The organism is Microbacterium sp. STRO-2N, from assembly GCF_057747775.1.
Genome location: NZ_CM173223.1, coordinates 345,074 through 401,510 on the forward strand (window position 1 = coordinate 345,074; position 56,437 = coordinate 401,510).

A 56,437-nucleotide genomic window follows, 5' to 3' on the forward strand; every position below is an offset into this window, starting at 1 on the left:
CGGGCGTTGCGCGATTAATGCTTGACACCATCGAAGTCCTTCCCTAGCATCAACCAGCATTCAGTAATCTACGTTTACTGAATCGGGGTTGTCCCGCTCTCGGGTCGCCCCAGCAATCACCGGAGGGACACCATGGCGAGCAGTGGCGCAGTAGGCATCGGCGTAATCGGCGCGGGGATGATCAGCGATCAATACCTGTCCTTCCTCTCGAGATGCGCGGACGTGCGTCTTGTCGCCATCGGGGACGTCGACGCCGGTCGTGCCGCCACCCAGGGAGATCAATACGGGATCCCGGTGTCTGGCATGCCACAGCTCGTCCTGGACAACGATCAGGTCGAAATCGTGCTTAACCTTACAATCCCGGAAGCGCACGTTGAGGTCTCCACGAACGCTCTGCAGGCGGGAAAGCACGTGTGGAGCGAGAAGCCCATCGGGATCGACCGGGCCTCCTCCAAGAAGTTGGTGGACCTCGCCAACGAGAAGTCGCTTCTGCTCGGAGTCGCCCCGGACACGGTTCTCGGACCGACGTGGCAGACCGCAAAAAGAGCGATCCAGGACGGCGTGATCGGAACGCCTCTCACAGCGGTCACCGCCTTCCAGGGACCCGGTCCCGAGGTTTTCCACCCCAATCCGGGCTTCCTGTATGCCCGCGGGGCCGGTCCGCTGTTCGATATCGGACCGTACTACCTGACTGCGCTCGTTCAGCTCCTCGGTCCCATCACTGAAGTGCTGGCCGCCGGGCACCGCAGTCAGGATCACCGCCAGGTACTCGTCGGGCCCAATGCGGGGGAGGCGTTCCCGGTGGACGTTCTCACCCACATCGCTGTGGTGAGCAACTTCGCCGGCGGCCAAACGGCGTCGTCGTTGATGAGTGCCGACATTCCGCGTCACAAGCACGGAGTGTTCGAAGTGCACGGCACTGAGGGAACCCTCGTTCTCGGCAACCCCAACTACCACGGAGAGATTCCGATCCTCCGTTACGGCAAGGGCGCCGAAGTCGAAGGGATCGAACTCATCCAGCACCCCACGACCATCCCCGAAGTCGGACCGCTGACAACGAGGGGGGTAGGCGCGCTCACCATGGCTCGCACTGTCCGCAGTGGCGGAGCCCTGCACGTCGCGACTGGTGAGCTCGGCTACCACGTACTGGACGTCATGGTGAGCATCGAGGAATCAGTCGCCAGTCGAGGGTACGTGCCTGTCGAGAGCACGCTCGATCCGATTCCCGCCCTGCCAGCTGACTTCGACCCGTTCGCGGCGACCATCGCTCCGTGACGGCTGGACGCTCACGGCGCGGCTGAAACCCACTCCAGTGTCACCGGTCAGCGCCGTTGATGTCCGGGCCGCATCAGAAATCAAACACCAGAGGAGAAACCATGCCCACCCAGATCTTTGCCACGTACCGCCTTCACGACGGAGTCGATCCCGCCGCATTCATCAAGTGGTCCCGCGAGGTCGACCAGCCGGCGTGTCGGCAAGCGCCCGCTATTCACTCCTTCAAGGTCTACTTCGTCCCTGGAGACAGCGTCGACATCAAGGGTCGCGCGGTCGGCGGTCGCACGTTCAACGTCGTCGAGGACATTGTCGCCGAGAGCTGGGAGGCGTTGCAGGAGACGTTCGCCTCGGACGACTGGAAAGAGATCGGGGCAGCGTGGGCCACATTCGCCGATGAGGGCTCACTGCAGTTCCATCTCACCGAAGTGATCTAGCTGGACGCTGGCCCGGGCCGCTGCCGATCCGGGCCAGGGCTCCGCGCACACGTCACAGCAGATGTACCCGGGCAATCCCGCGGCCGTGCCGTTGCCCACCCCGACAGCCGTCGGGAACACCCGAACGGTCCCTCGCACGGCGAGGTCCGCAAAAGTACAAGGAAGTACAGCCATGAAGAAGTCCCGTGCACTGAGTGTCCTCGCTGGAGGACTCGCCCTCGCCCTTGTCGTCGCGGGTTGCAGCAGTGGAGGTTCGCCCGAGGGTGAGCCCGCCGGTGGTGGGGGCGACGAGACCTACGTCGTCGGTATCAGCAATACCCTCGCCAGCAGCCTGTGGCGGGAGCAGATGATCTGCTCGATCAAGGCGGAGGCTCTTGCCAGCGGCAAGGTCTCCGAGGTCATCACTGTCAGCAAGGATGGTGGCCCCACCGAGCAGATCCAGGACCTGCAGAACCTCATCTCCCAGGGCGTCGACATCCTCGTCGTCAACCCGTCCGACCCCGAGAAGCTCAACTCCATCATCGCCGAGGCGAGCGCGCAGGGGATCACGGTCGTTGCGGTCGACTCGGCCGTCACTGCCCCGGAAGCACACGTCATCACGAACGACCAGGTCGCGTGGGGAGAGCTGGAGATGCGCAAGCTCGCCGAGATGATCGGCGGTGAGGGCGATGTCCTCTACATGCGTGGCATTCAGGGTGTCCAGGCCGACATCGACCGTGACACCGGTGTGAAGGCGGCGCTGGAGGACTACCCGGGCATCACGCTCAAGGAAGTGTGGACCGGTTGGGACTACACCAAGGCAGGCGAGATCGCCGTACAGGAGTTCAGCGCGAAGCAGTACGACGCGGTGTGGACTTCGGGGCCGGACTATCCCGTCGTGAACGGCATCCTCACCGCCGGGCGTGACCTCGTGCCCCTCGGCGGCCAGGGATCGAACGAGTTCATCAAGCAGCTCACCGATGGGGCCGAGGGCGTCCTGGTGACGAACCCGCCCGCCATCGGAGGCGCCGGTCTCAATGTCGCACTGCGCGTCATCGGAGGCGAAGAGGTCGAGCGCGACACCATCATCGACCCGGAGGTCTTCACGTCCGCGGATAACGCTGACGAGCTGGCAAAGATGTACCTCCCGGACGAGGCTCCGAACTTCATCACCACGCTGTCGGTGCCGGGGCTGACCACCTACACGGACGAGCAGGTATTGGCGTGCAAGGGTCCCGGTGAGTGATACGCCTCACCGCCTGAAATAGATCGCAGTGAGGGCGGTCGCGTGCAAAACGCGACCGCCTTCACTGCGTCTTGCCCGCGCTCACAGAAACGGACGGCAGCGGACGCGGTCACGGACTCGGCCGGCCACCTGGCACCCGTCCCACCGTCGCTTGCCGCGCTACGTGCCGTCGCTCCCTGCCGGGCGGCTACCGATTCGAATAGGTGGCGTCAGGCCCGATGGGTAGGTCAGCTCCGTGTCAGCGCCACCAGTTCTGTTCTCGAGGCCGCGCCCGACTTCTGCAGGAGGTTGGACACGTGGAACTTCACCGTGTTCTCGCTGACTCCGAGCGTCTGTGCGATCTCGCGATTGCGGCGCCCTGCGATCACCAACCGCAGCACGTCTCGCTCACGTGGGCTGGCGTCCAACGCGCTGGAGAGCGCGTCTGAGTCAGCGGGCGGGTCCAGGGGCAAGCAGATCTCGATCTCTGAGCCCCATCCCGGTGTCGAGGCAACGGCAAGGCGGCCCGCGATAGCGGCGACCTGCTCCGCCACCGGGCGAAGTGCATCGTCATGAACCGACAGATCGCCGCGTCCGTCGTCGCGGATCGCGATCAACAGGTGGAGTCCGTCACAATCCCACTGAATCCGTACTCGGGTCGTCTCGCCCCGGTCGACGATGGCCAGCACTGCTGTCCGCACGATAGCTCGAGCGGCGTGCGCAATTTCACCCGGAAGCGCCCGCCCGTTCGCTGGTGGCTCCACGAACTGTACATTCAGCTCGCTGTATCGCACGAGTGGCCGCAGATCGCCCTGCAGCCGCTCGAACGCGCCGACCACGGGCTCAAGCGCAGTGCTCTGCTCGTCGCTCTGCTCGCGGAGTCCGACTAGTGCCCCGGCAGCGACGTCGACTGCCATGGTGCGTGCTGCGCGGTCGTCAAGACGCGGTGATCGCAACGTCGCTAGGAGCGTTTCGAGCGTCAGAGCGTGACGGTCTCGCTGCTCGGCGAGAGCGCGGGCTCGGTCTGCGGTCGCGCGACGGGAGGCCACGGCAGGGGAGCTAGTGGCGGACGTCACCCACCCATCCTAACCCGGCCCCTCCTTTCGAGTAGTTGAGACCGTTCTCGAGAGGGATGGGCTAGCGACTTGGTGTGCGGAACCCTGGTGGGATGGCCTCCTCGAATGTGACCGTTTCGTCTGCCGCAGCGATCTCGCTTGTGGCTAACGAGGTGCTGCGAGCGTCTGAACGCGCAGCTGTCGCAAGTTCAGAACAGCTTGACGCCCTCGGTGACCTTCTTCTCGCCGCCAATCGTGTGTTCGTCGGCGCCGCGGGGCGCTCGGGAATCGCGCTTCGGATGACCGCGATGCGCCTCATGCACCTCGGACTCAACGTCCACTTCGTGGGTGATGTCACGACGCCGGCCATCGGTCCTGGTGACGTGCTACTCACCGCAAGCGGGTCGGGAACCACGGGGACGGTCGTGCGCACCGCGCAACTCGCGGTCAGCGCGGGTGCACAGGTCGGTGCCATCACCGCGGCCGCCGCTTCACCGTTGGCGCAGGTGTCCCAGGTCGTCGTCGTCGTTCCGGCCGCCCAAAAACTGGACCGCACCGCCGCGGCGTCAGACCAGTACGCGGGAACCCTCTTCGAACAGGTTGTCGTTCTGATCGGCGACGGCCTGTTCCATGCGCTCTGGCAACGCCAGGGCTCAAGCGCCGACGACCTTTGGCCGCGGCACTCGAACCTCGAGTAGCTCCACCCCGAGCAGCTCGACCCCTGATCGCCGGCAGGCGACCGAACCCATCATCAACCCGGAGTACCCATGAAACTGCAGTTTGCCATCGACACCCTGACCACCGAGAAGGCTCTCGAACTCGCCGCAGCGGCAGCCGCGCACGTCGACATCCTCGAGCTCGGCACCCCGCTGATCAAGAGTGAAGGACTCGCTGCGATCACCGCTCTGAAGTCCGCCCATCCCGACAAGGTGATCTTCGCGGACCTCAAGACGATGGATGCCGGCGAGCTCGAAGCGGACATCGCGTTCGGGGCAGGCGCTGACCTCGTCACCGTGCTCGGCGCGGCAGATGACAGCACCATCGCCGGTGCGGTCAAGGCGGCACAGAAGTACGGCAAAGGGGTGGTCGTTGACCTCATCGGGGTGGCGGACAAAGCTGCTCGCGCGAAGGAGGTCGTCGCACTCGGTGCGCAGTTCGTCGAGGTCCACGCCGGTCTTGATGAGCAGGCTCAGGATGGCTACTCCCTCGATACGCTGCTGCGTGCTGGCGAGGCCTCGGGTGTGCCGTTCTCCATCGCGGGTGGCGTGAATGCCTCGACGATCGGCTCCGTCCGCGACTCCGGCGCCCAGATCGCTGTGGTCGGAGGCGCCCTCTACGGCGCACCCGACGTGACCGCCGCTGCCGCGGAGCTGCGTGCGGCCATCAGCTAACGACAACCCGTGACTCTCGAGTCGTGGCCTGGGGTTCCAAGGAACTCCCCGGCCACGACTGTGCCCGCACTCACCGCCGGGAGGCAGCAGCGCCGACACTCGCTTGTTGGTAAGTGTCCGCCACACGCGATCCGTCGGGGCATGTCCACGGCCGCGACACCGGCAACCGAATCGGGGGGGGGGGGGGGGGGGGATCCCACTAACGGCGCCTCAATGACTTTGTGCACTGAATCATTACCGCGGAATGGGCCCCCTCATCGCTCAGGGGCGGCCGTCGTAGTCGTTCCTGGCGGCGACGATGTCGCTCACGTGTTCCGTGGCCAGACCTCCAAGGCACTCAACGGGTTCGCGAAGCGACTGGCCGGTAGGGGCAGTTCGTAGTCCACGCGAGTCGGGATTCGGGCGGTGATCGTCCGCGTCGCCAGTCCGTCCCGCTCGAGCCCGCGCAGCGTCTGCGTCAGCATCTCTGCGAGATGCCGTCTACTCGCGCTCGCAACTCGCTGTACCGGAGTGGCCCTTCACTGAGCGAGCCGACTACGAGAACCGTCCAGCGATCTCCGATCCCGTCAAGCGCCCGTCGTGTGTGGAGTCTTCTGACACACACTCCCTGCCCCCGCCGCGCAGTGGGGAGGATGGTTGTTCCGGGTGTGAGGCCCCGCGCCGGAGCTCTTCGGCCTCCCGATCAAGTATGGGATGACCAGCGTCAAAGAGAGCGGGCGGCGTTCCGCATAGAACGCCGCCCGCATTTGACACGGAGCCCAGCACGCTCCGGTCGCCCGGGTCAGAAGCCGGACAGAGTGCGCACAGGTTTCCGGAAACCGCGCGTCACGACCGCGAGGACGATCACGCCAAGTACGAACCACCCAGTCCCGATGACCTTCGCTGTCGCATCGAGTGAGATCCAGAGAGCGAAGTTCACCGCCACACCCAGTACCGGCAGCACCCCGTAGCGGAGGATTGCCTTCGTGCCACGCTCCCGCTCCCGGAAGAGGAACTGAACGAACACGCACACGTTCACTGACATGAATGCGATCAGAGCGCCGAAGTTGACAATCGAGGCGACCGAGTTGAGGTCACCGAACAGCGCAAGCACCCCAATGGCGCCGATCACGCAGATGGACACGACGGGAGTCCTAAAGCGCGGGCTCACTCGGCCCAGAACCGACGGGAGCACGCGGTCGCGCCCCATAGAGAACAGGATTCGTGCTCCAGCGGAGAGCCCGGCAAGCGCGGAGGCGACAGCGCCGACGATGAAGATCACAGTGAAGATCACGTTCATCGCGGGGCCTGCGATCCTCAGGACCAGTTCCGTCGACGCCACGTCGGGGTTATTCATTTCGAGCCACGCGTTGGGCCACGCTAGCTGCATCAGGTAGGACATGAGCACGAAGACGGTGCCGGATATGCCGCACGTCCAAAGCACTGCGCGTCCGATCTGCCTCTTGGGGTCGCGCGTCTCCTCAGCGAAGGTGGTGATTCCGTCGAACCCGAGGAACATCAGGCAGAGGATGGATGTCGCAGCGAGAAGTCCGGGGATGCCAGCGTCGGGGTTGTTCAACGCGTCGAGGGTGAACAGTCCGGACAGATCGAACACCGCTGCGGGGCCGCCCGCCGAGACAATCGAAGTCACGAGGTAGCCAGCGAAGACAAGTAGGAACAGCACTCCGACGCCCGTCGCGACCATGCTGACCTTGGCGGACTCGCTTACTCCCTTGATCGCAAGGCCCACGATGACCACGAGCGAAATCATGCTCCATCCCCAGTCCGACACGATGGGCACCGACTGGTGCATGTAGAGCCCGATGAGGACGAACCCCAGCAGCGGCAGAACCAGGTAGTCGAGGAGCACCATCCACCCGATGATGAACGCGGGGGCAGGATGGATCACCTTGGAGACGTAGGTGTAGACCGAACCTGCGCCGACGAACTTTCGCGAGAGCGCGGCGTAGCTTAGAGCGGTCAGTGTCATCGCGAGGGTGGCGATGAGGAAGGCGAGCGCCATCATGCCCTGTGTCATCTGCGTCGCGAGACCGTAGAAGATGAAGACGCCGATCAGGTTGACGTAGGCCAGCCCGAATGCGATGAGTTGCGGCGTGCTGAGGATGCGGCGTAGGTGCGGCTGTGGTGCGGCCGGATCCGAGGTGCGACGCTCGCGACGAGCGTCAGCCACGGCGGCTTTGGGTTCGGGTAGGGCGTTGGACATGGTGCGCTTCCTTGCGTTTTGTCGAGTATGCGCCGTTACGGCTGTGAGGGAATGCTCGCGTGGGTGGCGACGTCGTGGAGGGCGGCGGTGTAGGCGTTGTTGAACCAGGTGAGGTCTTCGGGTGAGAAGGTGAGGGGCGGTCGGATTTTGAGGACCTGGCCGGCGGGGCCGACGGCGGAGATGAGGACGCCGTGGTCTTTCATGGCATCGACGAGGCGTTGGGTGGTGGCCCCGTCGGGTGTGCGGGTGGTGCGGTCGGTGACGATCTCCACGCCCAGGAACAGGCCGGTGCCGCGGACGTCGCCGATGAATTCGTAGTCGCGGGAGAGGTTGTTGATCGAGTTCTGCAGTGCTTGGCCCATGACGTCGGCGTTGCGCATGAGTCCGTTCTCGACTTCGTCGAGGACGACGGCGGCTGCGGCGATGGTGGCCGGGTTTCCGCCGAAGGTGTTGAAGTAGCGGTGGTCGGCGGCGTAGGCGTCGCTGAGCTCGCTGCTCATGCCCAGGCACCCGACCGGCAGTCCACCGGCCATCGGCTTCCCGCAGACGAGGAAGTCGACGTCGTGGGTGTGTCGCAGCACTCCCCACATCGCTGTCCCGGAGCGGCCCATGCCGGGCTGGACCTCATCGGCAAGGACGAGGCCGCCGGCTTCGCGGACAGCAGCGAATGCCTCGTTGAGCATCCCGGGGGTGCCGGGGTAGATGCCGTCGCTGGACATGATGGTGTCCAGCACCAGCAATGAGACCCCGTGGCCGTGACGGTTCAGGTCATGGATGGCGCGGCGGACGGACTCGGCGAAGATCGTGCCGGCGTTGTCGCCGTCGCGGTAGGTATCGGGCGCGTCCACGGTGCGCACGTGAGGCCCAATCGGCATCGCACCACCGTTCTCCGGGGTGATCTGCGAGGTCAGGCCCGTCACACCGTGGTACGCGTTCGTGGTGACGATGATGCCGTCGTTGCCGGTGCGCCACCGCGCGATCTGGATGGCCAGGTCATTGGCCTCGGACCCGGAGTTGGTGAACACCACCCGGTCCATCCCGACAGGGAAGGTGGCCGTGAGCCGCTCGGCGTACTCGACAATCCCGTCCTGCAGGTACCGGGTGTGGGTGTTCATCACCAGCAGCTGACGATGCACCGCTTCCGCAATAGCCGGGTTGGAGTGACCGGTGGCCTGCACATTGTTATACGCATCCAGGTACTCCCGGCCCGCGCTGTCGAACACCCGAGTGCCCGAAGCTCGCGTCATATGAAACGGCGCCGTATAGAACAACGGGTAGATATCCCCCAGCACCGCCCGCCGCCGGTCGAGCAAAGCTGCATCATCCGCAGACAGACCATCAGTCTGACCAGGAGTGAACCCGTTGATCATGGGCATAGCTGAAATCCGATCCAATACACGAACAAAGACACATCAACCCACCAACAACGCCGCCGCAGCCGCGTCTACGTGCGAGATGTGATTGATTCGATCATCATACGTGAACGGTTCAAACATGCAATAGATAAATCTGGCATCGTCGCGACGGGGTCAGAACCCGCGCTGGGCGTACGCGAGAGTCCGCCGGGGCAGCAGAACGTCCTCGTCGCGAGATGGGTCAGCACACTCCGCCCGCGACGACGGGAGTGCTGCGAGCGGGCTGCTGGCCGGACTAGTCGGCGTCAGTCCTCGGGCGAGTCCGGAACCGTCTCAACCCGGAGCCCGCTGCTTGCCAGAGTGCGCAATGCCTCGGCAGGGGAGTGGTCACTGGTGATGAGCACGTCGCCCGGGCGTGAGGTTGCGATAGGAGCAAATGACCGGGTGCCGATATGGCGAGGTTCAGCCAGGATCAGCGCCGCGTCTGACGATTCGTACATCGCCCTCTTGATTGCCGCGTACTCCGGTTTCAGGTCGGTGAGTAGGAGCGAGTCGGCGTCCACGCCCGCAGCCGTCAGGACGCAGAGATCCCACCGGTGCCGCGAGAAGAACGCCTCGGTTTCGCTGCCGTAGATATTGAAGTCGCCGGGACCGACGAAACCACCGGGGATCATGACGCGAAAGTGCGGGTCCGCTCCCAGGATGCGCGCTGACTCGAGACTGCTGGGCGCGATCACCAGGCTGAGCGGATGCTGGCGCAGTTCCTGGGCGAGCGCAAGGATGCGGGTTCCGAAGTCGAGTGCGACATTCATTCCCGGTCGAATGTGCTGCATCGCTTTGGCAGCCATAGCCGCCTTCAGTTCACTGTTGCTGCGGAGACGTTCAGCCAGCGGCGGTTCGAAGCTGCGACTGGTGGGGGCGATGGCCCCGCCATGTACACGGATGGCGGTGCCTTCAGCCTCCAACGCGATGATGTCGCGTCGGAGGGTCAGGGATGTCACTCCCAGACGCTCGCTTGCCTCTGCGGTGTTCACGCGGCCGCGTTCGCGCAGCTCCGCCCGCAACAGGTCGAGCCGCTCAGTCTGCGTCGCCAAGCGCGAGCCCCCGTTCAGTCTCCACCGTGCTCGAGATTATGTCGCCGTCTGCGCACTAACCGGCGGTCCAACAACGTCAAAACCCTACCGCGCAAGGGGCGCCGGTCCTGAATCGGCACGGCGCCCCCTGCTGGCAGGTCGGATTTACGCCTTGTTGAGGGCCGATTCCGGCGCCCAGGAGAGTGCATCGCCCCCATACTTCGACGCTCGCACGTCGCCCGAGCGGGCGTGCCCCTCGAACAGCTCCACACGAGCAGCGCGACCGAGAAGGCGTCCGAGTTCCGCGCTGGCGGCTTCCGAACGCACCTCCTGGTAGGTGACGGTCTTGATGTACTTGCCTACCCACAGTCCACCGGTGTAGCGGGCAGCCTTCCGGGTGGGCAGCGTGTGGTTCGTTCCGATGACCTTGTCTCCGAACGACACACACGTGCCTTCGCCGAGGAACAGCGCGCCGTACTGGCTCATCTTGTCCAGCGCTTCGCGCGGGTTCTCTGTGAGGATCTGCACGTGCTCGAAGGCATACTCGTCCGCCACCCGATATGCGTCGTTGAGCGAGTCAACGACAAGGATCTCGCCGTGGTCGCGCCAGGCGGCCTCCGCGAAGTCGCGCGTCGACATCCCGGGGAGGATCTGGTCGATGTAGCGGCTCACCTGGGAGGCCAGCAGGTGCGACGTGGTGATGAGCACGGCGGGCGAGTCCGGGCCGTGCTCTGCTTGGCTCAGCAGGTCCACCGCAACGATGAACGGGTCAGCGTGCTCGTCCGCAATGATCAGAACCTCAGTGGGGCCGGCGAACAGGTCGATACCGACCTCGCCGTACAGCTGACGCTTGGCCTCTGCGACGTAGGCGTTGCCCGGACCGGCGATCATGTCCACCCGCCCGATGGTCTCGGTGCCCACCGCGAGAGCCGCGACTGCCTGTGTTCCGCCGAGCAGGAAGATCTCGTCGGCGCCCGCGTGATGGAGGGCTGCCACCGTGGCGGCCGGGATCTCCCCTCGAATGGGCGGGGTGCAGGCGGTGACGCGGGGGACGCCCGCGACCTTCGCCGTCACGACTGTCATGTGTGCCGACGCGACGAGCGGGTAGCGGCCACCGGGAACATATGCGCCGGCGGCCGACACGGGGATGTTCTTCTGCCCGAGGAACACACCCGGTTCGGTCTCAGCTTCGAAGTCGGTGAGGGAGTCCAGCTGTCGCTTCGCGAAGTCGCGCACTCGGCGCTGCACCTCGATGATGTCCTCGAGCGCCTGGCTCGGGACGGTGGCGACGATCCGGTCGATGTCCTCGGCGTTCAGCTTGAACGAGTCGGGCGACCAACGGTCGAACTTCTCGGAGTACTCGCGTACGGCTGCGTCGCCCCGCTCGCGGACATCGCGGATGACGGTGCGGACCGTCTCCTGCACGGCGGGGTCCACCGATGAGGACGCGCCGCTGGCGCCGGTGCCCTTGAAATACTCGACGGCGGTTGAAGTCATTACTGTGTCTCTTTCGTTTCGGGTTCTAGCGGCCGTAGCGATAGATCTTCTTGTTGGTGAACTCGTCGATGCCGAGGCGGCCCAGTTCGCGGCCGAAGCCGGACTTCTTGACCCCGCCGAACGGCACGTCGGCACCATCGAGCCCGGCGGCGTTGACGTAGACCATGCCCACGTCCAGCTGCTCGCCGACTCGCTCCGCCCGGTCGAGGTCGTCGCAGATCACCACCGATCCGAGGCCATAAGGGGACGAGTTGGCGAGTTCGATAGCCTCTTCGTCGCTCGACACGCGGTAGAGCTGAGCGACGGGCCCGAACAGTTCCTCCGAGTACACGTCCATTTGAGGGCTGATGTTGACGAGAACGCCCGGTCGGTAGAAGTTGCCGTCGGGGGTGTTGTCGCCCACCACCAGCTCCGCGCCCTGGTCGATGGCGCCCTGCACCTGCGCCACCAGCGTGCTGGTGGCATCGTCGGAGGCCAGCGGCCCGTAGTCGCCGTTCTCTCGGGACTGCGTGGACAGCGCCTGGGTGAACTTGCCGGCGAACTCTTCGTAGTGACGGTCGATGATGATGAACCGCTTGGAGCCGGTGCAGGATTGGCCGGAGTTCTTCATGCGACCCCACACCGCGTGGCGAACGGCGGCGTCGAGGTCCTCAGTGTCGAGCACGATGAACGGGTCGGACCCGCCCAGCTCCAGGACGCACTTCTTGAGGTGTCGACCAGCCTGCTCGGCCACAATGGCGCCGGCCCGCTCAGACCCGGTCAGCGAAACGCCCTGAACGCGGTCATCCGCAATGATCGTCGAGATGTGGTCGTGGGTGGCGAACACGTTCACGTAGGCGCCGTCGGGGAACCCGGCGTCGCGGAACAGTGCTTCGAGGGCGAGTGCCGAGTCCGGGCACTGGTTGGCGTGCTTGACGATGACGGTGTTGCCGACGATGAGGTTGGGGGCCGCGAAGCGGGCCACCTGGTAGACGGGGTAGTTCCAAGGCATGATTCCGAGGATCACGCCGATACCCTGTCGGCGGATGACGGTGCGCAGCCCGTCTTCCGCCTTGATCTCCTCGTCAGCGAGCCATTCCTCGGCGCGCTGAGCGAAGGTGCGCATGATGTCAGCGGAGAAGAGCACTTCTTCGCGGCCGTCTGCGACGGGCTTACCCATCTCGCGGTTGATGATCGCGGCGAACTCGTCGACGCGTTCGCGCAGCAGTTCGGCCGCGCGCCCGACCAGCTGTGCCCGCTCGGCAACGGTGGTGCGGCGAGACCATCGGTTGTATGTCTCGTGAGCGGACGAGAGAGCGATCTCGACTTCAACGTCGGTCGCGTCGGTGTGTGCGGTGACGACCGTCCGCGTCGCCGGATCGATCACGGCGTACTTACCCATGTCCAGTCCTTCTTTGGCAGCAACGCCTGAGCGGCCGCAGTGCCGGGTTTCGTTGTGAGAACAGAATGATCACAAAACGTGATTGAAACAATCATGCGTCCTGTCGTAGAGTGCGTCAAGAGGTCTCACCGGTCAAGGAAGAGAGGGCGAGACGGATGATCGCTTCGGAGCACTATGTACGAGACGTCATTGAGCGGGCGTATGGCGTCGGCTCCGTGGAGGCGTTTCGTGAGGTGCCCTCTGAGGCGGATCTGACCGCAATCGTCGAAACCCCTCGTACGACCGTGGTCGCCAAGACGACCACTGACCAGTTCGGCAGGTGGAGCCTCACCCTGCAGGCGGAGGCCCAGCTGCGTCTGCGTGACGAGCCCGAGCTGGAGCGCCTTGTTCCCGGTGTGATCGCCAATCGGGCCGGTGAGTTCCTCACCCACGACGGGCCGGCGACGACAATGCTCATGACATTCCAACGAGGCGCGTCGATCTCCGAGGTGGAGCTGACGGATTCGTTGATCCGGGAAGTTGCGTACCTGCAGCACAAGTCCGCGAAGCAGTACGCCGAGTTTCGACCCAGCGTCGACACGCATGCATATCCGCGCCCCTGGGACCTCGGCTCATTCCGTCCCGCCGACTATGAACTCGAGCGCTACCTCGAGCCCGATGTCCTCAAGCTGGCAGAGGAGGTGTTCGCTGGGGCCACGGCCGTGAACGATAGGCCGAAGAATGGCAGCCCCTATACCGCCGAGCAGTTTATCTTCGGTGATTTCAACCTCTCCAACGTGCTGTGCACTGACGGAGTGGTCACCGGGCTGATCGATTTCGGTGACGCGGTTGTCGGTAACCAGCTCGCCGACATCGCCATCGCGCTGTGCTACCTGCAGTTGCACGACCGCGGAATTTCGCAGACCGAACTGCTCGATGTCTACATGACGGAGCTCGCCAAGCATCAGGACCCGCCTTCGAGTTCCGAACTGGTCGACCTCGGTCATCTGGTCCGGGCGCGTGCGCTCATGGTGCTGCTTAACGGTCGTGAAGTGGCGGCAGCGGAGCCGTTCCGCAGTGAGTACGCGCTGCGCTATGACGCGGCTGCGGCGGCGTTGTTGGTGGGTTGATGTGTCTTTGTTCGTGTATTGGATCGGATTTCAGCTATGCCCATGATCAACGGGTTCACTCCTGGTCAGACTGATGGTCTGTCTGCGGATGATGCAGCTTTGCTCGACCGGCGGCGGGCGGTGCTGGGGGATATCTACCCGTTGTTCTATACGGCGCCGTTTCATATGACGCGAGCTTCGGGCACTCGGGTGTTCGACAGCGCGGGCCGGGAGTACCTGGATGCGTATAACAATGTGCAGGCCACCGGTCACTCCAACCCGGCTATTGCGGAAGCGGTGCATCGTCAGCTGCTGGTGATGAACACCCACACCCGGTACCTGCAGGACGGGATTGTCGAGTACGCCGAGCGGCTCACGGCCACCTTCCCTGTCGGGATGGACCGGGTGGTGTTCACCAACTCCGGGTCCGAGGCCAATGACCTGGCCATCCAGATCGCGCGGTGGCGCACCGGCAACGACGGCATCATCGTCACCACGAACGCGTACCACGGTGTGACGGGCCTGACCTCGCAGATCACCCCGGAGAACGGTGGTGCGATGCCGATTGGGCCTCACGTGCGCACCGTGGACGCGCCCGATACCTACCGCGACGGCGACAACGCCGGCACGATCTTCGCCGAGTCCGTCCGCCGCGCCATCCATGACCTGAACCGTCACGGCCACGGGGTCTCATTGCTGGTGCTGGACACCATCATGTCCAGCGACGGCATCTACCCCGGCACCCCCGGGATGCTCAACGAGGCATTCGCTGCTGTCCGCGAAGCCGGCGGCCTCGTCCTTGCCGATGAGGTCCAGCCCGGCATGGGCCGCTCCGGGACAGCGATGTGGGGAGTGCTGCGACACACCCACGACGTCGACTTCCTCGTCTGCGGGAAGCCGATGGCCGGTGGACTGCCGGTCGGGTGCCTGGGCATGAGCAGCGAGCTCAGCGACGCCTACGCCGCCGACCACCGCTACTTCAACACCTTCGGCGGAAACCCGGCCACCATCGCCGCAGCCGCCGTCGTCCTCGACGAAGTCGAGAACGGACTCATGCGCAACGCCGACGTCATGGGCCAAGCACTGCAGAACTCGATCAACAACCTCTCCCGCGACTACGAATTCATCGGCGACGTCCGCGGCACCGGCCTGTTCCTGGGCGTGGAGATCGTCACCGACCGCACCACCCGCACACCCGACGGGGCCACCACCCAACGCCTCGTCGATGCCATGAAAGACCACGGCGTCCTCATCTCCGCCGTCGGCCCCGCCGGCCAGGTCCTCAAAATCCGACCGCCCCTCACCTTCTCACCCGAAGACCTCACCTGGTTCAACAACGCCTACACCGCCGCCCTCCACGACGTCGCCACCCACGACGCGGCAGGAGAGATGTCACCGAAACCCGACCTGGAGAGTACGCAGCACTAACGCCTGGCGGAGCGCCGACGCATCGCCTACCCGATACCTGCCGAGACCTTCTGGTTCATCGGCTGATTGAAGACCTCAAGTACAAGGAAGTACTCGATGAACAACTCCCATTCGCTGGGTGCCGTACTAGGCGAAACAGCCGCTACCGCAGACACGGCAGTAGCTGATGCGCGGCGGCCCGAAGCGGCGCCGACCGGTGTCAGCAACGCCGTCAGCGACCACCTGTTTCCGGCACGTTTCGACCACGTAAGAGTATCAAATCGAACGTCAAGAGTGATTGAACCGATCACTGTCTTGCCCCTACAGTCCGTGACTATGCACAAACAGCAAGAGCGCGCGGAGCACAAGAACGCCTCTGAGCAGTACCTGCGCGAAGTCATCGAAGAGGGATACGGCGTGGGGTTCGTCTCGTCGCTGCGACCAGTGCCCTCCGAAGCGGATCTCACTGCGATCATCGAGACGTTGAGCGGCACTGTCGTCGCCAAGACGACGACGGATCACTTCGGAAGGTGGAGTCTCACGCTGCAGGCGCAGGCACAATCGCGTCTGCGTGAGGAGCGCTTGCTGAGCGACTTGGTGCCCGCCGTGATCGCGAACGAAGCGGGCGAGCAGCTGACCTTCGACGGCGATGTAACGACCATGCTGATGACGTTTCAGCAGGGCGCATCGATCTCAGATGTCGAGCTGACCAGTGCACTCGTCCAGGACGTCGCCTACCTCCAGTACCAGTCCTCTCAGCAGTACGCGGGTTTCACACCCGACCTCGACATGCGGGCCTACCCGCGGCCCTGGGACCTCGGCTCATTCCGCGCGGACAACTACGACCTGGAACGCTATCTTGCGCCCGACGAGCTGAAGCTCGCAGCTGAGATCTTCTCGGGAGTTGCTTCCGTCTACGATCGTCGGCGCCCGGTCAGCCCCTATACCGCGGAGCAGTTCATCTTCGGAGACTTCAATCTCTCCAACGTCCTCTGCACCGACGGTGCAGTGTCAGGGCTGATCGACTTCGGCGACGCAGTCGTCGGCACTCTCCTCGCCGACATCGCTATCGCCTTGTGCTACCTGCAGCTCCATGACCGTGGCCTCGAGCGCTCCACCCTCATCGACGTCTACATGACCGAACTCGCCAAGTACCAGGACCCGCCTTCTACCGCCGAACTGGTCGACCTCGGCCACCTCGTGCGCGGCCGGGCGCTGATGGTCCTGCTCAACGGACGGGAGGTGGCGCAGGCCCAGCCCGCGCGCAGCGCATACGCACTTCGCTACGACTCTGCCGCTGCAAAACTCCTCGCCAACTGAACCCTTGCAACACGCGTATCACCCCATCCATCACAGAACAGGAAGTACAGCAATGAAGAAATCTCGTGCACTGAGCGTCCTCGTTGGGGGCCTCGTCCTCACCTCTCTCGCCATCGCGGGCTGCAGCAGCGGCGGCGCAACCGCCGAACCTGCCCCCGGCGGCGATGGCGGCGAAGATCAGCAGTACGTCGTCGGTATCAGCAACACGCTCGCCAGCAGCCTGTGGCGCGAGCAAATGATCTGTTCCATCAAGGCGGAGGCTCTTGCCAGCGGCAAGGTTTCCGAGGTCATCACCGTCAGCAAGGATGGTGGCCCGACCGAGCAGATCCAGGACCTGCAGAACCTCATCTCGCAGGGAGTCGACATCCTCGTCGTCAACCCGTCCGACCCGGAGAAGCTCAACTCCATCATCGCCGAGGCACAGGCGCAGGGCATCACGGTCGTCGTCGTGGACTCGACCGTCACCGCACCGAACACCCACATGGTCACCAACGACCAGGTGGCTGTCGGTGAGCTCGAGATGCGCGGCCTGGCCGAGATGATCGGTGGCGAGGGCGATGTCCTCTACATGCGCGGCATCCAGGGTGTCCAGGCCGACACCGACCGGGACACCGGCGTGAAGGCTGCGCTCGAGGACTACCCCGGCATCACCATCAAGGAAGTCTGGATGGGCTGGGACTACACCAAGGCCGGCGAAGTTGCCGTCCAGGAGTTCACCGCGAAGCAGTACGACGGCGTCTGGAGCTCGGGGGCCGACTTCCCCGTGGTCAAGGGCATCGAAACCGCTGGGGCTGAGCCCGTGCCCGTTGCTGGTGAGGGTTCCAACGAGTTCATCAAGCTGCTCTCCGAAGGAGCCCAGGGCGTCATCGTGACAAACCCGCCCGCCATCGGAGGCGCCGGCCTGAACGTCGCACTCCGCGTGCTCGACGGCGAGGACGTGCCCTACAGCACCGTGATCACGCCGGAAACGTTCAACTCGACCGACAACGCCGACGAGATCAAGGACATGTACCTGCCGGGCCAGCCGCCGCGATTCCAGACCACGCTGTCGGTGCCGGGCCTGACGACGTACACCGAAGAGCAGGTCCTGGCGTGCAAGGGTCCCGGCGAGTAATCGCAGGGCGCTGAGCACATCACATCAAAGGGCGGCCGCGCGGCGATCCCGCGGCCGCCCCCACCCCCACCGCTGGGGTTGGTCTTGGGAGGTTGGAGAGGGCTGATGGTGGAGCCGTTGCTTACTGCTACGGGTGTGTCTAAGTCGTATGGCGCGGTGCGCGCTTTGAAGTCCGTGGACTTGGAGGTGCGCCCCGGTGAGGCGCACGCGCTGCTGGGTGCGAACGGTGCGGGTAAGTCGACGTTCGTGAAGATCCTGACCGGGGTCGTCGGGCTGGATGCGGGGACGCTGGAGATGGACGATGGTCCGCTCGCGCTCGCGAACCCGCATAAGGGTCTGGCGCGTGGCATCGCGTCGGTGTTCCAGGATCCCGCGCTCATTCCCGATTTGACGGTGATTGAGAACTGTCAGCTCACCGGCAGCTCGGTGCCGCGCGTGCGCGCGGAGCTGGAGAAGATGGGTCTAGGCGAACTAGACCTGCGCGAGAAGGCGAGCCGGATTCCGCTGCCGTTTCAGCGGATGATCGATCTGGCGCGGGCGCTGAGCCATGAGCCGCGACTGCTGATCCTCGACGAGATCACGGCGGCGCTGCCCCGTGACCTGGCGGAGAAGGTCTTCGATGTGATGGCTGAGCAGGTCTCCCGCGACCGGGCGGTGCTGTTCATCTCTCATCGTCTGGACGAGGTGATCCGGTACTGCACGATGTGCACGGTTTTCCGCGACGGTTACACCGTCGCCACGTTCGCTCCCACGGAGGGTGGTGAACGCCGCATCGTCGCCTCCATGCTCGGTGAGGAGGCCGCCGTTGACCGGTCGGACTTCATCGAGCGTGCTCCCGTCGAACTCGGCGACACCTTTCTCAAAGCGGAGCTGGTGTCCAGTGGCCTGGCTGAGGATGTCACCTTCGATGTTCGTGCGGGCGAGGTGGTGGGCATCATCGCGTTGGAGGGGCAGGGGCAGGATGATCTGTTCTCTTGCTTGGCGGGGCAGACCCGGCTCCGTTCGGGTGCGGTGACGTTGCGGGGGACCCAGCTGAAGGCTTCGCATCCGGCTGACGCGATCCGCAAGGGGCTCGTTCTGGTGCCCAGTGACCGGTTGATGGCGTTGCTGCCGCAGCGTCCGGTGCATGAGTCGATTGCGTTGCCGCTTCATGCACCGTTGCGTAAGTGGGGGCCGTTCAGTCTCACGAAGGAACGCAAGGTTGTCTCCTCGGTGATCGACCGGTTGTCGATTGATACGCGTGCGGCGGCGCAGAGCCGCCGGCTGTCTGGTGGTAATCAGCAGAAGCTGACGATTGGCCGGTGGTTGGCGGCAGGCTTCGACACGATCCTGCTGTTCGACCCCACCCGGGGGATCGATATCGGTGCGAAGCATCAGATCTATGACCTGGTGCGTGATCTGGCGGCCGATGGCAAGGCGGTCCTGATGTATACGAGTGAGCTGCGTGAGGCGAACTTGGTGTGTGACCGGATCCTGGTGCTTCGCCGGGGAACCATCGTCGGGGAGTTGAACCCCCGGGCTACTGAGAAAGAGATGCTGAACGCCATGTATGGCGTCGTCGAAGAGGAGGTCAGCGAATGAGCGCGCCACCCCCCGCTCTGGTCTCGACCACGAGTCTGCCGGTCCCGTCCACACCGTTGCAGCGGTTCCGTGAGCGATACGGCTGGGTTGTTGCCATCGCGGTGCTGTTGATCGTGTTGGTGTTCTGGCGGGCCAGTCAGCTGCCGATGTTCGGTGGTTTCGCGGTCCGCACGATCACGGCCGGGTCGCTGTCTCTCGCACTGGTGGCTGTCGCCCTCGGTGTGGTGGTCATCACCGGCGGGTTCAACTTCGCTGTCGGGTCGATGGTCGTCTTCATCAACTGCTTCTCGGCCTGGCTGATGGAAGGACAGGGCCTGGTCGCGTGTCTGCTGATCGCGTTGCTGTCCATCGTGCTGGCCGTGGTGGTGTCCGCGCTGATGGGGTGGATCTCGGTGATCTCCGGGGTGCCCGACATCGTGGTCACCCTGGCGATGAGCTTCATCCTTCCCGGGGTGGCGTTGATGATCCTGGGTGGGCCGGGTGGGGGCACCTCGCCGGAGTTCGTGAGCCTGATCGTGGGTGACTTCTCCAACCCGCTGCCGTCGCTGCTGTGGCTGATCGTTCCGCTGCTGCTGGTGTGGTTCCCGCTCTCGCGCAGCCGTTATGGGAAGGCGCTCTACGCCATCGGAAGCGACAAGCAGGCCGCGTTCCTAGCCGGTGTGAACGTGGGACGCACCCGCGTGCTCGCCTACGCCGTGTCCGGGTTCTTCTGCGGCCTGGCCGGCATCGTCACCACCGCCTACACCGCCAGCGGGGAACCGCGAGCGAGCATCGGCCTGGGGCTGCTGCTGAGCGCCGTCGCCGCGGTCGTCCTCGGCGGCATCGCCCTGCAAGGCGGCACCGGCGGCATGATCGGCCCCGTGCTGGCCGCCTTCATCCTCAGCCTGATCCCCGCCCTGATGCTCGGCCTGGGAATCGACCCGAACACCGCCGAGACCGTCCGCGGCGTGATCCTCATCATCGTCGTCCTCATCGGCGGCTGGCTACAGACACGAAGGAGAGTGTCATGAACGCGAACCTCAAGGCCGAGGCAACCCCGCCGGCCACCAGCACCGAACCACGACCCAAGCGCAGCCTGGGCGAGACCCTCCGCCGTCAACCCGTCCTGGTGCTGGGCCTGGTCTTCATCGTGCTCTACATCATCACCGGGCTGCTGGACCCCACGATGTTCTCCGCCGCGGGAGTGCGCTCCATCCTGCTGCTGGCCGCCCCACTGGGCATCTTCGCCGCCGCGCAAACCCTGGCCATGCTCACCGGCGGCATCGACATGAGCATCACCATGACCGCCAACCTCGCCGCCTACGTCGCCGCGAACTTCGCCGGCGCCAGCCAGCTCGAAGCCCTCGCATTCGCGTTCGGCATCGGCCTGATCGTCGGCGTCCTCAACGGCATCGGCATCGGCGTGTTTAAAGTCAACGCGCTGATCATGACCCTCGGCGTCTCCTCCATCCTCCTCGGACTGACCATCGTCGGAATGAAAACCGGAGGCATCCTGGCCGGATCCAAAGACATCCTCCCCATCGTGTCCTACCTTGGCGGCGGATCCCTCATCGGACCCATCCCCGCCAGCGCCCTGGTCTGGATCCCCCTCTCCATCGCCCTGATCTGGGGACTCAAGCAAACCGGACTCGGACGAGCCATCTACGCCATCGGCGACAACCCCACCGCCAGCCGACTCGGCGGCATCCGCGTCCCCCTGGTCCTCATCGCCGTCTACGCCATGTCCGGACTGCTCGCCACTCTCGGCGGGCTGCTGTTCTCCGGCATCTCCTCCTCCATCGGACCCGACCAAACCAACGGCTACCTCCTACCCGCCATCGCCGCCGTCGTCATCGGCGGAACCTCCATCCTCGGCGGCATCGGCGGCTACGGCGGCACCATCATGGGCGTCCTCATCCTCACCCTCCTCAACCGCCTCCTCCTCACCCTGGACACCAGCGAAGCGATGAGACAAATCATCTTCGGCGCCATCGTCCTCGCCCTCGCCTGGGTCTACGTCCGCATCTCCGGCCAACGCACCACCTAAAACCATGACCCCGCCGATGGCGCTCCACCGTGAGTAGCCGAGGAGACGTCACCAGGAGGCTCCCGCAGACCCCACACACATCTAGACGACACAGCCACGAACAACACGGGCGCTGCGCGAGCGCGGCCGCCAACAGTTAGAAAGCAGGAAAATGAAGATTCTCTTGGTCGGTGAAACCTGGGTGATCGCGGAAACGCACATCAAGGGCATCACCACGTACGGCACCGGCTCCTCGGTCAACGAGGCTGCGCCCCTGATCGACGCGCTGACCTCGGCAGGCCACGAAGTCGTCCATCTCGGAAACGATGTCGCTCTCGCCGAAGTGCCGAGGACAGTCGAAGCCATCTCGCAATACGACGTCATCCTCTTCAGCGACGTGGGAGCTGACAACCTGCTGCTACACCCGGACACTCTCGCACGCGCGCAGCGCACCGGAGACTTCCTTGGACTGCTGCGCGACCACGTCAGCGAAGGGGCCGGTTTCGCCATGATCGGTGGCTGGATGTCCTTCTCTGGACGAGAGGGCAAGGCGCGCTACTACGGCACCCCCGTTGCCGACGTGCTGCCGGTCACCATGCTCGGGTACGACGACCGGAACGAAGCTCCCGCTGGGGTGACCCCGCGCGTCACCTCGGAGTCGCCGATCATCGACGGTCTGCCGTCGGAGTGGCCGTGGTTCCTGGGATACAACCGGGTCCAGGCAAAGGCCGAGGCGCTCACCGTGCTGACCTTCGACAACGACCCGCTGCTTGTCACCGGCGAGTACGGACAGGGCCGAAGCGCTGCATTCACCTCTGACTGCACCCCGCACTGGGCCGGCAACTTCGTCGAGTGGCCCGGCTACGTCAAGTTCTGGGATCAGCTCGTCCGCTGGCTTGCGGCCGCTCGAGCCTGAAACCTCCTGACTGCGCTGCGCCCCTTGCGCCACGGCAAGGGGCGCAGCGCCCCACCCCCAACCCGCCGCGACCCACCTGACCTGCGGATCGCGATGAAAGGAGCACACGATGCCCACCCAGGTATTTGCGACATACCGTCTCCGTGAAGAAACAGACGTCGCCACGTACGAGGAATGGTCCCGGACAGTGGACCAGCCGATCTGCCTCCAGGCAGACTCGTGCCTGTCCTTCAAGGTGTACGTGGTCAAAGGAGGAGATGCCGAGCGGGCGACGTTCAACGTCGTCGAGGACATCGTCGTCGAAAGCTGGGAGGCCTGGCAGGACACGCTCCGATCCGACGAACTGGCCGACATGATGGCGCAGTGGCGACAGCTCGCCGACGAGAGCACGCTGGTCACCGTCTACGCCGAACGCATCCAGCCCACCGAGCCCGACTCCAAGGCCTAGGTGGAACCGGCGATGGTAAAATCACACCGTACCTCTCGGGCGGCCATCCGCATCGAGGGAAGGACTGCGACAGCAGTCGGGGCTGCCACCTCGGGGCCCCGCAAACGTGGAGAACGCCCGCCGTCTCACGTAGACCTTCCCCGATCTGGGTACCTTCTGCGCCAGACCCACGGACGTCTCCTCTCAGAGCTGAGGGAATCGAAATGACGTCTGGAAACGCCTCATCCGCGACCCGGCCGACCACCGTGGGTACGGTCCAGCGGATCTTCCGCTACCCGGTGAAGTCCATGCTCGGCGAAGAGCTGACCAGCGTTCAGGTCGATGAGACAGGGGTGGTCGGCGACCACGTCTGGGCCCTCGTCGACGTGGAAACGGGCAAGCTCGGTAACGCCAAGAACCCGCGCAAGTGGGGGCACCTGCTGAAGTACCGGGCTGAGTACGTCGAAGAACCGGTCAGAGGTGAACCACTGCCGCCCCTGCGGTTCACCTTCCCCGACGGCACCATCGTGCTGAGCACCGATCCCCTCATCGACGACAAGCTGTCCGCCTCAATCGGAATCGAAGTCAGCCTCAAGCGCATGGACGAGGTCGAGTCCACGACATCCGAGATGATCTGGCTCGACATGCTCGGTGACACCTCCTTCTCCGAGAAGGGCAAGCTCAACGAGCGCGGTGAACTGCAGATCGACTTCGACCTCGAGGCGCCGCCGGGCCGTTCCTATGACCTGGGGCATCTCCACATTCTGACAACGTCCTCCATCGCACACGCCAAGGAACTCAATCCCGCCGGAAACTTCGACCCGCGGCGGTACCGGCCCAACTTCGTCATCGACACCACCGGCGACGGGTTCGTCGAAGCCGAGTGGTTCGACAAGGCACTCACCGTGGGTTCCGTGTCGTCCGTCGTGATGATGAACGCCGTCCGATGCATCATGACGACCCTCTCCCACGGTGAGCTTCCGGTTGACCGCGGAACGCTACGCACACTCGTGAAATACAACACAAAACGAGTAGAGCCGATGGGCGACTGGGCCTGCTTCGGCGTCTACGCCGAGGTCACCGAAGTGGGCACGGTCTCGGTGGGAGCTGTCGCTACCGTCACCGACCGTGAGCCCGCCCAGGCCACCGACTGAGTAACGGAAACCTGAAGGAGACAGTCCCATGGTCATTTCGCAATCGCAGGCGGACTCGCCCAGTGCGACAACCGCGGAGCCCTTGGTCCGGGTCCGCGTCGTGGAGCACCGGGTGGAGGCGAGCAACGTCGCCATCGTGACCCTCGAGCCGCTTGACGGCAGCACCCTGCCTTCCTGGACCGCCGGAGCACACATCTCCGTCCGTGCTGGGGACACCGGCATTGTCCGCGAGTATTCACTGTGCGGTTCACCGCGGGACAAGGGCCGCTGGAAAATCGCGGTGCGGCTCGCCGACGACAGCCGCGGCGGCTCCCGCTACATTCATGAGCAGCTCGCCGTCGGTGCCGAAGTGCTGGTGAACCGGCTCTCCAATCACTTCGAGTTCCGGCCGACGGCACGCCCATGCTTCATCGCCGGCGGCATCGGGATCACACCCATCCTGCCCATGGTGGAGGCGGCGAACCGGTACGGCGCCGACTGGAACCTCGTCTATATCGGTCGAGATCGAGCGCACATGCCGTTCCTGGATGCGTTCGAACAGCACGGCGACCGGGTCACCATCATCGAGAGTTCGGTGAGCGGCCGACCGGACATTGCACAGATCGTCACCGCCAACGCCGGATCGCACATCTTCTCGTGCGGTCCGGAACCGCTGCTTGATGGTCTCGCCGCGGCGACCGCCGGCAGCGGCGGAGTAGCGCTGACGGTCGAGCGGTTCACTCCACGGACCATTGAGCTGCCCGAACACGAGATCCCGTTCGAGGTCATCGTCGACTCCACTGGCGAGACAGTGCCCGTGGCGCCCGAGCAGTCCACGCTCGATGCTCTGCTCGCTGCCGGTGTGCGCGTCCCCAATTCCTGCGGGGAAGGCACCTGCGGATCCTGCGAGACGGTTGTCATCGCAGGCGTTCCGGACCACCGCGACTCCATCCTCAGCGAGCAGGAGCAAGCGGAGGGGGAGTACATGTACGTGTGTGTGTCGCGTTCCCGCACGTCCACCCTCACCCTCGACCTGTGAGCGACACCGATCCGCGAGAGTGGCTGCGACGATGACTCGACTGACTGACGAACCCATCGCGCAGCTGGCCGCGACACGTCCGTCGACTGGCGTCGACCTCCGCTTCTTTGCGGCCGCGAAATCGAGCGCGGGCGCGTCCACCGCGCGTTGGGACCTTCGGCCAGGCGACACCATCGAGCTGCTGATCGAACGGAACGGGTTCGGAACTGATCCGGTCTTCCTGCGCAGCTCATTCCTCGTCAACGGCAGCCACGCGACTGCTCGGACTGAACTCCACCCTGGTGACAGCATCGACGTGCTGCCCCCGTTCGCAGGGGGGTGACGACGTGACGGATGCCGCCATCGACCGTGCTGCCACGCCCCCGACGTCCGATGGGGGAGCGATACACATTCCCCTGCGCCGACGAGTGGAGCGCGGCCTCACGTTTGCCGAAACTCGGAGGTACGCCCGGCAGATCTCGATGCCTGAGATCGGAGTCGACGGGCAACTCCGGCTCCTCCACGCCCGGGTGCTTGTTGTCGGTTCCGGTGGCCTCGGGTCGCCCGTCATCGACTACCTCGCACGTGCCGGCGTTGGCGAGCTCGTGATCGTCGATGACGACGCCGTCGCCGAATCGAACCTGCACCGCCAGACAGTACACAACCAAGCGAACATAGGCATGTCGAAGGCGCTGTCGGCGGCGGAAGCCGTAGCGGAGGCGAACCCTCTCGTGGGGGCCACTGTCCACGACGAACGTCTCACCCGCGCCAACGCCGACGGGCTCGTAGCCGAAGTCGACCTGGTCATCGACTGCACCGACAACTATGAGGCGCGGTACCTCATCGCCGATGCCACCACGCGCGCAGGCATACCCTGCATCTGGGGAGCCGTGCTCGGAGCAATCGGGCAGGCCTCCACCTTCTGGGCGGCCGCGCAGACGGGCGCGGTGACTCTACGGGACGTCTATCCTGACGAGCCTTCTGCGACGGAGCTCAACTGCGCAAGCGTCGGTGTGCTCGGGCCACTGTGCGGCATCGTCGCTTCGTGGATGGCCGCGGACGCCATCAAACTGATCGTCGGCTTCGGGGCACCGATGCTAGGACGCCTTCTAGCATTCGACCTGGCCGACGGCACGGTCACCGAAGTCACCTTGCGGCCATCTGCGGGAACGCGTACGCCAACACCCGCCCCTTCTGTGCGTTCGCGCCACGACGACGTCCACTGGGTCGAACCTGCTGAACTGGCAGCGGAACTCGCGGGCGCCCCCTCCCTCACCATCCTCGATGTTCGGGAAGAAGCCGAGCGCGACATCGCCCGGATCGACGGTTCCATCATGCGCCCGCTTTCGGATCTGACCGCGGAGGCCATCGCCACGATTCCGCCCGGACCGCTGGTCGTGCACTGCCACTTCGATGGTCGAGCCCTGAGGGCATACCTGTTGTTGCGTGCGGGCGGAAGACACGACGTGCGGGTCCTGCGCGGCGGAATAGACGCCTGGGCTCGCGAGGTTGACACCCGCCTTGCGCGGTACTGAAGGCTCACGACATGCCCTCATCTCAACCACAGCACGCCGCGAGTCTTCGCGACCGTTACCAACGTGTCGCAACGGACCTGCGCGTTTCCGTGATCGACAAATGCAACCTGCGGTGCGCGTACTGTATGCCGGCCGACGGTCTCCCATGGTTGCCAAAGGCGATGCTGATGACCGCCGACGAGATCGCCCGTCTTGTACGGATCGGGCACCACGAACTCGGCGTGAAAGAACTTCGGCTCACCGGAGGCGAACCGCTGGTCCGTCGCGACCTCGAGCAGATCGTGGGTCAGATCCGTGCCGACTGCCCGACATTGCCGATCTCCATGACGACGAATGCGGTGGGCCTGGACCGCCGTGCGCGGGCACTCCTCGATGCAGGCATGACGCGAGTGAACGTTTCGCTCGACAGCTTGGATCCTCACACCTTCCACGAACTGACACGTCGGCCGTTCCTGGACCAGGTGCTTGCCGGGCTGCGCGCCGCTGACGACGCTGGCTTCGCGCCGATCAAGATCAACGCTGTGCTGCTGCGCGGTGTGAACGACCACGAGGCCCCTCACCTACTGAAGTGGGCGCTTGAACGCGGGCACGAGCTCCGATTCATCGAACACATGCCGCTCGATGGTGACCGAGCCTGGCGGGAGGACCGAGTGGTGAGCGCCGCTGACCTGCGTGAAAGCCTGAGCCGGTTCTACGCTCTGCGTCCTGTGGGAGAGGACAGGGGCGGTGCACCGGCCGAGGTGTTCGATGTGTTTGACCTGGCGGGGGAGGGGCGCGCCATCGGCAGAGTCGGCTTGATTTCCTCCGTCACGGAGCCGTTCTGTGCTGCGTGCACCCGCACTCGCCTCACCGCTGAAGGGCGGGTGCTGTCCTGCTTGTTCTCACACGAGGAGACGGATCTGCTTTCCCTCCTCCGCGACGGGGCCCCCGACTCTGATATCAGCGACGCGTGGCGGGAAGCGATGTGGCGAAAGCCCCGCGCGCACGGCACAGATCGGGCCGGCTTCGCCCTCGAGAGCTTCGTCCAACCGCAGCGCACGATGAGTGCAATCGGCGGATGACTGCTGCGCCGCCTTCGCCAGCCGACGCTTTCTCACGACGGCCTGTCGCTGACCATCGCGCCGCCATCGAGGCTCTTGTCGCCACGATCCGGCGGGGGAACGAACGCCTCCCGGTGGGCGACCCGGACATCTCCCGGGGGCGCTGTCTCGGATCGGACTTCATCGCGCCGTCTGCCCTCCCGCCATTCGACAACAGTCAGATGGATGGTTTCGCGGTGCGCACAAGCGATATCGCACACGCCCGATCCGAAACGCCGGTCGACCTTCCCGTGACGGGGCACATCGCTGCTGGCGATTCGCCGGGGACACTGCCGGAAGGGCAGGCGTGGGCAGTCATGACCGGTGCACCCATCCCGGCCGGAGCCGACGCGGTCGTGCCTATCGAGGTCTCCGGACTTGCCGCGTTTCCCGCCGGAGCGTCAGGGCAACGCATCCGCATCTCTTCGCCGCTGGCCGGTGGCACCTTCATCCGCCGTGCAGGCAGCGACGCCGCTGAGGGCGAGCATCTGCTCACTGCGGGCGCCGCGCTGACGCCCGCAGCCATCGCGAGTATGGCGGCCGCTGGCCTCACGCACATCCCCGTCCGCCGCCGTCTGCGTGTGCTCGTCGTGGCTACCGGAAGTGAACTCCGTCCAGGGCGCACCAACCTGTGGGGCTCGATCCCGGACGCGAACACGCCCGGCCTGCTCGCGGTCCTGCGGGATGCGGGAGCTGAGGCCGTCTCGTCGGGCCCGGTCCCGGACGACCCCGAAACCTTGCTCGACATCCTCACCGCGCACGCGCCTGACGTGGACCTCGTGGTCACAGCTGGCGGTGTCAGTAGAGGTGCACATGAAGTGGTGCGCGAAGCGCTCGGGCACCGAGGTGTGGCCTTCGGCACCGTGGCCATGCAACCGGGCGGCCCTCAGGGCGTGGGTGTGGCGGAACTGGGGAAAGCTCGTCTGCCCGTGATCGCGTTGCCTGGGAATCCGGTGTCCGCGCTGGTCAGCGCGGAGGTCTTCCTCCGGCCAGCGCTGCGTGGTGCAGACGGATGGTGGCCGGACCGTCCGGTCATCACCGCGCCCTTGGCGACCGATGTGGAGTCACCGCCCGGCCGTGAGCAGTTCCGGCGAGGACGGCTGAATGCTGGACAGGTCGAGCTCATCGGCGGACCCTCCTCGCATCTGCTCGCCTCATTCGCGCGCTCGACCCTCCTGGTTAGAATCCCCGCCGACAGCGAACGCGTGTCGGCAGGGGAACTTGTCGAGGCGTGGCGCATTGACATCTGACGGCACCGGCACTCGTATTCCGCACCAGCAAATCAGCCTCCAACGCGTTCGGAGAAACCGCGCATGATCAATAAACCGCTCACTACGGCCGATCCGGCAGATCGCGTTCGAGCCGCGTTCATCAGCGACAAGCCGATCTCGTCGCGTCTGCTGAGTGCGGATCTAAGCGTGCCGACAGCCGGAGCGTGCGTGTCGTTCGACGGTGTGGTGCGCGACCACGATGAGGGTCGTGCGGTCACCGGGCTCCGGTACTCCGCGCACCCGACCGCCGACGCTGTGCTGCAGGCAGTGGCCGCCCAGATCGCAGCGGCTCACCCCGAGGTCTCGCTCTGCGTGGCCCACCGAGTGGGAGCGCTGACAGTAGGGGAGTGCGCCCTTGCCTGCGTGGTGTGGTCCGCTCATCGAGGGGATGCGTTCGGGGCCTGCATGGCGCTGGTGGACGCCATCAAAGCGAACGTCCCCATCTGGAAGGAGCAGGCCTTCGCGGACGGCCGCACGGAGTGGGTAAACGCCATCGGCTAGCTGTTGCTGGCCATTACGTTGTTGACGACGGGTTAGCTCAACAGGTCCGCGAGGTCCGTGCCAGCGCGGAGGAGCGCGGAGGAGCGGGCCGCGGTGCTCTGCAGCCTGTCGTGGAGGGCCTCGCGTGCGTCGCCGGTGTCACCGAGTTCTCGCAGCGATGTCATGACGGCGCTGACGGCCGGGATGCGATATCCGCCGGCGCGGAGGGCTGTGACGATCCGGGCGTCGCTGACTGCCTTGGGCGGGTAGCGACGCGCGCCGAGGGGTTGTTCACGATCTGGGGTGATGAGCCCCTGACGCTCCCAGAAGCGGAGAGTGGACGAGCGCACGCCGAGGGCAGCGGAGAGTTCGGTGATGCTCATCGTGTCTGTCGGCGCCGAGGGCGCGTCGTGGGCTCCTTCCTCCATGATCGCGTCCAAGGCACTGAGCGCGGCGATGGCGTCGTTGCGGGCGCGGGCGAGGTCGACGTGCAGCGCGACGATGTGGGCGATGGCTTCGTCGAACGGCAGATGACGTATCTCGCGCATCGTCGCGCGGGCGACCACGGGCCCAACTGCGATCGCCAGCTGACGGTATGCGCGTAGCGCGGTCGCGTGGGCGTCGGTGAACTGTCGGTATCCGTTGGGCTGCCGCAGCGCGGGCGGTATCACGCCGAGGTGTTCGAGGTCTCGGATCTGCTGGACTGAGTAGCCCGAGGCGATGGCGAGAAGACTCGTCGAGTAGCGCGTTACGTTGCCGACGTCAGCGTCCATCCGCACCAACCCTCCATAAGCAGTTCAAGTTCACACTCGAACCATGACTATGGAAGAGATTCTGGCGGAACTCCGCACCTACGAAGGTCTACTCGAACTCGCCCCACTGCCCGGGAACGCGCACCCGGAGGTCTCGTGGGGCGACTACTTCTTCTACTACTCCCCAGATGGGCTCGTGCCCCGGAACCGCCAGCCCTACGCAACGATCGTGACTAAGGATTACCCGGACGACGCCAAGTCTCGTCTCGATGACGATGATCGCTGGCGGCTGAACATTCACGTCGGACCAGCGGTGTTCCACGAACTCCTTGGATACCCACCCGAGCAGATCGCTGGCAATGGCGTGGACTACAGCACTACCGACGCGTTCCTCCCTCATCCCCTCTACGGGGCATATGGGTGGATTTGCATCGTGAACCCCGGGCGCGCAACCACGGGCCGCGCGCTCGAGGCCCTCCGCGTCGCACACCAGGATGACCGGCGACGAGTCGAACGCCGGAAGGGCCGGACTGACGAATCGCGAGCCGAATGAGCATCAAAGTTCACCAGAACGCGCCTCTAACGATTGAAGGGCGGCAGCGGCTTGTCGAGCGTTGCCGCAGCCGTCCGATTGCGCACGTCGCCGCGGAGATGGGCATCTCCCGTGCGACCGCGTCGAAGTGGGTCAATCGTTATCAGAAGTTCGGCGCGACCGGTCTCCTCGACCGCTCCTCGACACCACTCCGCCAACCCACTGCCACCGGAGGCGCGGTCGTTGCCCGCGTCGAGCGGATGCGTCGAGAACGCAAATGGTCGGCGGCGCGGATCGAGTTCGAGCTCGCCCTCGAAGGCACCGAGATCAGCCGCCGCACGATCTCGCGCATCCTGCTCCAACTCGGACTCAATCGAAGGCAATACATCGACCCGAACGGAGAGGCCAATCGCGCATCGCGGCCAATCGTCGCGGAACGCCCTGGGCACATGGTGCATCTCGATGTGAAGAAGGTCGGTCGCATTCCCGACGGCGGAGGCTGGCGAATCCACGGGCGAAACAGTCCGGAAGCTCGCGCCGTCGAACGAACCAAGAAGCGTGGCACCCGACGCGGATATGTTTATCTCCACTCTGCAGTCGACGGGCACACCCGACTTGCCTACACAGAAGCCCTCGACGATGAGAAGGGCGTCACCGCAGCCGACTTCCTCGCCCGCGCGAAAACCTGGTACGCAGCGCACGGGATCACCTCAATCGAGCGCATCGTCACGGACAACGGCGCGTGCTACCGCTCCAAGGCGTTCGCCGACGCGGTGCTGCCAGCGAGGCACCAGCGGATCACGCCCTACACGCCACGCCACAACGGGAAAGTCGAGCGCTACAACCGGATCCTCGCCGAGGAGTTTCTCTACGCCCGTGCCTGGCACTCGGAGCGAGAACGCGCCGATGGTCTCGTGCTATGGAATCTGCACTACAACTATCACCGACCCCACGGCGCACACGACGGACAGCCGCCCGCATCAACAGCCCCCGCCACCGTCAACAACGTCATGGCCTCATACAGCTAGCGGCGCAGCAGAGCATTCGGGCACACTGCGAGTCCGCGGCGGGGGCCTCCCTCCCACCCTGGTTACGGCGCGGTACTGTCCGCAACGCCCTGACGCCACGCCTTCCACGCGTCCACCGCCACGGCCGGTGCCGCCACCAACAGGCCGGTGGAGGGCAGCCCGTCCGTGTCACCGTCCACCCCCATCAGCCGATACCCGCCTTCTTTGGCGATGACGAGCCCTGCCGCCAAATCCCAGCTGTTGTGGCGAGCAGGGAGGATCGTCACGGCGGCCCGGCCGAGCCCGGCATGGGCGAGAGCCAGTGCACAGGAACCGATGATGCGAACGGTCCCCTGGCTACGCACCGTCCAGTCAAGGAACTGATCAAATCCCGGCCACCGGTGGAATCCACCAGACCACTCCGTGAGCACGACATGGCCGGCGACTGTCGTCGCGAGAGCAGGCACGAGGGCGGCCCCACCGTTGACACGCACGCCGAGGCCGCGCGCTGCAGAGACCGTTTCATCGCGATAGAGATCGTGCACCACGCCGATGACGGGGCCGAACTTGTCGACCGCGCCAATGCTCACGGAGACGCTTCCCAGCCCAAACACGAAGTTCGTGGTCCCGTCTATCGGATCGACATGCCAGACGAGAGGAGCCACGTCCGCATCCCCATGTGAGGCAAGTTCCTCGCCGATGATTGCGTGGTCCGGATACCGAGACGTGATCGCCTGACGGATGAGCGCTTCGCTCTCGACATCTATTGGAGTCACCCAGTCGGCCACGTGCGCTTTCGTTGTGGCATCCGCGGGATCCAACGCTGCGCGGCGGGCCCGCATACCAACCTTCCGCGCTAGGCGCTCAGCGAACTTGAGGAGCTCGGGCAGGTCATCTCGGCGTGCAGTGTCTTTGTTCTCGCCCGTTCGCGGATGCGTCCAACCCATCCCTCAAGCCTCCTCTGCGCGCTCGTTCTTCTTCTCCAGATGAGGCTAGACGACTCAGTCATCTGGTCATATGATGATGGCATGACTATTGAGACACCCGCCGCAACGCCCACCGAGCGCCGTAGCCCCATCAGCTCCGGCGAGTGGACGGAAGCCGACCTTCGCGAGTTCCTGGACGCATTCAACCGCCACGACATCGACCGCATCATGGAGTACTTCGCCGATGACTGCGTGCTCGAGACGCCTCGTGGCGAGAACCATTGGGGCAACCGCTACGTCGGACATGACGCCGTGCGCGAGATCCTCACCTACCGGTTCGGCTGGCTGCCCGACATGCACTACGGCAATGAAGAGCACTTTGCCATGGGCAAGTTCGGAGTCTCACGCTGGGTGATCACCGGTAACTCCGTCGAAGGAGATCGCATCGAGGTTCAGGGCTGCGACCTCATGGCCCTCGACGACAACGGCTTCATCTCGCACAAGGACTCTTACTGGAAGATCATTCTTCCCAGCGGCCGGTAGTCCGCGACGTGGCGGCCTGACTGGGCGCCGCTGAATCAAACTCATCACTTCCAGAAGATTGGAGCTCATTGTGAGCGACGTGAAGCGGATCTCGCGTGAAGACGCGACCTCCTACGAATACGCGGTCAAGGAACCGCAGCTGCGCGTGGCGCAGGGTGAGCCGTTCGTGATGGAGACGCGTGATGCGCTCGACGGCCGCATCCGGAAGACCACCGATCTCCTCAACGAGGAGACTCTCGGGCACATCTTCACAGACGGCTTCTCCAACCCGTCCGCCGGCCCGGTCTTCGTGGAAGGCGCACAGCCGGGCGACACGCTGGTCGTCGACATTCTCGACATCGTTCCTGGACCGGTCGGCTTCGTAGCCACACAGGGAGGCGTTGGCGCACTCGTCGGCAGCAAGTACGCCGAACTGGCCCAGCCATACACTGAACTGGTCGAGCACCGCCCGGGACCGAGCGGCACCACGTCGGACGGCACCGCTCATCTCACCAACGGCGCCAGCTGGCCGCTGGAACCTCACATCGGCGCGCTTGGACTCGCTCCCAGGCGACCCGAGCAGGGCTTCGACACCTTCACCATGCAGAGCCGTTTCGGCGGAAACCTCGACGTGGTCGACATCAAGAAGGGCCATCGGATCTTCTACCCGGTCGCTCACGAGGGCGCGTTGCTGTACGTCGGCGACGTCCAGGCCAGCCAGGCGACGGAGTTCGCGGGCTCTGCGGACGAGACCGAGGCCGATGTCACCCTGTCGTGCTCGGTGATCAAGGGTAAGCAACCGCCGTTCGTCCGGATCGAGACGCCGACCCACCTCATCCAACTCGCCTCGCAGCGTCCGTGGGAGGACGCGGTGCGGCAGGCGCACCTCTGGCTGCTCGACTGGCTCGTCGAGGACTACGGGGTCGACCCGAAGGATGCGATCACGCACTTCAACGGGAACGGTGGCGTTCAGGTGCGGGTGTACTGCACGTACCTCAGCGAGAAGACCAAGGGCGCCGTGGGTGTGCAGTTCCCCAAAGCCAGCCTGAAAAGCTCACAGCAGTAAGACCAGGCGATAGGCGGCCGTGCCGCTGCCCACCCCGACATGTCGTCGGACAACCCGAACGGTTCCTCGCACGGCGAGGACCACAAGTACAAGGAAGTACCAAGATGAAGAAGTCTCGTGCACTGGGCGTCCTCATTGGAGGGCTCGTCCTCACTTCCCTCGCAGCGGCAGGGTGCAGCAGCGGCGGAGGATCCGCCGCCCCTGCCGGCGATGGAGAGGACTCGCAGCTCGTTGTAGGCATCAGCAACACGGTCGCCGGCAACGGCTGGCGGGAAGAGATGATCTGCTCCATCAAGGCGGAGGCTCTTGCGAGCGGCAAAGTTTCCAAGGTCATCACCATCAGCAAGAACGGTGGCCCCACCGAGCAGATCCAGGACCTGCAGAACCTGGTCTCCCAGGGTGTCGACATCCTCGTGGTGAACCCCTCCGACCCGGAGAAGCTCAACTCGATCATCGCCGAGGCCGATGCCCAGGGCATTACGGTCGTGGCAGTTGACTCCGCCGTCACCGCCCCCGAAGCCCACGTGGTCACCAACGACCAGGTCGCGTGGGGAGAGCTGGAGATGCGCAAACTCGCCGAGATGATCGGTGGCGAGGGCGATGTCCTCTACATGCGTGGCATCCAGGGTGTGCAGGCAGACATCGACCGTGACACCGGTGTGAAGGCTGCGCTGGAGGACTACCCGGGCATCACGCTCAAGGAAGTCTGGACCGGATGGGACTACACCAAGGGCGGGGAGATCGCCGTGCAGGAGTTCAGCGCCAAGCAGTACGACGCAGTCTGGACCTCCGGCGTGGAGTACACCGTCGTCAACGCCCTGGAGACTGCTGGCGCAGAGGCCGTGCCGGTTGGTGGGCAGGAGTCGAACGAGTTCGTCAAGCAGCTTTCCGAAGGTGCCCCGGGTGTCATCGTGACAAACCCGGCCATCATCGGCGGCGCGGCGCTCAATGTGGCTCTGAAGGTCGCGGCAGGCGAGGAAGTGGAGCGCGACGTGAAGCTCACTCCCGAGGTGTTCACCCCTGAGGAGAACGCTGAAGAGATCGCCGATCTCTACATCCCCGGCCAGGACCCGACGTTCATCACGACGACGGAACTCGACGGGCTGACCTCCTTCACGAAGGACCAGCTCCTGGCTTGCAAGGGTCCCGGCGAGTAATCGCTGACGCCTGAACAATACGAACCCGGCAGGCGACCGCATCGTTGGTTGGTGCGGTCGCCACGCCGGGGGCGTGGGCGAGGTAGACGGAGGTTGGGAGAGGGCTGATGGTGGAGCCGTTGCTTACTGCTACGGGTGTGTCTAAGTCGTATGGCGCGGTGCGCGCTTTGAAGTCCGTGGACTTGGAGGTGCGCCCCGGTGAGGCGCACGCGCTGCTGGGTGCGAACGGTGCGGGTAAGTCGACGTTCGTGAAGATCCTGACCGGGGTCGTCGGGCTGGATGCGGGGACGCTGGAGATGGACGATGGTCCGCTCGCGCTCGCGAACCCGCATAAGGGTCTGGCGCGTGGCATCGCGTCGGTGTTCCAGGATCCCGCGCTCATTCCCGATTTGACGGTGATTGAGAACTGTCAGCTCACCGGCAGCTCGGTGCCGCGCGTGCGCGCGGAGCTGGAGAAGATGGGTCTAGGCGAACTAGACCTGCGCGAGAAGGCGAGCCGGATTCCGCTGCCGTTTCAGCGGATGATCGATCTGGCGCGGGCGCTGAGCCATGAGCCGCGACTGCTGATCCTCGACGAGATCACGGCGGCGCTGCCCCGTGACCTGGCGGAGAAGGTCTTCGATGTGATGGCTGAGCAGGTCTCCCGCGACCGGGCGGTGCTGTTCATCTCTCATCGTCTGGACGAGGTGATCCGGTACTGCACGATGTGCACGGTTTTCCGCGACGGTTACACCGTCGCCACGTTCGCTCCCACGGAGGGTGGTGAACGCCGCATCGTCGCCTCCATGCTCGGTGAGGAGGCCGCCGTTGACCGGTCGGACTTCATCGAGCGTGCTCCCGTCGAACTCGGCGACACCTTTCTCAAAGCGGAGCTGGTGTCCAGTGGCCTGGCTGAGGATGTCACCTTCGATGTTCGTGCGGGCGAGGTGGTGGGCATCATCGCGTTGGAGGGGCAGGGGCAGGATGATCTGTTCTCTTGCTTGGCGGGGCAGACCCGGCTCCGTTCGGGTGCGGTGACGTTGCGGGGGACCCAGCTGAAGGCTTCGCATCCGGCTGACGCGATCCGCAAGGGGCTCGTTCTGGTGCCCAGTGACCGGTTGATGGCGTTGCTGCCGCAGCGTCCGGTGCATGAGTCGATTGCGTTGCCGCTTCATGCACCGTTGCGTAAGTGGGGGCCGTTCAGTCTCACGAAGGAACGCAAGGTTGTCTCCTCGGTGATCGACCGGTTGTCGATTGATACGCGTGCGGCGGCGCAGAGCCGCCGGCTGTCTGGTGGTAATCAGCAGAAGCTGACGATTGGCCGGTGGTTGGCGGCAGGCTTCGACACGATCCTGCTGTTCGACCCCACCCGGGGGATCGATATCGGTGCGAAGCATCAGATCTATGACCTGGTGCGTGATCTGGCGGCCGATGGCAAGGCGGTCCTGATGTATACGAGTGAGCTGCGTGAGGCGAACTTGGTGTGTGACCGGATCCTGGTGCTTCGCCGGGGAACCATCGTCGGGGAGTTGAACCCCCGGGCTACTGAGAAAGAGATGCTGAACGCCATGTATGGCGTCGTCGAAGAGGAGGTCAGCGAATGAGCGCGCCACCCCCCGCTCTGGTCTCGACCACGAGTCTGCCGGTCCCGTCCACACCGTTGCAGCGGTTCCGTGAGCGATACGGCTGGGTTGTTGCCATCGCGGTGCTGTTGATCGTGTTGGTGTTCTGGCGGGCCAGTCAGCTGCCGATGTTCGGTGGTTTCGCGGTCCGCACGATCACGGCCGGGTCGCTGTCTCTCGCACTGGTGGCTGTCGCCCTCGGTGTGGTGGTCATCACCGGCGGGTTCAACTTCGCTGTCGGGTCGATGGTCGTCTTCATCAACTGCTTCTCGGCCTGGCTGATGGAAGGACAGGGCCTGGTCGCGTGTCTGCTGATCGCGTTGCTGTCCATCGTGCTGGCCGTGGTGGTGTCCGCGCTGATGGGGTGGATCTCGGTGATCTCCGGGGTGCCCGACATCGTGGTCACCCTGGCGATGAGCTTCATCCTTCCCGGGGTGGCGTTGATGATCCTGGGTGGGCCGGGTGGGGGCACCTCGCCGGAGTTCGTGAGCCTGATCGTGGGTGACTTCTCCAACCCGCTGCCGTCGCTGCTGTGGCTGATCGTTCCGCTGCTGCTGGTGTGGTTCCCGCTCTCGCGCAGCCGTTATGGGAAGGCGCTCTACGCCATCGGAAGCGACAAGCAGGCCGCGTTCCTAGCCGGTGTGAACGTGGGACGCACCCGCGTGCTCGCCTACGCCGTGTCCGGGTTCTTCTGCGGCCTGGCCGGCATCGTCACCACCGCCTACACCGCCAGCGGGGAACCGCGAGCGAGCATCGGCCTGGGGCTGCTGCTGAGCGCCGTCGCCGCGGTCGTCCTCGGCGGCATCGCCCTGCAAGGCGGCACCGGCGGCATGATCGGCCCCGTGCTGGCCGCCTTCATCCTCAGCCTGATCCCCGCCCTGATGCTCGGCCTGGGAATCGACCCGAACACCGCCGAGACCGTCCGCGGCGTGATCCTCATCATCGTCGTCCTCATCGGCGGCTGGCTACAGACACGAAGGAGAGTGTCATGAACGCGAACCTCAAGGCCGAGGCAACCCCGCCGGCCACCAGCACCGAACCACGACCCAAGCGCAGCCTGGGCGAGACCCTCCGCCGTCAACCCGTCCTGGTGCTGGGCCTGGTCTTCATCGTGCTCTACATCATCACCGGGCTGCTGGACCCCACGATGTTCTCCGCCGCGGGAGTGCGCTCCATCCTGCTGCTGGCCGCCCCACTGGGCATCTTCGCCGCCGCGCAAACCCTGGCCATGCTCACCGGCGGCATCGACATGAGCATCACCATGACCGCCAACCTCGCCGCCTACGTCGCCGCGAACTTCGCCGGCGCCAGCCAGCTCGAAGCCCTCGCATTCGCGTTCGGCATCGGCCTGATCGTCGGCGTCCTCAACGGCATCGGCATCGGCGTGTTTAAAGTCAACGCGCTGATCATGACCCTCGGCGTCTCCTCCATCCTCCTCGGACTGACCATCGTCGGAATGAAAACCGGAGGCATCCTGGCCGGATCCAAAGACATCCTCCCCATCGTGTCCTACCTTGGCGGCGGATCCCTCATCGGACCCATCCCCGCCAGCGCCCTGGTCTGGATCCCCCTCTCCATCGCCCTGATCTGGGGACTCAAGCAAACCGGACTCGGACGAGCCATCTACGCCATCGGCGACAACCCCACCGCCAGCCGACTCGGCGGCATCCGCGTCCCCCTGGTCCTCATCGCCGTCTACGCCATGTCCGGACTGCTCGCCACTCTCGGCGGGCTGCTGTTCTCCGGCATCTCCTCCTCCATCGGACCCGACCAAACCAACGGCTACCTCCTACCCGCCATCGCCGCCGTCGTCATCGGCGGAACCTCCATCCTCGGCGGCATCGGCGGCTACGGCGGCACCATCATGGGCGTCCTCATCCTCACCCTCCTCAACCGCCTCCTCCTCACCCTGGACACCAGCGAAGCGATGAGACAAATCATCTTCGGCGCCATCGTCCTCGCCCTCGCCTGGGTCTACGTCCGCATCTCCGGCCAACGCACCACCTAAACCCATGACCCCCTCGACTCACCTGAAAGATGCGAACTCTCGCGATGTCACCGGAGACGATCTGCGGGCTTTGCTGGAGATCCTTCGACATGACGCTGCCGACCGGCTGTCGGAGCTGGTTGACGCCATAAGGCTGCTCCGGGCCAGCCGAGAGGTCGATGTCGCCGACGACGAGCACGACCCGGAGGGTGTGACGCTGTCCACAGAATGGTCGCGATCAGCCGGCCTGCGCGACGCCGCGCGCAGCGAGCTCGACCAGATCGACGATGCGCTGCGGCGATTGGACGCTGGCACGTACGGCGTCTGCGCCGACTGCGGTGCGGCGATCCCCCTCGAACGCCTGCGCGTGCGTCCGTTCGCCTCGAGATGCGTGAGCTGCGCCGAACGCGCAGGGACCTGAACCGCGCGCGGTGCCCCTCACTGTGATCGCCTACCGCGGCTCCCGAGCGCCTCATCACTGCTGAACCCATACGAAAGAAGGAACCGATGACTCGACCGATCACTCTCTTCACTGCCCAGTGGGCAGACCTGCCGTTCGAGGAGGTTGCTCGGCTCGCCGGTGAATGGGGATACGACGGTCTGGAGATCGCGTGCTGGGGTGACCACATCGACGTCTCGCGATGGGACGACGACGACTACGTCCATTCGCGACTGGACATCCTAGAACGCAACGGGCTGAAGGTCTTCACGATCTCCAATCACCTCACCGGCCAGGCTGTATGCGACGATCCCATCGACGAGAGACACCGAGACGTCCTCTCCGACCGAGTGTGGGGGGACGGTGACCCCGAGGGGGTCCGGCAACGTGCCGCAGAGGACATGAAGGATACGGCCCGCTTCGCCGCCAAGCTCGGTGTGTCCACTGTGGTCGGTTTCACTGGATCCTCGATCTGGAAGTCCGTCGCCATGTTCCCCCCGGCCTCGGACGAGTGGATCGCCGCCGGCTACCGTGACTTCGCCGAACGGTGGTCACCGATCCTCGACGTTTTCGAGGAGGTGGGCGTGCGTTTCGCTCTCGAAGTGCATCCCAGCGAGATCGCCTACGACTACTGGACGGCCAAGAAAACGCTCGAAGCGATTGAGTACCGGCCCTCGTTCGGGTTGAACTTCGACCCGTCCCACTTCATGTGGCAGCAGCTTGACCCCGTGGCGTTCATCCTGGACTTCACGGACCACATTTTCCACGTCCACATCAAGGAGTCGGTCACCAACCTCGACGGGCGCAACGGCATCCTCGGATCCCACCTGCCGTGGGCAGATATGCGACGCGGCTGGACATTCGTCTCCACCGGGCACGGTCAAGTGCCGTGGGAGCGGATCTTCCGCGCTCTCAACACCATCGGCTACGACGGACCAACGAGCGTGGAGTGGGAAGACGCCGGCATGGACCGACTCGACGGCGCACCCGAAGCGCTGGCATTCGTGCGCCGCATGAACGCCATCGCCCCGCCCGCAGCTGCCTTCGACTCGGTGTTTTCCACGAAACGCTCCTGACGCACCGAGACGCCGCACATTGCTTCCGCTAGACGTCAGGTCATATGATGACCAGACAAGATCGACTCCTGAGGGGACAGACATGACGATGAGGCTCGGCGCTATTGCCGACGACTTCACCGGCGCGACCGACTTGGCGAACAACCTCGTTCGTTCAGGAATGCGGACGATGCAGACCATCGGGGTGCCGTCGACGGAGGAACTGCACGCCGTCGATGCGGACGCTGTCGTCATCGCGCTCAAGTCCCGAAGCGCGCCGGTTCAGGAGGCTGTGGAGGAGTCCCGACGTGCGGCGGAAGCGCTTCTGGACGCGGGAGCGGGGCAGATCTACTTCAAGTACTGCTCGACGTTCGATTCGACCCCCGAAGGAAACATCGGGCCAGTAATCGACTCGCTCCTCGACACGGTCGGCGCGGATTACACCGTCGCTGTGCCCTCGTTCCCGGCGGTGGGACGGACCGTCTACCAGGGGCACCTCTTCGTTGGCGACCGGCCGCTCAACGAGACCGGCATGCGGCATCACCCGCTGACCCCCATGGATGACGCCGACATCGTCCGGGTCCTGCAGAAGCAGACTGTTCATTCGGTAGGGCTCGTCAGCGAAGCAACGGTGCTGGCCGGCGCCGGTGCGGTGGCTCAAGCCGTGCAGCAGCTCCATGAAACGGAGGGCGTGCGGGTCGCCGTCATCGACACCGTACGTGACGAGGACCTCCTCACTCTCGGTTCGGCGTTCAGCGACCTCCCCCTCGTGACCGGCGGGTCAGGGCTCGGCCTGGGGCTTGCTCCCAGTTGGTCTTTCGCCTCATCGCGGGACGCGGGGCGGCTCCCGGTCGCCTTCGGCCACCAAGTAGTCATCGCGGGGTCCGCGTCTCGCGCAACCCAAGGTCAGGTCGACGCGTTCATCAAGACCGGCGCGCCGTCCTTCGCCATCGACTTGGAGAAGCTCGCGCAGGGCGTCGATGTCGTTCCGGAAGTCCTCGCTGCCACAGCCCTGCACCTCGGTCAGGGACCCATCCTGGTCTACTCGACCCGTTCCGCCGAGGCGGTCCGGGCGTTCCAGTCCCTTGTCGGTGTCGAACGAGCCAGTGAGCTGATCGAGTCCACGCTCGGCCGGATCGCCTCTGGGCTAGTGGACCGAGGCGCTGGCGCGCTCCTCATCGCGGGTGGCGAGACCTCCGGCGCCGTCGTCAACGCTCTCGGCATCCGGTCCCTGCAGATCGGTGCCCAGATCGATCCCGGCGTGCCCTGGTGCGCCGCTACGAGCAACGGCCGACTGATTCACATCGCGCTCAAGTCCGGGAACTTCGGGCAGCCCGACATCTTCACGCGAGCTTTCCACGCTTTGGACTGGGAGGACTGGCCGTGACATCCGACCTGCGAACCGAGATCGTGCGGGTGGGCCGAAGCCTGTTCGAGCGGGGGTATGTACACGCCTCGGCAGGAAACATCAGCGTCCGCCATCCTGAGGGTTTCGTCATCACACCGACAGACGCGGTCCTAGGCTTCCTGCGCGAAGAAGACCTTGCAGGATGCGACCAACAAGGCCAGCAGCAGAACGGGTTGCGGGCGAGCAAGACGCTCACCTTGCACCGCCGCATCTACGCGGAGATCCCGGATGCTCACTGCATCATCCACACTCACGCCACCAATCTCGTCGCACTCACGCTTGCCGGCCCATGGACGGCGAACGACATCCTCCCTCCCATCACTCCCTACTACGTGATGAAAGTGGGGCATACCCCGCTCATCCCGTACCGGCGCCCCGGCGACCCTGTCATGGCGGACCTCGTCGCCGAGCGCATCCACGAGAACCCGCGCCTGCGCGCGGTGATGCTCGACCGTCTCGGCCCTGTGGTGTGGGGGTCCACGCCCGCCGAAGCCATGGCGACCCTCGAAGAACTGGAGGAAACCGCGCGGATCTGGCTCCTGTCAGGGTGCAGCGCCCCGAGCCTTCCCTTCCGTGCGCTGCGCGACCTGGCCGACACTTTCGGCGCGACGTGGTGAGGGAACCAGCATGGTGAATCTCGCAGCCAACCTGACGATGCTCTACCCGCATCTGCAGTTCCTGGACCGTTTCGACGCAGCCGCTGCCGACGGGCTCCGTGCTGTCGAGTTCCTCTTTCCCTACGACTACGAACCCGCCGAGCTCCGGCGACGGCTGGATTACAACGGACTGTCCCAGGTGCTGTTCAACGCGCCGCCCGGCGAGTGGGACGCCGGAGAACGCGGCGTCGCCTCCCTGCCTGGGAGAGAGCGGGAGTTCCGAGACGGCGTGGAGCGGGCGCTCGAGTACGCCCAGCAGCTGGCATGCCCGCAAGTTCACGTCATGGCGGGCAACGTCCCAGCAACCTCGGCGAGAGCGGACTACCTCGGCCGGTACAAGGACCAACTGGCCTGGGCTGCCGACCGGGCGACGGGAACGGGAGTGCGGTTGCTCATCGAGCCGCTCAACCACCGAGACATGCCAGGCTACCTGCTGACCAACCAATCGGAAGCACACGCTGTCGTTTCCGACATCGACCCCATCAACATGGCAGTCCAGCTCGACCTGTACCACTGCCAGATCACCGAGGGCGATCTGACGGTGACCATCGAACGGGGAGTCACCTCTAACAGCGTCGCGCACATCCAGATCGCCAGTGTCCCCGACCGTCGGGAACCCGACCACGGTGAGGTGGACTTCGCCCACATCCTCGCGCTTCTAGACCGGCTGGGTTATGTGGGCGCGGTGGGTCTCGAGTACCGCCCGGCTGGGGATACCAGCAAAGGACTGCAGCGGTTTCTTACAACTGTTCGCAAGCGAGGAGTATCAGTATGAGAGTCGTGATCACCGGAGGGTCTGGCTTCTTGGGTCACATCCTGGCAGAGCGCCTATTGAGTCGTGACGTGTTTCGTGGGGAACGCATCACCGAGCTCGTTCTGCTCGACCGGATCACCCGCGGCATCCCGTGGGGTGACGACCGCGTCACGCACGTCGAGGGTGACCTTCTCGACCTTCTTCCCCGCGTGTTTCAGGATCCTGTCGACGTCATCTTCCATTTGGCGGCGGCCGTTAGCGCCGAGTGCGAGATCGACTTCGATCTCGGGATGCGAAGCAATCTGCAGACGACGCAGGCGCTTCTGGAGCGCGCGCGAGCCCAGATCAGTTCCGGGGGTCCGCGCGCAGTGGTGGTCTTTGCGAGCAGCGTGGCCGTGTACGGTTCTGACCCTGAGGTGCCGGCTCCGCTCCGGATCCGCGAGCACGACCTACCCCTCCCCGCCTCGAGTTATGGAACGCAGAAGGCAATAGCGGAGACCCTCATCGCGGACTACACGCGTAAAGGGTTCCTTGACGGCCGTACAGTCCGGCTTATGACGGTCGCTGTTCGACCGGGCGCCCCGAATGGCGCTGCGTCAGGATTCATCTCGGGAATCGTTCGGGAACCTCTTAGCGGCGTCGTTGCGGTATGCCCCGTCGACCCATCGCTCGAGATCGCGCTGGCCTCGCCGCAGTCCACCATTCGCGGACTGATCAGAGTCGCCGAAGTCGAGCGCGGGTTTGGCCCCGGGGAACTCTCCGGCCGACTGCCTGTCAATCTCCCAGCTCTCACAGTGACGGTCGCGCAGATCCTGGAGGCTCTGCGCCGTGTCGCCGGGGACGAAGCGTTCAGCCTCGTCGATGTCCAGCCCGACCCGGCCGTGGAGGCCATCGTAGGTTCATGGCCGGCACATTTCGACAACCGCCGAGCAGCCGGACTTGGAATCGTGGGTGACGCCACCATCGACGATGTTGTGGAGCAGTACATTCGGGACTACGGTACGGTCGCCGGGCCGTCGGCAGGCCTCGCCCAACGGGATCGATAGGCTGACCTCGTGCTACCTAAGATGACGTCCTCAACGCGGCTCACCGACCGTGTCGCTGCAACGCTGCTGGAGGAGATCACCAGTGGGCGGCTGGCAGAGGGCGAGAAGCTGCCCACCGAGACGCAGCTCGTGGAACAGCTTGGGGTGAGCCGTACCGTCGTTCGTGAGGCGATCACTCTGCTCCGAAACTCTGGGGTCGTTGAATCACGACAGGGCGTCGGCGTCTTCGTGCTCCCAAGCCGAATCGCCCCACTCGACTTGTCCGACGAATCGGCGCCGAGCGTGTCGCTTGCGCTGAGGGTTCTCGAAGTGCGTGAGCCGCTCGAGGTAGCCGCCGCCCGCTTGGCAGCTGAGAGGTCATCTCCAGAACAACGCCGCGAAATCCGTACGGCGCTCGATGCGGTGGACTCTGCCCTCGACAATGGAGACGACGGCGTCAAGGAGGACCTCGCTTTTCACGCCAGAATCGCAGCGGCGACCGGTAATCCAGTTCTCGCCTCGACAGTTTCCTACCTCGGCGAAGTCATGGAGGATGGCATACGCACCAGCCGCAGAATCGAATCCCTACGATCGGACTTCATGGCGGCGGTCCGCGAAGAACACCGCGCAATTCTGGCGGCCATCGACGGCCGCGACGGCGAAGCCGCGTCCCTCGCCGCCGCCGAACATCTCCACAATGCGGCCATACGCCTTCGCGCGAGCGAGAACACCTAGCGCGTTCCTCCCATGTGCTGAGCCCGGTTGCCGCCGGTTGCGTTGGGTTTGGCGGTCGGCTGGGGACCACGTAGCGGCGAACTTACGCGCGGGTAGGTTCGCGGCCATGGAGAAGGTCTGAGTCGACGGCCTCGAAGGGTACCGGAAATCCGCACTGCCGGACATCAGACTAAAGAGGCGGCCCGCCTCCCCCCGACGTCACAGCGGCCGCCGGCGGCCACAGGTAGCACCCACTCAGACGGTGCCCACACCCGGCGGGCCCGCATGAGCAGTTCATTGAGACGTCATCGCCGCCGGCAAACGAAAGGTGGAATCTCGCTCACGGACTGACGCGATCCGACACGGCACCCCCTGTCGTACAAGTCCCGTCATACACTGACGGGTGGATGGGCGAGTTCGGCTGCGACTTCGACGGCGAGCTCGATCGCGCGGCGGGTGAGGGGCGACTGCGAGTGCCTACTCCGCCAGTGGAGGTAGATCGGGCGCGGCGGCACCGGCGGCCTCAACTCATGAATGCGGAGCCGGGGGTCGGACTCGACGCCCGCACCGTGGATGGCAAGCCACGGCATGACCGTGGAACCGAGGCCCGCCAGCACCATCGACATCTGCGCATCGTTGACTGCGGTGCGGAATACGACCCGCGGTCGAGCGCCACCGCGTGCCAATGCCTGCTCCATGCCGGATTGGTCCCCCTTGAGTGGCCAGGCCACCATGGGCGCGTCATCGAGCGACCGCAGGGGCACCGGTCCCTCGGGGAAGGCCTCTGGGGCCGCGACCAGCAGATAGGGATCGTCGAGCAACTTGACATGCTCGACGTCGTCCTCGATGAACCCGTCGTAGAAGAGCAGGTCTAGGTCGCCGATTCGTGGCTTGTCGGCCTCCTCCTCCGACAGCCTGATGTCGCAGTTCGGGAATTCGTCACGCAGCCTGCGCACGACCGAGGGCAGAATCACGGTGGACACGCTCTGAAACGTGCCGATGTCGATCCTGCCGTCACCGGCCTTGAAGCGGTCGACGGCTTCCGTCAGGGCCTCGGCCCTTGCCAAGAGTTCGCGACCCTGAGCAAGGACCACAGCACCCAGGGGTGTGACCCGTACCGGCCGGGGCCCTCCGGGCCGCTCGAAAACGGACCCATCGACGACCCGCTCGAGCGCGGCGATCTGCTGGCTGATGGTGGACTGCGTGTACCCGAGGCGCACGGCGGCCCTTTGGAACGACCCCTCCTCTACGATGGCCACCATCGCCTTCAGGTGACGCAATTCGATCTCTGCCATGCAGCAAACCGTAGCAATGAACATTGCGCTTTGCGATCTAAACGATTGCAGATAATCGCTTTTCTTGATCTCTTCGCACGCTCTAGCGTGTGTCCCATGACCATTCCTCACGCTCACGACGAGCAGATGCTCCGCGTCGGCGATATCGACCTGTGCGTACAGGCGTTCGGCGATCCGACGACCCCCGCGATGTTGCTCGTCCACGGTGCGGAGGCATCCATGGACTGGTGGGAAGACGACTTCTGCGCACGCCTCGCGGCGGGCGGCCGCCATGTCATCCGATACGACGCCCGAGACACGGGCCGCTCCACGACGTTCCCGCCTGGCCGGCCGTCGTACGGTGGCGACGCACTGATCACGGACGCCGTCGGCGTGCTCGACGGTCTCGGCGTCGCTCCAGCGCACATCGTCGGCATGTCGATGGGTGGCGGCATCGCCCAGCATCTGGCGGTGCGCTACCCCGAGCGGGTCGCCTCGCTCACCCTCATAGCTAGCACTCCAGATGGACGGGACAGCCAGAGCCGCCGCCAACTCCCGCCGATGAGCGACGAACTCGCCCAGAAATTCGCGCAAGCCGCCGACGACACTCCTGTCTGGAACGACCGAGAAGCAGTCATCGCCTACTACATCGACGGCGAGCGAATGCTGGCGGGCACCATCCCCGTCGATGAGGCGCGGATGCGCGGAATCGTGGGGCGATCGTGGGACCGCAGTCCGTCGCCCGCCTCGGCACAGAATCATTGGAGGCTTGACAGCGGCGAACCCCTCGACGACCGCCTCGGACGGATCACCGTGCCCACGCTGGTGCTGCACGGCACCGCCGACCCGCTGTTCCCGTACGCGCACGGCGAGGCGCTAGCGGAGGAGATCCCAGGCGCGCGGATCGTCCCGCTCGAGGGGATGGGCCATCAGACACCCCCGCCCGAACTCTGGGACATCGCGGTCGCCGAGATTCTCGCGATCTCTGAAAGTCCCCGACGATGAATCGGCTTCGCTCGGCGCTCTGGCTCCCCCTCTTCGACGACCTCGCCGACCCGCGGCTGGTTGCGCGTTTGGCCGCCGATGCTGAGGAGACCGGCTGGGACGGCTTCTTCGTGTGGGATCACCTGTCCTGGCGGGAGCCTGTCACCCGGGTCGCCGACCCGTGGATCGCCCTGGCGGCCATCGCCACCTCCACTGAGCGAGTGCGTCTGGGCCCGATGGTGACCGCGCTGGCCCGCCGGCGGCCCGCGAAAGTTGCAAGGGAGACCGCGACGCTGGATCATCTGAGCTCCGGTCGCCTCACGCTCGGCATAGGCCTCGGCAGCGACCGATTCGGCCGCGAGTTCTCCAAGACCGGCGAAGAACTGGATGACAGGAAACGCGCCGAGATGCTCGACGAGTCGGTGGAAATCCTCACGGCCGCGTGGTCGGGCACGCCGGTCCGCCATGAGGGCGAGCACTACCTCGTAGACGACATCGCGTTCAACCCTCGACCGGTACAGCGTCCCGGGGTGCCGATGTGGGCTGCCGGATTTGCGGGCAAGAAGAACCCGATCCGCCGCGCAGCCCGGCTCGACGGCTACTTTCCCGTGAACCTCGAGGAGGCCGATCAGCTCTCGGAAGCCGTCGCCGTCCTGACGCGGATGCGGGGCGGCGACATGGCCCATTACGACATCGCCGTCAGCCTCCCACCCAGGGTCGATCCCGCGCCATACGCGCACGCCGGCGCGACGTGGTGGATGCCGGAGATCGATCCCGGAACGACGATCGACGCCGTGCGCGGCATCCTCCGCGACGGTCCAGTCTGAGAGGAGGTGATCCGATGATCGTCCTGATCGTGACTGGAGTCATCAGCTTTCTGGCTGTTGCCGCCACCGTGCACGCCACCCGCACCGACGGGTACCGACGCCTGCCCATGCGCTGACCCGACAAGCATCGCCGAGTTGGAAATGGGGCGGGCGATCTCTGGAGCGACACGGTCCAGCTGCGTCTCTCGCTGCTGCAGAGCATCTTCACAACGCCGCGCTTCCGCCTCCGCGCAAGCGAGAACGCCTAACGGGTTCCCCAGCTCCTGCCCCAGGTCGCCGGGGTTGTGTTGGTGGGACCGGCCAGCGAGCCGCTATACCGCTGACCGCCCGCACCCAACGGCCGCTGGCGGGCAGCACGCGCGCATCGAGCCAGGCATCCCGCCGCGTTGCGCGAGCGCAGTGCTAGTACATCGTCCGCTCGTACTCTCGCTCAAGATCCTCATCGATGCGCTGCATCTCAACCTGGCTTGCCGGAGTCGCCCCGGTCTGGTCGCGAATCATCCTCGACAACGACGGTAGCTCTCCTTTGGAGACCTGTTGGGCGGGGTCCCACAGCCGTGAGCGTTTGAAAGCCTTCGCGCAATGCAGGAACACCTCGGACACATCGACCACGAGCGCCACCTTGGGGGGTCGGCCTTTGACAGCCATGGTCCCCAACAGGTGCGGATCCGTCGTGATCGTCGCGTGCCCGTTCACACGAAGCGTGTCGTCGCTGCCCGGGATGATGAACAGCAGTCCCACCGCCGGGTTGCTGAGGATGTTGGTCAGGCTGTCGAGCCGGTTATTGCCGGGTCGGTCGGGGATCGCCAAGGTGCTGGAGTCGACCACACGGACGAAACCGGGAGGGTCGCCGCGGGGACTAACGTCAGCATTGCCGGTTGCGTCCTGCGTTCCGATGCACACGAAAGGCGACCGGTCGATGAAGGCTCGTGCGTGCACGTCCAGTTCAGCGAGAACCTTTTCTTCTGCCAGGGAGGTCACGTCATGGAACAGGCGCCGCAACTGCGATTCATCGCGGATGGCGTGATGGTCCAGCCCGGGAAGGTCGCCGTTGGTCGTCATGACGGAGCTCTCATTCCAAGAGTGGAAGGGTACGTGACAACGACCGATCGAGGGGTGGGGTTCCCTTCCGGTTACGTGCACCTCTATTAGTGGTCTATGTCAACATATCCCACGGACTCGCAAACCGGAACAGTCAGCGTTCGAGCTGAGCGTGCGTCGAAGTGCTGCACACCGCGGATCATGCGAGGTCCGGTGGACGCGGGCCGAGCCGGACGAGACCTTAGATCACTGCATTGGACACCTACTCAAGTCGGGTCGCCGCTTCGGCGGCGGAGCGGGCGGATGCCGCGTCCGAGGCGGCGAGGGCGGCTGCGGCGATCTCGCGAGCGTCGTCGAGAGTGTGCTGCAGCAGGGTGGCTCGCACGTCGGCGAGCGCGGTGGGGGCCATCGACAGACTCGTGGCGCCGAGGCCCACGAGCACGACAGCCAGCAGCGGATCCGCGGCGGCCTCGCCGCAGATGCCGACGGGCTTGCCGTGAGTGCGCCCGGCTTCGCCCACCTCGCGGATGAGGCGGAGCACTGCCGGATGCCACGGGTCCTGGAAGGTGGCCACCGAGCCGAGCAGGCGGTCGGCGGCGAGCGTGTACTGGGTGAGGTCGTTGGTGCCGATCGAGGCGAAGTCGGCGTGCTCGAGGATGTGGCCGGCGAGCAGCGCCGACGAGGGCACCTCGACCATGACGCCCGCGGTCTTGACGCCGTAGTCGCGCGCGATGTCGACGAAGTACTCGGTCTCTTCGACCGTCGCCACCATCGGCGCCATCACCCACAGGTCGGCGTTCGTGGCGGCATCCGCCTCGGCGAGCGCGGTGAGCTGCTCGCGCAGGATGTCTTCACTCGCGCGCAGGGCTCGCAGGCCTCTGAGGCCCAGAGCCGGGTTCTCCTCGTGCGCGTCGTTGAGGAACGCGAGCGGCTTGTCGGCGCCCGCGTCCAGGACGCGCACGACGACCTTCTTGCCGGGGAACGCCGCCAGGAGCCTCGTGTACGCCTCGCGCTGCTGCTCGACGGTCGGCGCCTGGTTCGCGCTCAGGAACAGGAACTCGGTGCGGAACAGCCCCACGCCCTCGGCCCCGAGCGCGACGGCCTCCGCCGCCCCGTCGGCGTTGCCGAGGTTCGCCAGCAGCGGCACCGCGGTCCCGTCGGCGAGGGCGCCGTCGGTGATCGGAGCCGATGCCGCGGCCGCGCGGTCTGCGGCGCGACGGCTCGCGCGATCGAGCTCGTCGGGCGTCGGCGCCGTCGTCACGACGCCGGCGGCGGCATCCACGATCACGGTCTCGCCGTCGCGGAGCCCGGTCGCCGAGGTCGCACCGACGACGGCCACGATCGACTTCTCGCGCGCCAGGATCGCGGTGTGCGAGGTCGGCCCGCCCTCGGTGGTGACCAGCGCCAGCACCTTGTCGAGATCGAGCAGAGCGGTGTCGGCCGGCGCGAGATCCTTCGCGACGAGCACGAACGGATGCCCCGGATCGGGGACGCCCGGAGCCGCCACGCCGCGCAGCCGCGCGATGACCCGCTGCGCGACGTCGTCGAGGTCGGCGGCGCGCTCGCCGAGGTAGCCCCCGAGCGCCGTGAGCTGCTCTCGGAACGACGCGAACGCGTCGAAAACCGCGAACTCGCCGGTCCTGCCCTGTGCCAGTCGCGCGTTCACCTCGTCGGCGAGCGACGGGTCCTCGGCCATCATCGCCTGCGCCTCGAGCACCTCCTGCGCAGCGCCGCCGGCCTGGGCTCCGCGCGCCTCGAGCTCGCGCGCGACGGCGGCCACGGCATCCGTCACCCGCGCCTTCTCCTCGTCGGCGCTGAGCGTGCTCGGCGCATCGGACGGAGCCGGGAGAGGCTCCGCCATGCGCGCGACGGGGCCCTGCGCGATGCCCAGTCCGATTCCGACCCCTCGAAGCTCTGCCATGTCGCTCACTCCGCGTCGTGGTCGGTCGTCAGCAGTTCGGCCAGCGTGTCGAGCGTCGCCTCGGCGCCGTCGCCGTCCGCGGTGAGGGTCACGTAGTCGCCCTGCTCGACGCCCAGCGCGATCACTCCGAGGATGCTCGCCGCGTTCACCGGGCTGCCCGAGCCCTTGGCGACGGTGACGGGGATGCCGGCATCCTTCGCCGCCTGCGCGAACAGCTTCGCCGGACGTGCGTGGAGTCCGTGGGACGAGCCGATGCGGACCGTGCGGGAGATGGGTGGCATATCGTGACCTCTCGATCTTCATTAGCTCGGGGACCCAGCATCGCGACGGCGAGCTGGCAAGTTGCGGACGGTCTCGGTTATGGCGACTCCCTCCGAAACGGTGGATCACCGCCTCGATCCGGAGGACGCGACGCTGACGCACGTTTGTGCGACCAGCGGAGCTCGTCGAACATTCCGACGGTGAACACGACGCGACGCATCTTCCGCGGCCTCGCCGGCGGGTGCGATGCGTGAGCCTATGACGAAACTCCAACGGGGTTCTTGCCTCGAATGAGTAACACGCCCGCGTCACGAGCACGATACTGTCAGCCGCCTTTGTAGGCAACCGAACGCCGAGGGGGCCACACCCGTTCGGTTCGTTCTGCGTGACGTCGGATGCCAGCACACCCTCCGCAATGTGGAGAGCGCTGTTCAACTCGTTGAGTGCCGGACCGAGGGGAAACCCCGGAGAGCCTCGGACGTCCTCGCGCTCCGAGATTCGGAAATGTTCATAACGATAGTTGCGGCGGTTCGAATCGAAAGGTATATTCCTCGTGAACGCGGGCCTGTTACTCATGCGAGGCAAGAACCCCGTCGCAACTCCGTGTCGGAGTTGACGAACTCACTCCCGGTGGCGAAGCCGCCTCCCGAAGTGTCTCTCCTCGCATGTCCGTGCAACCGTTCGCACGTCTCCACTGACCTCGCGGACCTCGTACGAGAGTCGTCAGCATCCGAACGCGGGTTCCGTCCCACTGTTCCATTGGAGATGCTCATGGCTGAGACAGTCCGCAACTACCCGAAACTCGCCAGCGAGATTCTTGATCTTGTCGGCGGCGAAACCAACGTCCGCGCCGCGTCGCATTGCGCAACGCGTCTGCGGCTCGTCCTGAACGACACCCCCGCAGACGCGAAAGAACGAGTCGCAGCTCTGCCTGGCGTGATTACCGTCATCGAGGCCGGCGGACAGTTCCAGGTCGTCATCGGCTCTCATGTGGCCGAGGTGCATGAAGCGCTGACGAAGGACCGCAACCTCGAGACCGACGTGAAGGCATCTGCGCCAAAGGCTTCTCTCCTCAGCCGCTTCATCGCGATGATGTCGGCGGTGTTCGCGCCGTTTCTGTACATCCTGGCCGCCGGGGGGCTGCTACAAGGTGCGCTGATCGTCATCCGATTGATTTGGCCGGGCTTCACGGGGACTGGAACGGACCTCGTCCTCTCGATGATCTCGTGGTCCCCATTCGTCTTTCTTCCGATCCTCATTGCGATCACTGCGTCGAAGCACTTCCGAGTCAGCACGCTGATCGCGGTGCTCTGCTGCGCGGCGCTGGTCAGCCCCGGCTGGGCGGACCTGGCCGCCCGCGTTGAAGGCGGTGAGCCTCTCGATCTGTTCGGTCTTGCACTGAACGCCACCACCTACACGGCGACCGTGCTGCCCGCGCTGCTGCTCGTGTGGCTGTTGTCCTATCTTGAGCCGTTCCTCAACCGCTACCTCCGGGGGGTGGCTCGGTCCATCCTGGTGCCGCTGGTGTCAGTGCTCCTCCTGGTGCCGCTGGTGCTCCTCGTCATCGGGCCGCTGTCGGCCGCGGGAGCCGCTGGTGTCGCCGACGGGTACAACTGGCTGGTGGAAGCTGCACCGGTGGTTGCGGCTGGCCTTATCGGCGGGTTCTGGCAGATCGTGGTGATCTTCGGCGTCCACTGGGGCTTCACCCCGTTCGTGCTGAACAACTTCGAACGCTTCGGCGAGGACTCTTTCCAGGCATTCCAGACCGCTGCCGTCGTTGCACAGGTCGGCGCCGCACTGGGCGTGTTCCTCAAGACGCGGAGCAAGGAAATGCGTGGAGTCTCCGGTGCGGCGACCGTCACTGGCATCTTCGGCATCACCGAGCCGACAATCTACGGTGTCACTCTTCGGCTCAAGCGCCCCTTCATCATCGCGTGCATCACCGGTGCCGCCGGTGCCATCATCATGGCGCTGTTCGGGACCCGCTACTACGCCTTCGCCGGCCTTCCGAGCCTGCTCACCATCGTGAACGCCATCAACCCGGAGAATCCGGCCTCGTTCATCGGCATGGTCATCGGTGTGGGTGTCGCGTTCATCGGCGCCGCGGTGCTTTCGTACTTCATCGGGTTCAAGGACATCCCTGACCCCAGCCTCGGCGACGGTAGGGCGCCGACGACTGATGACGATGCCACCTCGCGGTTCGCCGACGCGATTGCTTCGGCGGACGGGCAGCTGGTGGTGGCCAACCCGATCTCCGGCACAGTCTTGCCCCTGGATCGCACACCTGACGACGCGTTCGCCACAGGCGCTATGGGTGCAGGCGTGGCTATCGACCCCGCGGAGGGCCGTGTAATGGCACCATTTGACGGAACGGTGGCGGCCGTGTTCCCAACGAAGCATGCAGTCGGTCTCATCTCCAACGACGGGCTAGAGGTCCTCATCCATATCGGGATCAACACGGTCCAACTTCAGGGCTCACACTTCACCGCCCACGCGAAGGTCGGCGACGAGGTGACCGCGGGTGACCTCCTCGTCGAGTTCGACGCCGATGCGATCCGAGATGCCGGCTACTCGCTGATCACTCCCGTCATCGTCACCAATGAAGACTCCTACAGCGGCTTTGTCGCCGCGCCCGGCGGGCAACTGGATGCAGGCCAGCCTGTGCTCGTCGCCACCCGCGCCTGAACGACCCACGACTACTGCAAGCAAAAGGAAACGAAGAATGAGCAGACTCCCCGAAGATTTCCTCTGGGGCGGAGCCGTTGCAGGACACCAGGTCGAAGGTGGTTGGAACGCCGGCGGCAAAGGCCCAAGCATCGTCGATGTACTCACTGCCGGCGCGCACGGCGTCCCTCGACGCATCACCGAAACGGTCGAGACAGACGAGTCCTACCCGAACCACGTCGCCGTCGATCACTACCACCGGTTTCGCGAGGATGTCGCCCTCTTCGCAGAAATGGGACTGAAGTGCTTCCGCACCTCCATCCAATGGGCTCGCATCTTCCCGCTGGGTGACGAGATTGAACCCAACGAGGAAGGGCTGGCCTTTTACGACGCGCTCTTCGACGAGTTGCTCAAGCACAACATCCAGCCCGTCGTCACCCTCTCCCACTTCGAGATGCCGCTGCACTTGGCCCAGAAGTACGGCGGCTTCCGCAATCGCGCGCTGGTGGAGTTCTTCGAGCGCTTCGCACGCGTCTGCTTCGAACGCTTCGGGTCCAAGGTGCGCTACTGGATGACGTTCAACGAGATCAACAACCAGTTCGACACCCGAAATCCGCTGTACCTGTGGACCAATTCCGGGGTCCGCCTGGCGCCCGACGAGGACCCGCGGGCAGTTGTGCTTCGCGTCGCCCACAACGAGCTCCTGGCATCCGCGCTCGCCGTCAAGGCTGCTCACGAGGTGAACCCCGACTTGCAGGTCGGCGGCATGGTGTCGTTCGTGCCGATCTACCCTCACTCCTGCGATCCGCAGGACATTGAGGCGGCACAGGTCGCCAACCGCAGCCGCTACTTCTTCTTCGACGTGCACGCCCGCGGGCACTATCCGGCGTACGCGGTCCGCGAGCGGGAGAAGCACGGGTATGACATCGGGTGGGAGGACGGCGACGCCGAGATCCTCGCCGCCGGGAAAGTGGATTACCTCGGCCTCAGCTACTACATGTCCACGACGGTGAAGGCCGGCGCGCACACCGATGAGCTGAGCGCCGCAGGCGGCCTGCCGAACTCGGTCCCGAACCCCTACATTGCTGAGAGCGACTGGGGATGGCCAGTGGATCCGGTCGGTCTGCGCTACTCCCTGAACGTTCTCACCGAACGCTACGAGCTACCGCTGTTCATCGTCGAAAACGGCTTCGGCGCCATCGACGAAATCAACGACGACGGCTCTATCGACGATGACGCGCGAATCGAGTACCTCCGTGCGCACATCGAACAGATGGAATTGGCGGTCATCGAAGACGGTGTCGACCTCATCGGGTACACCCCGTGGGGGATCATCGACATCGTGTCGTACACCACAGGTGAGTACAAGAAACGGTACGGGATGATCTACGTCGACCGTCACGACGATGGCACCGGCACCTTCGACCGCGCGAAGAAGAAATCCTTCGGGTGGTACGCCGATGTCATCAAAGCAGGCACCGTCGCACAGACGCGCTAAGCGCGAACGGCAGTCTCAACGGTGAGTTTGTCGCAGCTCCAAGGCACGAAGGATCAGGGATGCAAAGTCGCACAGGAACGCTGGTTCGCGTTCTGAACAACAATGCAATCTTGGTAGATGCGTCTGGCGACCGCGTCATCCTCCTCGGGCGGGGGATCGGTTTCGGTAAGCACCTCGGCGATGTGATCAGCATCTCCGACGCGTCGGAAATCTTCGCTCCGTCCAACGCTTTGGAGCTGCGACAGCTCGCAGAGTTCGCGCGCGAGATCCCGTGGGACGTCTTTCGTGTTGCGCGGCGTGCGCTCGAAAACGCGCGTGACCAACAGCGGCCAACCAATCAGGCACTGCTCCTTTCTGTCGCCGATCACCTCCACTACGCCCTCGAGCGAGCTCGAACGGGGACCAAGGTGGACTTCCCGCTTCGGTGGGAGATCGCGCAGCTCTATCCGCACGAGATGAAGCTGGGTCAGGAGACCGTCGACCTTGCGAACGTCCTCCTCGGAGGCGAGACCCGGCTTGACCCTGACGAGGCGACCGCGTTCGCGATGCACTTCGTTAATGCGCAGTTCGCGGCCACCGATCTTTCCCACACGGTGGCCATGACGACGTCACTTCACGACGTCGTCAAGGTCGTCGAAGAGGCGTTTGGGCCGGCCGCCACAGCCGACCCCACCAGCGTCGCCCGCTTCATTACGCACCTGCGCTACCTATTCGCGAGAGTGACGACACGCACGCAGATCGCCGAAGCGCCATCGGTGCTGCTCACAGCCGTCCGCGACGCGTATCCGGAGGTTGCCGCCGCGACCGACCAAGTGCGGGAGGTTGTCGAGCGCGGCGGGGAGAAGCTCAGCGACGCTGAGGTGTGCTACCTCGACATCCACCTTTCTCGCCTCTGGAGTCTGGCGAACAGCGGCGAAGCGGACAGGCTTGCGCCTGCCCCGAGACCTCCGACGAGCGACACCACGTAGGCTGCCGCCGGGTACGCAATGCTCATGCCGGCAATGGGAGCGCGCGAGGTCCAGGCAGGCAGAGTGCGGTCACCTGAGCCAAGTCCGCGTCCGCAATCACATCACAGATGAAAGGTGTCACTGTGTACGCAATCGCAAGCGCTGCCGCCCCGCCGC

Annotated in this window: 53 protein-coding genes and 1 pseudogene; 41 read left to right on the forward strand and 13 right to left on the reverse strand. The window is 65.1% G+C overall.

What is annotated here, in order from left to right; translation table 11 throughout:
- Window positions 1-132 precede the first annotated feature (132 nt).
- The 3 genes from AC3ANN_RS01390 (at window position 133) to AC3ANN_RS01400 (ending at window position 2,934) form a co-directional block, all read left to right on the forward strand.
- Complete coding sequence (locus AC3ANN_RS01390) at window positions 133-1,275, forward strand: Gfo/Idh/MocA family protein (RefSeq protein ID WP_488339226.1); 1,143 nt, start codon at window positions 133-135, stop codon at window positions 1,273-1,275.
- Between the two features lie 101 nt (window positions 1,276-1,376).
- Window positions 1,377-1,709, forward strand: coding sequence for an EthD domain-containing protein (locus tag AC3ANN_RS01395; protein ID WP_488339227.1), 333 nt, complete (start codon window positions 1,377-1,379; stop codon window positions 1,707-1,709).
- A 172-nt stretch (window positions 1,710-1,881) separates the two neighbouring features.
- Window positions 1,882-2,934, forward strand: a complete 1,053-nt coding sequence (locus AC3ANN_RS01400) for a substrate-binding domain-containing protein (protein ID WP_488339228.1) — start codon at window positions 1,882-1,884, stop codon at window positions 2,932-2,934.
- A 227-nt stretch (window positions 2,935-3,161) separates the two neighbouring features.
- Here AC3ANN_RS01400 and AC3ANN_RS01405 read toward each other — a convergent pair whose 3' ends face one another.
- Complete coding sequence (locus AC3ANN_RS01405; protein WP_488339229.1) at window positions 3,162-3,830, reverse strand: helix-turn-helix transcriptional regulator; 669 nt, start codon at window positions 3,828-3,830, stop codon at window positions 3,162-3,164.
- A gap of 251 nt (window positions 3,831-4,081) precedes the next feature.
- Here AC3ANN_RS01405 and hxlB point away from each other — a divergent pair, with 251 nt between their 5' ends.
- Window positions 4,082-4,666: a 6-phospho-3-hexuloisomerase gene (gene hxlB, locus AC3ANN_RS01410; protein ID WP_488339230.1), complete on the forward strand. Its 585-nt coding sequence runs from the start codon at window positions 4,082-4,084 to the stop codon at window positions 4,664-4,666.
- Between the two features lie 69 nt (window positions 4,667-4,735).
- A complete protein-coding gene (hxlA, locus tag AC3ANN_RS01415; protein ID WP_488339231.1) occupies window positions 4,736-5,359 on the forward strand; it encodes a 3-hexulose-6-phosphate synthase in 624 nt (207 codons plus the stop codon).
- Window positions 5,360-5,664: 305 nt separating this feature from the next.
- On the opposite strand, the pseudogene AC3ANN_RS01420 reads toward hxlA, so the two are convergent.
- From AC3ANN_RS01420 to AC3ANN_RS01445, 6 genes and pseudogenes are all read right to left on the reverse strand, one after another.
- Window positions 5,665-5,963 (reverse strand): annotated as a pseudogene (locus AC3ANN_RS01420) (winged helix-turn-helix transcriptional regulator).
- 177 nt (window positions 5,964-6,140) lie between these two features.
- Window positions 6,141-7,562, reverse strand: a complete 1,422-nt coding sequence (locus tag AC3ANN_RS01425) for an APC family permease (RefSeq protein WP_488339232.1) — start codon at window positions 7,560-7,562, stop codon at window positions 6,141-6,143.
- A 35-nt stretch (window positions 7,563-7,597) separates the two neighbouring features.
- Window positions 7,598-8,938, reverse strand: a complete 1,341-nt coding sequence (locus tag AC3ANN_RS01430; protein ID WP_488339233.1) for an aspartate aminotransferase family protein — start codon at window positions 8,936-8,938, stop codon at window positions 7,598-7,600.
- A gap of 284 nt (window positions 8,939-9,222) precedes the next feature.
- Window positions 9,223-10,011: a DeoR/GlpR family DNA-binding transcription regulator gene (locus AC3ANN_RS01435; protein WP_488339234.1), complete on the reverse strand. Its 789-nt coding sequence runs from the start codon at window positions 10,009-10,011 to the stop codon at window positions 9,223-9,225.
- A gap of 144 nt (window positions 10,012-10,155) precedes the next feature.
- Window positions 10,156-11,487 (reverse strand): histidinol dehydrogenase, encoded by a 1,332-nt coding sequence (hisD, locus tag AC3ANN_RS01440; protein ID WP_488339235.1) that lies wholly within the window; start codon window positions 11,485-11,487, stop codon window positions 10,156-10,158.
- A 25-nt stretch (window positions 11,488-11,512) separates the two neighbouring features.
- Entirely contained in the window at window positions 11,513-12,868 is a 1,356-nt protein-coding gene (locus AC3ANN_RS01445; RefSeq protein WP_488339236.1) for an NAD-dependent succinate-semialdehyde dehydrogenase, read from the reverse strand.
- A 155-nt stretch (window positions 12,869-13,023) separates the two neighbouring features.
- Here AC3ANN_RS01445 and AC3ANN_RS01450 point away from each other — a divergent pair, with 155 nt between their 5' ends.
- The 16 genes from AC3ANN_RS01450 (at window position 13,024) to AC3ANN_RS01525 (ending at window position 29,263) form a co-directional block, all read left to right on the forward strand.
- Complete coding sequence (locus AC3ANN_RS01450; protein WP_488339237.1) at window positions 13,024-13,977, forward strand: phosphotransferase enzyme family protein; 954 nt, start codon at window positions 13,024-13,026, stop codon at window positions 13,975-13,977.
- 36 nt (window positions 13,978-14,013) lie between these two features.
- Complete coding sequence (locus tag AC3ANN_RS01455; protein WP_488339238.1) at window positions 14,014-15,384, forward strand: aspartate aminotransferase family protein; 1,371 nt, start codon at window positions 14,014-14,016, stop codon at window positions 15,382-15,384.
- A gap of 315 nt (window positions 15,385-15,699) precedes the next feature.
- Window positions 15,700-16,683, forward strand: coding sequence for a phosphotransferase enzyme family protein (locus AC3ANN_RS01460; RefSeq protein WP_488339239.1), 984 nt, complete (start codon window positions 15,700-15,702; stop codon window positions 16,681-16,683).
- Between the two features lie 4 nt (window positions 16,684-16,687).
- Entirely contained in the window at window positions 16,688-17,797 is a 1,110-nt protein-coding gene (locus AC3ANN_RS01465) for a substrate-binding domain-containing protein (RefSeq protein ID WP_488339240.1), read from the forward strand.
- Between the two features lie 105 nt (window positions 17,798-17,902).
- On the forward strand, window positions 17,903-19,378 hold the full coding sequence (locus AC3ANN_RS01470) for a sugar ABC transporter ATP-binding protein (RefSeq protein WP_488339241.1): 1,476 nt from the start codon (window positions 17,903-17,905) through the stop codon (window positions 19,376-19,378).
- Window positions 19,375-20,388, forward strand: coding sequence for an ABC transporter permease (locus AC3ANN_RS01475; RefSeq protein WP_488339242.1), 1,014 nt, complete (start codon window positions 19,375-19,377; stop codon window positions 20,386-20,388). Before AC3ANN_RS01470 ends, AC3ANN_RS01475 begins: the two co-directional genes overlap by 4 nt.
- On the forward strand, window positions 20,385-21,404 hold the full coding sequence (locus AC3ANN_RS01480; protein ID WP_488339243.1) for an ABC transporter permease: 1,020 nt from the start codon (window positions 20,385-20,387) through the stop codon (window positions 21,402-21,404). The genes AC3ANN_RS01475 and AC3ANN_RS01480 overlap by 4 nt, the downstream gene beginning before the upstream one ends.
- Before the next feature lie 151 nt (window positions 21,405-21,555).
- Window positions 21,556-22,299 (forward strand): glutamine amidotransferase, encoded by a 744-nt coding sequence (locus AC3ANN_RS01485; RefSeq protein WP_488339244.1) that lies wholly within the window; start codon window positions 21,556-21,558, stop codon window positions 22,297-22,299.
- Window positions 22,300-22,408: 109 nt separating this feature from the next.
- The gene (locus AC3ANN_RS01490; RefSeq protein ID WP_488339245.1) at window positions 22,409-22,747 is read left to right on the forward strand and encodes a hypothetical protein; all 339 of its coding nucleotides are present in this window, start codon (window positions 22,409-22,411) and stop codon (window positions 22,745-22,747) included.
- Window positions 22,748-22,950: 203 nt separating this feature from the next.
- A complete protein-coding gene (locus AC3ANN_RS01495; protein ID WP_488339246.1) occupies window positions 22,951-23,880 on the forward strand; it encodes an MOSC domain-containing protein in 930 nt (309 codons plus the stop codon).
- A gap of 28 nt (window positions 23,881-23,908) precedes the next feature.
- The gene (locus AC3ANN_RS01500) at window positions 23,909-24,898 is read left to right on the forward strand and encodes a PDR/VanB family oxidoreductase (RefSeq protein WP_488339247.1); all 990 of its coding nucleotides are present in this window, start codon (window positions 23,909-23,911) and stop codon (window positions 24,896-24,898) included.
- Between the two features lie 19 nt (window positions 24,899-24,917).
- Window positions 24,918-25,220: a MoaD/ThiS family protein gene (locus AC3ANN_RS01505; protein WP_488339248.1), complete on the forward strand. Its 303-nt coding sequence runs from the start codon at window positions 24,918-24,920 to the stop codon at window positions 25,218-25,220.
- A gap of 4 nt (window positions 25,221-25,224) precedes the next feature.
- Window positions 25,225-26,412 (forward strand): ThiF family adenylyltransferase, encoded by a 1,188-nt coding sequence (locus AC3ANN_RS01510; RefSeq protein ID WP_488339249.1) that lies wholly within the window; start codon window positions 25,225-25,227, stop codon window positions 26,410-26,412.
- 11 nt (window positions 26,413-26,423) lie between these two features.
- On the forward strand, window positions 26,424-27,473 hold the full coding sequence (gene moaA / locus AC3ANN_RS01515) for a GTP 3',8-cyclase MoaA (RefSeq protein ID WP_488339250.1): 1,050 nt from the start codon (window positions 26,424-26,426) through the stop codon (window positions 27,471-27,473).
- Entirely contained in the window at window positions 27,470-28,741 is a 1,272-nt protein-coding gene (locus tag AC3ANN_RS01520; RefSeq protein WP_488339251.1) for a molybdopterin molybdotransferase MoeA, read from the forward strand. The genes moaA and AC3ANN_RS01520 overlap by 4 nt, the downstream gene beginning before the upstream one ends.
- A 63-nt stretch (window positions 28,742-28,804) precedes the next feature.
- Entirely contained in the window at window positions 28,805-29,263 is a 459-nt protein-coding gene (locus tag AC3ANN_RS01525; protein ID WP_488339252.1) for a molybdenum cofactor biosynthesis protein MoaE, read from the forward strand.
- A gap of 32 nt (window positions 29,264-29,295) precedes the next feature.
- On the opposite strand, the gene AC3ANN_RS01530 is transcribed toward AC3ANN_RS01525, so the two are convergent.
- Window positions 29,296-30,015 (reverse strand): MerR family transcriptional regulator, encoded by a 720-nt coding sequence (locus AC3ANN_RS01530; RefSeq protein ID WP_488339253.1) that lies wholly within the window; start codon window positions 30,013-30,015, stop codon window positions 29,296-29,298.
- A gap of 43 nt (window positions 30,016-30,058) precedes the next feature.
- Between AC3ANN_RS01530 and AC3ANN_RS01535 the strand changes: the two genes are divergently transcribed.
- The gene (locus AC3ANN_RS01535) at window positions 30,059-30,547 is read left to right on the forward strand and encodes a DUF6194 family protein (RefSeq protein WP_488339254.1); all 489 of its coding nucleotides are present in this window, start codon (window positions 30,059-30,061) and stop codon (window positions 30,545-30,547) included.
- Window positions 30,544-31,554 (forward strand): IS481 family transposase, encoded by a 1,011-nt coding sequence (locus tag AC3ANN_RS01540; RefSeq protein ID WP_488339255.1) that lies wholly within the window; start codon window positions 30,544-30,546, stop codon window positions 31,552-31,554. Before AC3ANN_RS01535 ends, AC3ANN_RS01540 begins: the two co-directional genes overlap by 4 nt.
- A 62-nt stretch (window positions 31,555-31,616) precedes the next feature.
- On the opposite strand, the gene AC3ANN_RS01545 is transcribed toward AC3ANN_RS01540, so the two are convergent.
- Window positions 31,617-32,480, reverse strand: coding sequence for an inositol monophosphatase family protein (locus AC3ANN_RS01545; protein WP_488339256.1), 864 nt, complete (start codon window positions 32,478-32,480; stop codon window positions 31,617-31,619).
- Window positions 32,481-32,561: 81 nt separating this feature from the next.
- On the opposite strand from AC3ANN_RS01545, the gene AC3ANN_RS01550 reads away from it, so the two are divergent.
- The 13 genes from AC3ANN_RS01550 (at window position 32,562) to AC3ANN_RS01610 (ending at window position 44,864) form a co-directional block, all read left to right on the forward strand.
- Window positions 32,562-33,002, forward strand: coding sequence for a nuclear transport factor 2 family protein (locus AC3ANN_RS01550; protein ID WP_488339257.1), 441 nt, complete (start codon window positions 32,562-32,564; stop codon window positions 33,000-33,002).
- Window positions 33,003-33,072: 70 nt separating this feature from the next.
- A complete protein-coding gene (locus AC3ANN_RS01555) occupies window positions 33,073-34,047 on the forward strand; it encodes an acetamidase/formamidase family protein (protein ID WP_488339258.1) in 975 nt (324 codons plus the stop codon).
- 104 nt (window positions 34,048-34,151) lie between these two features.
- Window positions 34,152-35,204, forward strand: coding sequence for a substrate-binding domain-containing protein (locus AC3ANN_RS01560; RefSeq protein ID WP_488339259.1), 1,053 nt, complete (start codon window positions 34,152-34,154; stop codon window positions 35,202-35,204).
- 107 nt (window positions 35,205-35,311) lie between these two features.
- A complete protein-coding gene (locus AC3ANN_RS01565; protein ID WP_488339241.1) occupies window positions 35,312-36,787 on the forward strand; it encodes a sugar ABC transporter ATP-binding protein in 1,476 nt (491 codons plus the stop codon).
- The gene (locus AC3ANN_RS01570) at window positions 36,784-37,797 is read left to right on the forward strand and encodes an ABC transporter permease (protein WP_488339242.1); all 1,014 of its coding nucleotides are present in this window, start codon (window positions 36,784-36,786) and stop codon (window positions 37,795-37,797) included. Before AC3ANN_RS01565 ends, AC3ANN_RS01570 begins: the two co-directional genes overlap by 4 nt.
- On the forward strand, window positions 37,794-38,813 hold the full coding sequence (locus tag AC3ANN_RS01575) for an ABC transporter permease (protein ID WP_488339243.1): 1,020 nt from the start codon (window positions 37,794-37,796) through the stop codon (window positions 38,811-38,813). Before AC3ANN_RS01570 ends, AC3ANN_RS01575 begins: the two co-directional genes overlap by 4 nt.
- A gap of 4 nt (window positions 38,814-38,817) precedes the next feature.
- Window positions 38,818-39,213, forward strand: a complete 396-nt coding sequence (locus AC3ANN_RS01580) for a TraR/DksA family transcriptional regulator (protein ID WP_488339260.1) — start codon at window positions 38,818-38,820, stop codon at window positions 39,211-39,213.
- An 86-nt stretch (window positions 39,214-39,299) separates the two neighbouring features.
- On the forward strand, window positions 39,300-40,307 hold the full coding sequence (locus tag AC3ANN_RS01585) for a sugar phosphate isomerase/epimerase family protein (protein WP_488339261.1): 1,008 nt from the start codon (window positions 39,300-39,302) through the stop codon (window positions 40,305-40,307).
- Window positions 40,308-40,389: 82 nt separating this feature from the next.
- The gene (otnK, locus tag AC3ANN_RS01590) at window positions 40,390-41,673 is read left to right on the forward strand and encodes a 3-oxo-tetronate kinase (protein WP_488339262.1); all 1,284 of its coding nucleotides are present in this window, start codon (window positions 40,390-40,392) and stop codon (window positions 41,671-41,673) included.
- Window positions 41,670-42,311, forward strand: a complete 642-nt coding sequence (locus tag AC3ANN_RS01595) for a class II aldolase/adducin family protein (protein WP_488339263.1) — start codon at window positions 41,670-41,672, stop codon at window positions 42,309-42,311. Before otnK ends, AC3ANN_RS01595 begins: the two co-directional genes overlap by 4 nt.
- A gap of 10 nt (window positions 42,312-42,321) precedes the next feature.
- Window positions 42,322-43,125 carry a 2-oxo-tetronate isomerase gene (gene otnI / locus AC3ANN_RS01600; protein ID WP_488339264.1) on the forward strand — a complete coding sequence of 268 codons (804 nt, stop codon included), beginning with the start codon at window positions 42,322-42,324 and terminating at the stop codon, window positions 43,123-43,125.
- Complete coding sequence (gene denD / locus AC3ANN_RS01605) at window positions 43,122-44,150, forward strand: D-erythronate dehydrogenase (protein ID WP_488339265.1); 1,029 nt, start codon at window positions 43,122-43,124, stop codon at window positions 44,148-44,150. The genes otnI and denD overlap by 4 nt, the downstream gene beginning before the upstream one ends.
- A gap of 21 nt (window positions 44,151-44,171) precedes the next feature.
- On the forward strand, window positions 44,172-44,864 hold the full coding sequence (locus AC3ANN_RS01610; RefSeq protein ID WP_488339266.1) for a FadR/GntR family transcriptional regulator: 693 nt from the start codon (window positions 44,172-44,174) through the stop codon (window positions 44,862-44,864).
- A gap of 368 nt (window positions 44,865-45,232) precedes the next feature.
- Here the strand turns inward: AC3ANN_RS01610 and AC3ANN_RS01615 are convergent, their stop codons facing one another.
- Complete coding sequence (locus tag AC3ANN_RS01615) at window positions 45,233-46,138, reverse strand: LysR family transcriptional regulator (RefSeq protein WP_488339267.1); 906 nt, start codon at window positions 46,136-46,138, stop codon at window positions 45,233-45,235.
- A 96-nt stretch (window positions 46,139-46,234) separates the two neighbouring features.
- On the opposite strand from AC3ANN_RS01615, the gene AC3ANN_RS01620 reads away from it, so the two are divergent.
- The gene (locus AC3ANN_RS01620) at window positions 46,235-47,122 is read left to right on the forward strand and encodes an alpha/beta fold hydrolase (RefSeq protein WP_488339268.1); all 888 of its coding nucleotides are present in this window, start codon (window positions 46,235-46,237) and stop codon (window positions 47,120-47,122) included.
- The gene (locus AC3ANN_RS01625) at window positions 47,119-47,928 is read left to right on the forward strand and encodes an LLM class flavin-dependent oxidoreductase (RefSeq protein WP_488339269.1); all 810 of its coding nucleotides are present in this window, start codon (window positions 47,119-47,121) and stop codon (window positions 47,926-47,928) included. Before AC3ANN_RS01620 ends, AC3ANN_RS01625 begins: the two co-directional genes overlap by 4 nt.
- A 402-nt stretch (window positions 47,929-48,330) precedes the next feature.
- Here AC3ANN_RS01625 and AC3ANN_RS01630 read toward each other — a convergent pair whose 3' ends face one another.
- The 3 genes from AC3ANN_RS01630 to AC3ANN_RS01640 all read right to left on the reverse strand — a co-directional run bounded on the left by AC3ANN_RS01630 (window position 48,331) and on the right by AC3ANN_RS01640 (window position 51,171).
- Window positions 48,331-48,990 (reverse strand): pyridoxamine 5'-phosphate oxidase family protein, encoded by a 660-nt coding sequence (locus AC3ANN_RS01630; protein WP_488339270.1) that lies wholly within the window; start codon window positions 48,988-48,990, stop codon window positions 48,331-48,333.
- Window positions 48,991-49,231: 241 nt separating this feature from the next.
- A complete protein-coding gene (gene ptsP / locus AC3ANN_RS01635) occupies window positions 49,232-50,890 on the reverse strand; it encodes a phosphoenolpyruvate--protein phosphotransferase (RefSeq protein ID WP_488339271.1) in 1,659 nt (552 codons plus the stop codon).
- 5 nt (window positions 50,891-50,895) lie between these two features.
- The gene (locus AC3ANN_RS01640) at window positions 50,896-51,171 is read right to left on the reverse strand and encodes an HPr family phosphocarrier protein (protein ID WP_488339272.1); all 276 of its coding nucleotides are present in this window, start codon (window positions 51,169-51,171) and stop codon (window positions 50,896-50,898) included.
- A 751-nt stretch (window positions 51,172-51,922) separates the two neighbouring features.
- Between AC3ANN_RS01640 and AC3ANN_RS01645 the strand changes: the two genes are divergently transcribed.
- The 3 genes from AC3ANN_RS01645 to AC3ANN_RS01655 are packed head-to-tail and all read left to right on the forward strand — an operon-like array spanning window position 51,923 to window position 56,281.
- Window positions 51,923-53,836, forward strand: a complete 1,914-nt coding sequence (locus tag AC3ANN_RS01645) for a glucose PTS transporter subunit IIA (RefSeq protein WP_488339273.1) — start codon at window positions 51,923-51,925, stop codon at window positions 53,834-53,836.
- A 37-nt stretch (window positions 53,837-53,873) separates the two neighbouring features.
- Window positions 53,874-55,313 (forward strand): 6-phospho-beta-glucosidase, encoded by a 1,440-nt coding sequence (locus tag AC3ANN_RS01650; protein ID WP_488339274.1) that lies wholly within the window; start codon window positions 53,874-53,876, stop codon window positions 55,311-55,313.
- 59 nt (window positions 55,314-55,372) lie between these two features.
- Complete coding sequence (locus AC3ANN_RS01655) at window positions 55,373-56,281, forward strand: PRD domain-containing protein (protein ID WP_488339275.1); 909 nt, start codon at window positions 55,373-55,375, stop codon at window positions 56,279-56,281.
- The last annotated feature ends 156 nt before the right edge of the window (window positions 56,282-56,437 follow it).

What these genes read in the sequence shown, in the direction of transcription:
- AC3ANN_RS01390 (WP_488339226.1), top strand. Translation starts at nt 133, where the DNA reads ATGGCGAGCAGTGGCGCAGTAGGCATCGGCGTAATCGGCGCGGGGATG.
- AC3ANN_RS01395 (WP_488339227.1), top strand. Translation starts at nt 1,377, where the DNA reads ATGCCCACCCAGATCTTTGCCACGTACCGCCTTCACGACGGAGTCGAT.
- AC3ANN_RS01400 (WP_488339228.1), top strand. Translation starts at nt 1,882, where the DNA reads ATGAAGAAGTCCCGTGCACTGAGTGTCCTCGCTGGAGGACTCGCCCTC.
- AC3ANN_RS01405 (WP_488339229.1), bottom strand. Translation starts at nt 3,830, where the DNA reads ATGGCAGTCGACGTCGCTGCCGGGGCACTAGTCGGACTCCGCGAGCAG.
- hxlB (WP_488339230.1), top strand. Translation starts at nt 4,082, where the DNA reads ATGGCCTCCTCGAATGTGACCGTTTCGTCTGCCGCAGCGATCTCGCTT.
- hxlA (WP_488339231.1), top strand. Translation starts at nt 4,736, where the DNA reads ATGAAACTGCAGTTTGCCATCGACACCCTGACCACCGAGAAGGCTCTC.
- AC3ANN_RS01425 (WP_488339232.1), bottom strand. Translation starts at nt 7,562, where the DNA reads ATGTCCAACGCCCTACCCGAACCCAAAGCCGCCGTGGCTGACGCTCGT.
- AC3ANN_RS01430 (WP_488339233.1), bottom strand. Translation starts at nt 8,938, where the DNA reads ATGCCCATGATCAACGGGTTCACTCCTGGTCAGACTGATGGTCTGTCT.
- hisD (WP_488339235.1), bottom strand. Translation starts at nt 11,487, where the DNA reads ATGACTTCAACCGCCGTCGAGTATTTCAAGGGCACCGGCGCCAGCGGC.
- AC3ANN_RS01445 (WP_488339236.1), bottom strand. Translation starts at nt 12,868, where the DNA reads ATGGGTAAGTACGCCGTGATCGATCCGGCGACGCGGACGGTCGTCACC.
- AC3ANN_RS01450 (WP_488339237.1), top strand. Translation starts at nt 13,024, where the DNA reads ATGATCGCTTCGGAGCACTATGTACGAGACGTCATTGAGCGGGCGTAT.
- AC3ANN_RS01455 (WP_488339238.1), top strand. Translation starts at nt 14,014, where the DNA reads ATGCCCATGATCAACGGGTTCACTCCTGGTCAGACTGATGGTCTGTCT.
- AC3ANN_RS01460 (WP_488339239.1), top strand. Translation starts at nt 15,700, where the DNA reads ATGCACAAACAGCAAGAGCGCGCGGAGCACAAGAACGCCTCTGAGCAG.
- AC3ANN_RS01470 (WP_488339241.1), top strand. Translation starts at nt 17,903, where the DNA reads ATGGTGGAGCCGTTGCTTACTGCTACGGGTGTGTCTAAGTCGTATGGC.
- AC3ANN_RS01475 (WP_488339242.1), top strand. Translation starts at nt 19,375, where the DNA reads ATGAGCGCGCCACCCCCCGCTCTGGTCTCGACCACGAGTCTGCCGGTC.
- AC3ANN_RS01480 (WP_488339243.1), top strand. Translation starts at nt 20,385, where the DNA reads ATGAACGCGAACCTCAAGGCCGAGGCAACCCCGCCGGCCACCAGCACC.
- AC3ANN_RS01485 (WP_488339244.1), top strand. Translation starts at nt 21,556, where the DNA reads ATGAAGATTCTCTTGGTCGGTGAAACCTGGGTGATCGCGGAAACGCAC.
- AC3ANN_RS01490 (WP_488339245.1), top strand. Translation starts at nt 22,409, where the DNA reads ATGCCCACCCAGGTATTTGCGACATACCGTCTCCGTGAAGAAACAGAC.
- AC3ANN_RS01495 (WP_488339246.1), top strand. Translation starts at nt 22,951, where the DNA reads ATGACGTCTGGAAACGCCTCATCCGCGACCCGGCCGACCACCGTGGGT.
- AC3ANN_RS01500 (WP_488339247.1), top strand. Translation starts at nt 23,909, where the DNA reads ATGGTCATTTCGCAATCGCAGGCGGACTCGCCCAGTGCGACAACCGCG.
- moaA (WP_488339250.1), top strand. Translation starts at nt 26,424, where the DNA reads ATGCCCTCATCTCAACCACAGCACGCCGCGAGTCTTCGCGACCGTTAC.
- AC3ANN_RS01520 (WP_488339251.1), top strand. Translation starts at nt 27,470, where the DNA reads ATGACTGCTGCGCCGCCTTCGCCAGCCGACGCTTTCTCACGACGGCCT.
- AC3ANN_RS01525 (WP_488339252.1), top strand. Translation starts at nt 28,805, where the DNA reads ATGATCAATAAACCGCTCACTACGGCCGATCCGGCAGATCGCGTTCGA.
- AC3ANN_RS01530 (WP_488339253.1), bottom strand. Translation starts at nt 30,015, where the DNA reads ATGGACGCTGACGTCGGCAACGTAACGCGCTACTCGACGAGTCTTCTC.
- AC3ANN_RS01535 (WP_488339254.1), top strand. Translation starts at nt 30,059, where the DNA reads ATGACTATGGAAGAGATTCTGGCGGAACTCCGCACCTACGAAGGTCTA.
- AC3ANN_RS01540 (WP_488339255.1), top strand. Translation starts at nt 30,544, where the DNA reads ATGAGCATCAAAGTTCACCAGAACGCGCCTCTAACGATTGAAGGGCGG.
- AC3ANN_RS01545 (WP_488339256.1), bottom strand. Translation starts at nt 32,480, where the DNA reads ATGGGTTGGACGCATCCGCGAACGGGCGAGAACAAAGACACTGCACGC.
- AC3ANN_RS01550 (WP_488339257.1), top strand. Translation starts at nt 32,562, where the DNA reads ATGACTATTGAGACACCCGCCGCAACGCCCACCGAGCGCCGTAGCCCC.
- AC3ANN_RS01560 (WP_488339259.1), top strand. Translation starts at nt 34,152, where the DNA reads ATGAAGAAGTCTCGTGCACTGGGCGTCCTCATTGGAGGGCTCGTCCTC.
- AC3ANN_RS01565 (WP_488339241.1), top strand. Translation starts at nt 35,312, where the DNA reads ATGGTGGAGCCGTTGCTTACTGCTACGGGTGTGTCTAAGTCGTATGGC.
- AC3ANN_RS01570 (WP_488339242.1), top strand. Translation starts at nt 36,784, where the DNA reads ATGAGCGCGCCACCCCCCGCTCTGGTCTCGACCACGAGTCTGCCGGTC.
- AC3ANN_RS01575 (WP_488339243.1), top strand. Translation starts at nt 37,794, where the DNA reads ATGAACGCGAACCTCAAGGCCGAGGCAACCCCGCCGGCCACCAGCACC.
- AC3ANN_RS01580 (WP_488339260.1), top strand. Translation starts at nt 38,818, where the DNA reads ATGACCCCCTCGACTCACCTGAAAGATGCGAACTCTCGCGATGTCACC.
- AC3ANN_RS01585 (WP_488339261.1), top strand. Translation starts at nt 39,300, where the DNA reads ATGACTCGACCGATCACTCTCTTCACTGCCCAGTGGGCAGACCTGCCG.
- otnK (WP_488339262.1), top strand. Translation starts at nt 40,390, where the DNA reads ATGACGATGAGGCTCGGCGCTATTGCCGACGACTTCACCGGCGCGACC.
- otnI (WP_488339264.1), top strand. Translation starts at nt 42,322, where the DNA reads ATGGTGAATCTCGCAGCCAACCTGACGATGCTCTACCCGCATCTGCAG.
- denD (WP_488339265.1), top strand. Translation starts at nt 43,122, where the DNA reads ATGAGAGTCGTGATCACCGGAGGGTCTGGCTTCTTGGGTCACATCCTG.
- AC3ANN_RS01610 (WP_488339266.1), top strand. Translation starts at nt 44,172, where the DNA reads ATGACGTCCTCAACGCGGCTCACCGACCGTGTCGCTGCAACGCTGCTG.
- AC3ANN_RS01615 (WP_488339267.1), bottom strand. Translation starts at nt 46,138, where the DNA reads ATGGCAGAGATCGAATTGCGTCACCTGAAGGCGATGGTGGCCATCGTA.
- AC3ANN_RS01620 (WP_488339268.1), top strand. Translation starts at nt 46,235, where the DNA reads ATGACCATTCCTCACGCTCACGACGAGCAGATGCTCCGCGTCGGCGAT.
- AC3ANN_RS01625 (WP_488339269.1), top strand. Translation starts at nt 47,119, where the DNA reads ATGAATCGGCTTCGCTCGGCGCTCTGGCTCCCCCTCTTCGACGACCTC.
- AC3ANN_RS01630 (WP_488339270.1), bottom strand. Translation starts at nt 48,990, where the DNA reads ATGACGACCAACGGCGACCTTCCCGGGCTGGACCATCACGCCATCCGC.
- ptsP (WP_488339271.1), bottom strand. Translation starts at nt 50,890, where the DNA reads ATGGCAGAGCTTCGAGGGGTCGGAATCGGACTGGGCATCGCGCAGGGC.
- AC3ANN_RS01640 (WP_488339272.1), bottom strand. Translation starts at nt 51,171, where the DNA reads ATGCCACCCATCTCCCGCACGGTCCGCATCGGCTCGTCCCACGGACTC.
- AC3ANN_RS01645 (WP_488339273.1), top strand. Translation starts at nt 51,923, where the DNA reads ATGGCTGAGACAGTCCGCAACTACCCGAAACTCGCCAGCGAGATTCTT.
- AC3ANN_RS01650 (WP_488339274.1), top strand. Translation starts at nt 53,874, where the DNA reads ATGAGCAGACTCCCCGAAGATTTCCTCTGGGGCGGAGCCGTTGCAGGA.
- AC3ANN_RS01655 (WP_488339275.1), top strand. Translation starts at nt 55,373, where the DNA reads ATGCAAAGTCGCACAGGAACGCTGGTTCGCGTTCTGAACAACAATGCA.